This window comes from Streptomyces sp. WAC07094, from assembly GCF_036320405.1.
Taxonomy (GTDB): domain Bacteria; phylum Actinomycetota; class Actinomycetes; order Streptomycetales; family Streptomycetaceae; genus Streptomyces; species Streptomyces lannensis.
This window is the reverse complement of the sequence record NZ_JAVMJZ010000001.1, coordinates 7,375,885-7,431,725: the sequence shown is the minus strand read 5'-3', so window position 1 is coordinate 7,431,725 and position 55,841 is coordinate 7,375,885. Positions and strand designations below refer to the sequence as shown.

General features: G+C 67.0%; 52 protein-coding genes and 10 pseudogenes (2 of these 62 only partly in view). 25 read left to right on the top strand and 37 right to left on the bottom strand.

Going from position 1 to position 55,841, the window contains the following annotated elements:
* A protein-coding gene (locus RCR19_RS33230; protein ID WP_331268459.1) for a TetR/AcrR family transcriptional regulator crosses the window boundary here: on the bottom strand, positions 1-481 show its 5' portion. It extends 254 nt beyond the left edge of the window; the window shows 481 of its 735 coding nt (coding positions 1-481); its start codon is at positions 479-481; its stop codon lies off the left edge, out of view.
* A gap of 124 nt (positions 482-605) precedes the next feature.
* Between RCR19_RS33230 and RCR19_RS33225 the strand changes: the two genes are divergently transcribed.
* The 5 genes from RCR19_RS33225 to RCR19_RS33205 all read left to right on the top strand — a co-directional run bounded on the left by RCR19_RS33225 (position 606) and on the right by RCR19_RS33205 (position 4,250).
* Complete coding sequence (locus RCR19_RS33225; protein ID WP_331268458.1) at positions 606-1,154, top strand: carboxymuconolactone decarboxylase family protein; 549 nt, start codon at positions 606-608, stop codon at positions 1,152-1,154.
* 81 nt (positions 1,155-1,235) lie between these two features.
* Positions 1,236-2,060 (top strand): isocitrate lyase/phosphoenolpyruvate mutase family protein, encoded by an 825-nt coding sequence (locus RCR19_RS33220; protein ID WP_331268457.1) that lies wholly within the window; start codon positions 1,236-1,238, stop codon positions 2,058-2,060.
* Between the two features lie 60 nt (positions 2,061-2,120).
* Positions 2,121-2,768: a nitroreductase family protein gene (locus RCR19_RS33215; RefSeq protein WP_220295202.1), complete on the top strand. Its 648-nt coding sequence runs from the start codon at positions 2,121-2,123 to the stop codon at positions 2,766-2,768.
* 54 nt (positions 2,769-2,822) lie between these two features.
* Complete coding sequence (locus RCR19_RS33210) at positions 2,823-3,740, top strand: NADP-dependent oxidoreductase (protein WP_331268456.1); 918 nt, start codon at positions 2,823-2,825, stop codon at positions 3,738-3,740.
* Positions 3,741-3,866: 126 nt separating this feature from the next.
* Positions 3,867-4,250: an MmcQ/YjbR family DNA-binding protein gene (locus RCR19_RS33205; protein ID WP_331268455.1), complete on the top strand. Its 384-nt coding sequence runs from the start codon at positions 3,867-3,869 to the stop codon at positions 4,248-4,250.
* Positions 4,251-4,852: 602 nt separating this feature from the next.
* Here the strand turns inward: RCR19_RS33205 and RCR19_RS33200 are convergent.
* The 4 genes and pseudogenes from RCR19_RS33200 to RCR19_RS33185 all read right to left on the bottom strand — a co-directional run bounded on the left by RCR19_RS33200 (position 4,853) and on the right by RCR19_RS33185 (position 10,770).
* The gene (locus tag RCR19_RS33200; RefSeq protein WP_331268454.1) at positions 4,853-5,722 is read right to left on the bottom strand and encodes an alpha/beta hydrolase; all 870 of its coding nucleotides are present in this window, start codon (positions 5,720-5,722) and stop codon (positions 4,853-4,855) included.
* Positions 5,723-5,944: 222 nt separating this feature from the next.
* On the bottom strand, positions 5,945-8,674 hold the full coding sequence (locus RCR19_RS33195) for a glycoside hydrolase family 95-like protein (protein ID WP_331268453.1): 2,730 nt from the start codon (positions 8,672-8,674) through the stop codon (positions 5,945-5,947).
* A 678-nt stretch (positions 8,675-9,352) separates the two neighbouring features.
* A pseudogene (locus RCR19_RS33190) lies at positions 9,353-9,582 on the bottom strand (hypothetical protein); the annotation flags it as partial.
* 42 nt (positions 9,583-9,624) lie between these two features.
* Positions 9,625-10,770 (bottom strand): PP2C family protein-serine/threonine phosphatase, encoded by a 1,146-nt coding sequence (locus RCR19_RS33185; RefSeq protein ID WP_331268452.1) that lies wholly within the window; start codon positions 10,768-10,770, stop codon positions 9,625-9,627.
* 1,205 nt (positions 10,771-11,975) lie between these two features.
* Between RCR19_RS33185 and RCR19_RS33180 the strand changes: the two genes are divergently transcribed.
* A complete protein-coding gene (locus RCR19_RS33180) occupies positions 11,976-14,447 on the top strand; it encodes a SpoIIE family protein phosphatase (protein ID WP_331268451.1) in 2,472 nt (823 codons plus the stop codon).
* A 493-nt stretch (positions 14,448-14,940) separates the two neighbouring features.
* Positions 14,941-15,510, top strand: a complete 570-nt coding sequence (locus RCR19_RS33175) for a TetR family transcriptional regulator (RefSeq protein WP_331268450.1) — start codon at positions 14,941-14,943, stop codon at positions 15,508-15,510.
* A 79-nt stretch (positions 15,511-15,589) separates the two neighbouring features.
* Here the strand turns inward: RCR19_RS33175 and RCR19_RS33170 are convergent.
* A pseudogene (locus tag RCR19_RS33170) lies at positions 15,590-16,464 on the bottom strand (NAD(P)-binding domain-containing protein).
* Positions 16,465-16,559: 95 nt separating this feature from the next.
* Here RCR19_RS33170 and RCR19_RS33165 point away from each other — a divergent pair.
* Positions 16,560-16,940 carry a helix-turn-helix domain-containing protein gene (locus RCR19_RS33165; RefSeq protein WP_331268449.1) on the top strand — a complete coding sequence of 127 codons (381 nt, stop codon included), beginning with the start codon at positions 16,560-16,562 and terminating at the stop codon, positions 16,938-16,940.
* Positions 16,941-17,066: 126 nt separating this feature from the next.
* On the opposite strand, the gene RCR19_RS33160 is transcribed toward RCR19_RS33165, so the two are convergent.
* The 8 genes and pseudogenes from RCR19_RS33160 to RCR19_RS33125 all read right to left on the bottom strand — a co-directional run.
* Positions 17,067-18,233 carry an epoxide hydrolase family protein gene (locus RCR19_RS33160; RefSeq protein ID WP_331268448.1) on the bottom strand — a complete coding sequence of 389 codons (1,167 nt, stop codon included), beginning with the start codon at positions 18,231-18,233 and terminating at the stop codon, positions 17,067-17,069.
* On the bottom strand, positions 18,199-19,449 hold the full coding sequence (locus RCR19_RS33155; RefSeq protein ID WP_331268447.1) for an MFS transporter: 1,251 nt from the start codon (positions 19,447-19,449) through the stop codon (positions 18,199-18,201). The genes RCR19_RS33160 and RCR19_RS33155 overlap by 35 nt, the downstream gene beginning before the upstream one ends.
* 38 nt (positions 19,450-19,487) lie before the next feature.
* Positions 19,488-20,096 (bottom strand): TetR family transcriptional regulator, encoded by a 609-nt coding sequence (locus RCR19_RS33150; RefSeq protein ID WP_331268446.1) that lies wholly within the window; start codon positions 20,094-20,096, stop codon positions 19,488-19,490.
* 381 nt (positions 20,097-20,477) lie between these two features.
* Complete coding sequence (locus RCR19_RS33145) at positions 20,478-20,990, bottom strand: hypothetical protein (protein ID WP_331268445.1); 513 nt, start codon at positions 20,988-20,990, stop codon at positions 20,478-20,480.
* Between the two features lie 3 nt (positions 20,991-20,993).
* Positions 20,994-21,142 (bottom strand): annotated as a pseudogene (locus RCR19_RS33140) (ATP-binding protein); the annotation flags it as partial.
* A 353-nt stretch (positions 21,143-21,495) separates the two neighbouring features.
* Positions 21,496-21,699 (bottom strand): cold-shock protein, encoded by a 204-nt coding sequence (locus RCR19_RS33135; RefSeq protein ID WP_037751662.1) that lies wholly within the window; start codon positions 21,697-21,699, stop codon positions 21,496-21,498.
* 814 nt (positions 21,700-22,513) lie between these two features.
* The gene (locus tag RCR19_RS33130) at positions 22,514-23,095 is read right to left on the bottom strand and encodes a hypothetical protein (RefSeq protein WP_331268444.1); all 582 of its coding nucleotides are present in this window, start codon (positions 23,093-23,095) and stop codon (positions 22,514-22,516) included.
* 361 nt (positions 23,096-23,456) lie between these two features.
* Positions 23,457-23,903: pseudogene (locus tag RCR19_RS33125) on the bottom strand (MFS transporter); the annotation flags it as partial.
* A 508-nt stretch (positions 23,904-24,411) separates the two neighbouring features.
* Here RCR19_RS33125 and RCR19_RS33120 point away from each other — a divergent pair.
* A complete protein-coding gene (locus tag RCR19_RS33120; RefSeq protein WP_331268443.1) occupies positions 24,412-24,954 on the top strand; it encodes a hypothetical protein in 543 nt (180 codons plus the stop codon).
* A 136-nt stretch (positions 24,955-25,090) separates the two neighbouring features.
* Here RCR19_RS33120 and RCR19_RS33115 read toward each other — a convergent pair whose 3' ends face one another.
* Positions 25,091-25,810 carry a GNAT family N-acetyltransferase gene (locus RCR19_RS33115; RefSeq protein WP_331269622.1) on the bottom strand — a complete coding sequence of 240 codons (720 nt, stop codon included), beginning with the start codon at positions 25,808-25,810 and terminating at the stop codon, positions 25,091-25,093.
* 356 nt (positions 25,811-26,166) lie between these two features.
* Between RCR19_RS33115 and RCR19_RS33110 the strand changes: the two genes are divergently transcribed.
* Positions 26,167-26,583 carry a hypothetical protein gene (locus RCR19_RS33110; RefSeq protein ID WP_331268442.1) on the top strand — a complete coding sequence of 139 codons (417 nt, stop codon included), beginning with the start codon at positions 26,167-26,169 and terminating at the stop codon, positions 26,581-26,583.
* Between the two features lie 25 nt (positions 26,584-26,608).
* Here the strand turns inward: RCR19_RS33110 and RCR19_RS33105 are convergent, their stop codons facing one another.
* On the bottom strand, positions 26,609-27,508 hold the full coding sequence (locus RCR19_RS33105) for a LysR family transcriptional regulator (protein WP_331268441.1): 900 nt from the start codon (positions 27,506-27,508) through the stop codon (positions 26,609-26,611).
* A gap of 100 nt (positions 27,509-27,608) precedes the next feature.
* Here RCR19_RS33105 and RCR19_RS33100 point away from each other — a divergent pair, with 100 nt between their 5' ends.
* Complete coding sequence (locus tag RCR19_RS33100; RefSeq protein ID WP_331268440.1) at positions 27,609-28,613, top strand: NADP-dependent oxidoreductase; 1,005 nt, start codon at positions 27,609-27,611, stop codon at positions 28,611-28,613.
* Positions 28,614-29,216: 603 nt separating this feature from the next.
* Here RCR19_RS33100 and RCR19_RS33095 read toward each other — a convergent pair.
* On the bottom strand, positions 29,217-29,783 hold the full coding sequence (locus RCR19_RS33095) for a helix-turn-helix domain-containing protein (RefSeq protein WP_331268439.1): 567 nt from the start codon (positions 29,781-29,783) through the stop codon (positions 29,217-29,219).
* 191 nt (positions 29,784-29,974) lie between these two features.
* Between RCR19_RS33095 and RCR19_RS33090 the strand changes: the two genes are divergently transcribed.
* Positions 29,975-30,967, top strand: a complete 993-nt coding sequence (locus tag RCR19_RS33090) for a zinc-dependent alcohol dehydrogenase family protein (protein ID WP_331268438.1) — start codon at positions 29,975-29,977, stop codon at positions 30,965-30,967.
* Between the two features lie 201 nt (positions 30,968-31,168).
* On the opposite strand, the gene RCR19_RS33085 is transcribed toward RCR19_RS33090, so the two are convergent.
* The gene (locus RCR19_RS33085) at positions 31,169-31,567 is read right to left on the bottom strand and encodes a hypothetical protein (RefSeq protein WP_331268437.1); all 399 of its coding nucleotides are present in this window, start codon (positions 31,565-31,567) and stop codon (positions 31,169-31,171) included.
* Positions 31,568-31,972: 405 nt separating this feature from the next.
* Positions 31,973-32,446, bottom strand: a complete 474-nt coding sequence (locus RCR19_RS33080; protein ID WP_331268436.1) for a MarR family transcriptional regulator — start codon at positions 32,444-32,446, stop codon at positions 31,973-31,975.
* Between the two features lie 780 nt (positions 32,447-33,226).
* Between RCR19_RS33080 and RCR19_RS33075 the strand changes: the two genes are divergently transcribed.
* Positions 33,227-33,691: a hypothetical protein gene (locus RCR19_RS33075; protein ID WP_331268435.1), complete on the top strand. Its 465-nt coding sequence runs from the start codon at positions 33,227-33,229 to the stop codon at positions 33,689-33,691.
* Entirely contained in the window at positions 33,688-33,978 is a 291-nt protein-coding gene (locus RCR19_RS33070) for a DUF3817 domain-containing protein (RefSeq protein ID WP_331268434.1), read from the top strand. The genes RCR19_RS33075 and RCR19_RS33070 overlap by 4 nt, the downstream gene beginning before the upstream one ends.
* Before the next feature lie 489 nt (positions 33,979-34,467).
* Here the strand turns inward: RCR19_RS33070 and RCR19_RS33065 are convergent, their stop codons facing one another.
* Both RCR19_RS33065 and RCR19_RS33060 read right to left on the bottom strand, forming a co-directional pair.
* Positions 34,468-34,611: a hypothetical protein gene (locus tag RCR19_RS33065; RefSeq protein WP_331268433.1), complete on the bottom strand. Its 144-nt coding sequence runs from the start codon at positions 34,609-34,611 to the stop codon at positions 34,468-34,470.
* Positions 34,612-35,260: 649 nt separating this feature from the next.
* Positions 35,261-36,049 carry an SDR family oxidoreductase gene (locus RCR19_RS33060; protein WP_331268432.1) on the bottom strand — a complete coding sequence of 263 codons (789 nt, stop codon included), beginning with the start codon at positions 36,047-36,049 and terminating at the stop codon, positions 35,261-35,263.
* A gap of 181 nt (positions 36,050-36,230) precedes the next feature.
* Here RCR19_RS33060 and RCR19_RS33055 point away from each other — a divergent pair, with 181 nt between their 5' ends.
* Both RCR19_RS33055 and RCR19_RS33050 read left to right on the top strand, forming a co-directional pair.
* The gene (locus tag RCR19_RS33055) at positions 36,231-36,848 is read left to right on the top strand and encodes a helix-turn-helix domain-containing protein (RefSeq protein WP_331268431.1); all 618 of its coding nucleotides are present in this window, start codon (positions 36,231-36,233) and stop codon (positions 36,846-36,848) included.
* An 88-nt stretch (positions 36,849-36,936) separates the two neighbouring features.
* Positions 36,937-37,116 (top strand): annotated as a pseudogene (locus RCR19_RS33050) (ISAzo13 family transposase); the annotation flags it as partial.
* Positions 37,117-37,156: 40 nt separating this feature from the next.
* Here RCR19_RS33050 and RCR19_RS33045 read toward each other — a convergent pair.
* The 8 genes and pseudogenes from RCR19_RS33045 to RCR19_RS33010 form a co-directional block, all read right to left on the bottom strand.
* Entirely contained in the window at positions 37,157-37,678 is a 522-nt protein-coding gene (locus RCR19_RS33045) for an IS630 family transposase (RefSeq protein WP_331269621.1), read from the bottom strand.
* Complete coding sequence (locus RCR19_RS33040; protein ID WP_331268430.1) at positions 37,675-38,214, bottom strand: winged helix-turn-helix domain-containing protein; 540 nt, start codon at positions 38,212-38,214, stop codon at positions 37,675-37,677. Before RCR19_RS33040 ends, RCR19_RS33045 begins: the two co-directional genes overlap by 4 nt.
* 255 nt (positions 38,215-38,469) lie before the next feature.
* Positions 38,470-39,309 (bottom strand): heme o synthase, encoded by an 840-nt coding sequence (locus tag RCR19_RS33035; RefSeq protein ID WP_331268429.1) that lies wholly within the window; start codon positions 39,307-39,309, stop codon positions 38,470-38,472.
* 455 nt (positions 39,310-39,764) lie between these two features.
* Positions 39,765-40,011, bottom strand: a pseudogene (locus tag RCR19_RS33030) (helix-turn-helix domain-containing protein); the annotation flags it as partial.
* Positions 40,012-40,144: 133 nt separating this feature from the next.
* A pseudogene (locus RCR19_RS33025) lies at positions 40,145-40,291 on the bottom strand (IS5/IS1182 family transposase); the annotation flags it as partial.
* Between the two features lie 25 nt (positions 40,292-40,316).
* The gene (locus RCR19_RS33020) at positions 40,317-40,949 is read right to left on the bottom strand and encodes a DUF2461 family protein (protein ID WP_331268428.1); all 633 of its coding nucleotides are present in this window, start codon (positions 40,947-40,949) and stop codon (positions 40,317-40,319) included.
* A 152-nt stretch (positions 40,950-41,101) separates the two neighbouring features.
* Positions 41,102-41,299 (bottom strand): annotated as a pseudogene (locus RCR19_RS33015) (ISAzo13 family transposase); the annotation flags it as partial.
* Between the two features lie 318 nt (positions 41,300-41,617).
* Positions 41,618-43,072, bottom strand: coding sequence for a hypothetical protein (locus RCR19_RS33010; RefSeq protein ID WP_331268427.1), 1,455 nt, complete (start codon positions 43,070-43,072; stop codon positions 41,618-41,620).
* A gap of 155 nt (positions 43,073-43,227) precedes the next feature.
* On the opposite strand from RCR19_RS33010, the gene RCR19_RS33005 reads away from it, so the two are divergent.
* The 4 genes from RCR19_RS33005 to RCR19_RS32990 all read left to right on the top strand — a co-directional run bounded on the left by RCR19_RS33005 (position 43,228) and on the right by RCR19_RS32990 (position 45,431).
* Positions 43,228-43,452, top strand: a complete 225-nt coding sequence (locus RCR19_RS33005; protein WP_331268426.1) for a hypothetical protein — start codon at positions 43,228-43,230, stop codon at positions 43,450-43,452.
* Between the two features lie 9 nt (positions 43,453-43,461).
* On the top strand, positions 43,462-44,106 hold the full coding sequence (locus RCR19_RS33000; RefSeq protein ID WP_331268425.1) for a hypothetical protein: 645 nt from the start codon (positions 43,462-43,464) through the stop codon (positions 44,104-44,106).
* Between the two features lie 198 nt (positions 44,107-44,304).
* Positions 44,305-44,769 (top strand): DUF2199 domain-containing protein, encoded by a 465-nt coding sequence (locus RCR19_RS32995; protein ID WP_331268424.1) that lies wholly within the window; start codon positions 44,305-44,307, stop codon positions 44,767-44,769.
* Positions 44,766-45,431, top strand: a complete 666-nt coding sequence (locus tag RCR19_RS32990; RefSeq protein ID WP_331268423.1) for a hypothetical protein — start codon at positions 44,766-44,768, stop codon at positions 45,429-45,431. Before RCR19_RS32995 ends, RCR19_RS32990 begins: the two co-directional genes overlap by 4 nt.
* A gap of 530 nt (positions 45,432-45,961) precedes the next feature.
* Here RCR19_RS32990 and RCR19_RS32985 read toward each other — a convergent pair.
* On the bottom strand, positions 45,962-46,186 hold the full coding sequence (locus RCR19_RS32985; RefSeq protein ID WP_220295175.1) for a hypothetical protein: 225 nt from the start codon (positions 46,184-46,186) through the stop codon (positions 45,962-45,964).
* Positions 46,187-46,238: 52 nt separating this feature from the next.
* Here RCR19_RS32985 and RCR19_RS32980 point away from each other — a divergent pair, with 52 nt between their 5' ends.
* A complete protein-coding gene (locus RCR19_RS32980) occupies positions 46,239-46,427 on the top strand; it encodes a hypothetical protein (RefSeq protein WP_331268422.1) in 189 nt (62 codons plus the stop codon).
* A gap of 94 nt (positions 46,428-46,521) precedes the next feature.
* Here RCR19_RS32980 and RCR19_RS32975 read toward each other — a convergent pair whose 3' ends face one another.
* Positions 46,522-47,589: a hypothetical protein gene (locus RCR19_RS32975; protein WP_331268421.1), complete on the bottom strand. Its 1,068-nt coding sequence runs from the start codon at positions 47,587-47,589 to the stop codon at positions 46,522-46,524.
* A gap of 401 nt (positions 47,590-47,990) precedes the next feature.
* Complete coding sequence (locus RCR19_RS32970) at positions 47,991-48,566, bottom strand: XRE family transcriptional regulator (protein WP_331268420.1); 576 nt, start codon at positions 48,564-48,566, stop codon at positions 47,991-47,993.
* Positions 48,567-48,688: 122 nt separating this feature from the next.
* Between RCR19_RS32970 and RCR19_RS32965 the strand changes: the two are divergent.
* Positions 48,689-50,167: pseudogene (locus tag RCR19_RS32965) on the top strand (MFS transporter).
* A gap of 31 nt (positions 50,168-50,198) precedes the next feature.
* Positions 50,199-50,828 carry a class I SAM-dependent methyltransferase gene (locus tag RCR19_RS32960; RefSeq protein ID WP_331268419.1) on the top strand — a complete coding sequence of 210 codons (630 nt, stop codon included), beginning with the start codon at positions 50,199-50,201 and terminating at the stop codon, positions 50,826-50,828.
* A 286-nt stretch (positions 50,829-51,114) separates the two neighbouring features.
* Here RCR19_RS32960 and RCR19_RS32955 read toward each other — a convergent pair.
* Positions 51,115-51,404, bottom strand: a pseudogene (locus tag RCR19_RS32955) (IS5/IS1182 family transposase); the annotation flags it as partial.
* A gap of 106 nt (positions 51,405-51,510) precedes the next feature.
* Here RCR19_RS32955 and RCR19_RS32950 point away from each other — a divergent pair.
* Positions 51,511-52,305, top strand: a complete 795-nt coding sequence (locus RCR19_RS32950) for a hypothetical protein (protein ID WP_331268418.1) — start codon at positions 51,511-51,513, stop codon at positions 52,303-52,305.
* A 264-nt stretch (positions 52,306-52,569) separates the two neighbouring features.
* Positions 52,570-53,301 carry a ferritin-like domain-containing protein gene (locus RCR19_RS32945; protein WP_331268417.1) on the top strand — a complete coding sequence of 244 codons (732 nt, stop codon included), beginning with the start codon at positions 52,570-52,572 and terminating at the stop codon, positions 53,299-53,301.
* Between the two features lie 279 nt (positions 53,302-53,580).
* Here RCR19_RS32945 and RCR19_RS32940 read toward each other — a convergent pair whose 3' ends face one another.
* The 4 genes from RCR19_RS32940 to RCR19_RS32925 all read right to left on the bottom strand — a co-directional run.
* Complete coding sequence (locus RCR19_RS32940; protein WP_331268416.1) at positions 53,581-53,928, bottom strand: hypothetical protein; 348 nt, start codon at positions 53,926-53,928, stop codon at positions 53,581-53,583.
* Positions 53,929-54,220: 292 nt separating this feature from the next.
* Entirely contained in the window at positions 54,221-54,640 is a 420-nt protein-coding gene (locus RCR19_RS32935) for a hypothetical protein (RefSeq protein ID WP_331268415.1), read from the bottom strand.
* Positions 54,630-55,052: a DUF6578 domain-containing protein gene (locus RCR19_RS32930; protein ID WP_331269620.1), complete on the bottom strand. Its 423-nt coding sequence runs from the start codon at positions 55,050-55,052 to the stop codon at positions 54,630-54,632. Before RCR19_RS32930 ends, RCR19_RS32935 begins: the two co-directional genes overlap by 11 nt.
* A gap of 644 nt (positions 55,053-55,696) precedes the next feature.
* A protein-coding gene (locus RCR19_RS32925; protein WP_331268414.1) for a DinB family protein crosses the window boundary here: on the bottom strand, positions 55,697-55,841 show its final stretch. 425 nt of this gene lie beyond the right edge of the window; the window shows 145 of its 570 coding nt (coding positions 426-570); its start codon lies beyond the right edge, outside the window — the gene reads right to left on this strand; it ends in the stop codon at positions 55,697-55,699.

Here is a 55,841-nt window from a genome sequence, read left to right as displayed (position 1 = left end):
CGGCGCTGATGCGGCCGTGTTGCTGCATGCGCTCGATTCCCTCGCGGAAGGTGTCCCTCCACTGGTCGAACGCGCTTGCAAGCTCGTCGTGGACGTCGAGGTCCGTCTTGATGATCTCGCTCGCCAGGGAGCCGAGGCTGCAGCCTTCCTGGTAGGCGTGCTCGTATCCGATGTAGAAGTCCGCCCATGCCCGGAACGCATCGAGGCTCTCGAAGCGGGCGAATTGCTCGCTGCGGTGGAACGTGAGGACGCTCTCGGCCTGCCAGGCGATCACGGCCAGGACGAGGCTCTCCTTGGTCGGGAAGTAGTGGTTGAGCTGGGATCCGCTGACGCCGGCGGCGCGGCGGAGCTGTTCGTTGTTCGTCGCGTGGACGCCTTTGGCGTAGATGAGCTGCGCGGCGTGCTCCAGGATGCGCGCCCGCGTCGCCTGCCCCTTGCCGGTGAGCTTGTGGGCGTCCCGGGCTCCCGTGGTCGCTGTCATGGTTCCGAGGATACCTCGATTGGGCTTGACAGCCCAATAGCGGGCAGTGTTCACTCAGGACTGGGCCGAACAGCCCAAAATCTCGAACGTAACCCGACATCCACTCACCGGAGGCTGATCTGCCATGTCACGACTGAACGCACCCTCTCCCGACGGCGTCCCCGAGACGACGCAGGGCATCCTCGACAACATCGGCGCACAGTTCGGCTTCGTCCCGAACATGTTCATGACTCTCGCGTCGAACCCGACCGTCCTCGACGTCGTCATGACACTGCAGGGCACCTTGAGCCGGGTTCTGGACGCGAAGACGCGGCACACCATCGCGCTCGCCGTGTCGCAGGCCAACGGCTGCGACTACTGCCTGGCGGTGCACACGTACGTGTCGTCCGAACTCGGTGGCATGTCGAGCGATGACATCGACTTGGCCCGGGCCGGGAGCTCGATCGATCCCCAGCGCGCCGCGGTCGCCCGTTTCGCCCAGCAGGTGGTGGCCAGCCGCGGTCAGGTGAGCGATGCCGACCTGGCGGCTGTGCGAGGCGCCGGTTACACCGACCCGCAGATCCTGGCGATTGTCACGGTGACGGTGCAGATCCTGCTGACCAACTTCATCAACAACGTCAACCGGACCGACATCGACATCCCCGCCGTCAGCCCGGCCGGTTTGCCGGGATAAGCGCCGACGTCTTCGTCGAGGTGGCGCACCTAACCGCTCGATCCGTCACTATCTGTAACGATTACTCGGGAAAGGTTCGATATGGCAGGCTCCGACCTCTATGAAAAATTCATGGCGCTGCACACCCGCGACGGTGGTTTCGTCATGCCGAACGCATGGGACGGCCTCTCGGCGCTGATGCTGGCCGATGCCGGCTTCGAGGCGATCGCGACATCGTCGGCGGCGCTCGCTGCCACGCTCGGCCGGTTGGACGGACGTCACAACGTCACCCGTGGTGAGCACCTCGAGCATGCGCGGCTGCTCGGCCGGCTCACCGGGCTGCCGGTCAACGGAGACTTCGAGGACGGCTACGGCGACACGCCGGAAGACGTCGCGGCCACCGTGGAAGCCGCCGTGGCGTCCGGCCTGGCCGGTATCGGGATCGAGGACACCTCGGGCAATCCCGATCGGCCGATCCGCGACTTCGACGACGCCGTCAACCGCATGCGCAGCGCCGTCAACGCGGCCAAGGGACGCATCGTCGTCACCGGCCGCACCGACAACTTCATCCAGGGGCGGCCCGATCTCGACGACACCATCCGGCGTCTGACGGCCTTCGCCGAGGTCGGCGCGGATGTGCTCTACGCCCCCTACCCACCCGACCTCGACGCACTCCGCGCGATCGTCACCGCCGTCGCACCGACACCGGTCAACGTCCTCATCTCGCCGGCGGACAAGGTGCTGACCGTCGCCGAACTGCAAAAGACCGGGGTCAAGCGCATCAGCCTGGGTCCAGCGCTCTACACCCACGCCATGCAGGCACTCCACCAGGCCACCCAGGCCCTCGTCGCGGGTGACCTCACCACCGCGACGACAGGAATCGGCTTCGACCGCATCGGCGAGCTACTCGCCCGCGGCACGAACTAGTTCCAAGCCCTGCGCACCACCGCTCCCCACCCACTCATCGCAAGAAGGAAGCAGATCGACATGAACCTCGACAAGCTCATGAGCAAGCACCTCACCAGGTATTTCGACCCCAGCAAGACCATTCCGGAGGACACCCTGCAGCAGCTGCTGCGGTTCCTGCGCTCCACGCCGTCATCGGTGAACGTACAGCCCAACCACTTCTACGTCCTCGCCACGCCCGAAGGCAAGGAACACCTCGCCAACAACCTGGGCGAACGGTTCCAGGACAACGCCGAGAAGATCCTGAACGCGTCGCACACCATCATCCTCACCACCCGGGCGGATCTGCCCGACAGCCACCTCGAGGCGGTGTTCGCAAAGGAGAGGGCCGACGGCCGGTTCCCTGACCCGTCGAAGCAGCAGCTGTGGGAATCGATGACCCGGGACTTCCTCAACCTGCGCAACTACGGCTACAAGGACCTGAACCACTGGATGGAGAAGCAGACCTACATGGCGGTGGGTCTGACGATGATGGCGGCCGCCGAGCTCGGCGTCGATGCCACGCCGCTGGAGGGGTTCGACCCGACCAGTGTCGACAAGGCCTTCAAGATCCGCGAGAGCGGACACACCACGACGGTGCTGCTGGCCCTCGGCTACCCCGACCCGCAGAAGGTGTACACCACCCCCATCTCCCGCTTCGACACCGACCAGCTCTTCACCTTCATCTGAAAACCCAGCCGGAAGCCAAAAACGCACCACACATACGAGAAAGGGACGATTTCGATGAAAGCCATTGTGGTCACCGACCAGGCCGCGGGAACAGCCGGAATGACACTGACGGAGCGGCCCGAGCCAATCGCGGCGATCAACGACGTCATCGTTCGGATTCACGCATCGGGCTTCGTCCCGACCGAGATGGAGTGGCCATCGACCTGGGCCGATCGCGCCGGCCGTGACAGGACACCGTCGATCCCCGGCCACGAGCTGGCCGGAGTGGTCACCGCCCTCGGCTACGGCACGACGGGGCTGTCGGTCGGGCAGCGGGTGTTCGGCCTCGCCGACTGGCACCGCGACGGCACCCTCGCCCAGTACGTGGCGATCGAAGCACGCAACCTCGCACCGCTGCCCGGCGACGTCGACTTCACGGTAGGCGCGTCCCTGCCCATCTCCGGCCTGACCGCGTGGCAGGGGCTGTTCCAGCACGGCCGCCTCCAGGCCGGCCAGACCGTCCTCGCCCATGGCGCAGCCGGGGCAGTCGGAACGATGGTGACCCAACTCGCACGTGAGGCGGGCGCCTACGTCATCGGCACCGGACGCGCCGCCGACCGCGAGAAGGCACTCGACTTCGGCGCCCACGAGTTCGTCGACCTCGAGAACGACACCCTCAAAGACATCGGGAGCGTCGACCTGGTCTTCGATGTCATCGGCGGCGACATCCAAGAGCAGTCCGCCGCCCTGATCAAGCCCGGAGGAACACTGGTGTCCGTCGTCGGCCCGGTCGAAGCACGGCCCACTCACGGCCTGGCAGTGGACTTCGTCGTCGAAGCCGATCGCGCCGAACTCGGTGAGATCGTGCAGCGAGTGCGGGACGGACGGCTGCAGACAAACATCGGTGACATCGCGAGCGTCGACGATGCGATCGCTGCCCTCAACCCGACCACGCGACGCCGCGGGAAGACCGTCATCCGCGTACTCCCGTAGGCGGCGGACGGCCACAGCCCGCACCGGCCAGCCACAGGCCCGATCCACGCCACGGCCATCGGCCGGCACAAGCACCCAAACCGCCACACACACCAAACACCCGGATCGACACAGGAGTTGATCACCATGAACGGGCAAGAACTGCAGAAGATCGCAGACGCCTTCACCACGGACCTGCCCGGCACCGACCACGAGCACCGTTCCGGCCCCAACTGGGACCTCTACAAGGTGCAGGGCAAGGTCTACATGCTCATGACCGACATGCCGGGACGCCCCGTCGTCATCCTGAAGGCCGATCCCGACGACGCCGCGGCCCTGCGCGAGCAATACACAGGCATCACTCCCGGCTACCACATGAACAAAACACACTGGATCAGCGTGGAAGGCGGAGACACCATCAACGAGAACCTCGTGAAGGAACTCGTCACCGACTCCTACCGACTCGTGGTCGGCGGCCTTCCCAAGTCCAAGCAGCCCGTGGATCCACGCACCTACGGCCGCCACGCCTGACCTTCGTCATGCCCATCACGGCGAGAAACTCCGGGACACAGCGCGCAACACGACACCGGCGCTGCCCGGAGTCAGCCGCGGACGCCCGTCCACCGAGCAGCCGGACCTCCACAAGGCGGCGGGCAAGACCCTCCTGAACGTCACGGACGATCCGGACAAACGCATCCGTCACCCTGACGACAGAACCGGGGTACGGGCCGCTGCCGCAACACCGATACCCACAGATCCGCCCCGGGTCCACCAACCAAAGCCTCGCCACCCAGCACGTGACGACCCGGTCACCCCGGGGCGAAGCGCCCAGGCCGCCACCCCTCCCGACAGCCCGATCACCCTCACCACCGACAGACCTGCCGCCCTGGACCGGTCGGCGGTCCGGCAGTCACCACGGCAGCCGAGCCCCCACCCCGTGTGTGCGACTGGACCGTGCAAAGCGGGTGACTGTACCCCATGGACACGGTCGGCCTCCCACACGCCGTCAGCCCGTGCCATGGGGTCGCCGCCGCAGAGCACGAGGTCTACACCGCCCTGGTCCTGCCCCTCCCCGCCACCGACAAGGAGCACCCCGTGCCCGACACGCCCGTCATAACCGCGCAGGGCCACCGTCAGCGCGCATCGTCGAGGACCTCGCGCAGCTTGTGCGCGAAGGCCTCGGGCTGCCCGGCATAGCCGGACTCGCCGCCGAGGAAGCCGCCGTGGTGGCTCGGAAACACCGTCGCCTCCTGGCCGAGCAGTTCGGCCGTCGCCACCGACGTGCGTCCGGTGAAGGTGTCCCGGGACTCCTCGCCCACTGCGACAATGACCCGCGTCCGCGCCGCGCCAAGAGCATCGATGTCGGGCCGGTAACTGCTGACCGCCCACGACCGGTCGGAGAGCAGCGGGTCGACCCGGGAGCCGTCATCGTCGGTGGGCATGCCGAACGCGGCGGGATCCGGCGCAGGCTGGGCGAAGTAGTCGTCGGTGAATTCGCCCCGCCACGACGTCATCACGATGAAGGTCGCCATACCGGCACCCCAGCCCCCGCGCTCGTACGCGTCCCGGACGCCGGCCCGAGCGTCCTCGGCAGCCCGGGCGTCGGGGAGCACCGGAATGATCGGCGGCTCGTGCGCCACCAGAGTGGTCACGTCGTCGGGGTATGCCGCCACAAGGGCGAACGCGGTCACCGCGCCGCCGCTGCTCGCGAACATCTCGACCGGGCCCGCGCCCAGCGCCTGGATGACGGCGTGCACGTCGGCAGCCTGGATCCCGGGCGCATGGTCGACCCGGCCGTCCTTGCGGGCGCTACGGCCAAGGCCACGCGGGTCGTAGGTCACCACCGTGCGGTCGGGGAAGTACGACGCCAGCGTGCTGAAGCCACCGGCATCCATCGGCTGGCCGATCATGACCAGCGGTGGGTGTCCATCGGCGGCCGGCAACGGGCCGTGGACGTCGTAGGCGAGGTCAACCTCGGGAGTCTTGAGCAGATGAGTAGTCACGACGGTGTAGACCCCTTCCCCGTCCAAAACTCATCGGACCCTGTCCCCACGGTGAGCCGCGGAAGGCCCACACCGTCCGAAGATGCCCGTCTTCCCATTCGCCCGGGGAGGGGCGGAGGGCCTCATGACGTGAGAGCCTTGCGGTTCCATGGGCCCGGCCGGATATCGGCCGGGCCACGGAAGCCGAACGCTGACATGACCGTCTCTCGGTCCTCGGAGGCCCTACGGATTGATGCGCAGAGCGTCCACCATCCCTACCGAGGTACTTCGGTTGACGATGCGGATGGTGTGCGTGCCCTGGGTCAGCCCGGTGCGCTGCCATACGGTCTGCTGCACCTGTCTCGCACCGGACACCCGTAGGTCCACGGTCGCCTGGAAGACGTTGTCGAGATATACGTCGACCGTTCCCATGTCGCCGTTGCGTTCGGAGATGTAGGCAACTCCTGTTCCGGTGAAGGTGTACTGGGCCACGGCGTTCAGCGTCGTACTGTGATGGGTGTCGTCGTTGTAGTCGCCGTATCCGCGCCCGCTGGTGGCGTGCCAGTTGCTGTCGTAGGTCAACTGCGTGTTGTTCACCATGGGGTTGGGGGTCCGGGCCATGCCCAGCGTGGAGGTGGTACCGCTCAGGGTCTTCTCGCCCTCGTTCGCGGATCCGGTCAGCCGTACGGAACCGTAGGTGGACAACGGCTTGGCCGTGCGTTCCACCACGTACACCTTTCCGGCGGACGTCGGGAGGTCGAACTCGGCGGCGCTCGTGGTGAGTACGGTGGTGCCGCTGGAGACGTCGCGGACCCTCAACTGCTGACTTCCCCAGGGGTTCACGACCCGCGTTGCGTTGCCGTACAGACTCTTGATGCCGACGTACTTCACCTCGCCGGTCTCACGCTCCGAACTGACCGTGAAGCCGCCCTTGGCCAGCAGGGTGAACCGTCCTACGAACGAGGAGTCGCTCGGTACCGCGGGGAAGACGCGGATCTTGTCGTTGTAGGACTGGAGCAGCGACTCGTTGAGAGCAGCGAGGTGCACTCCGAGGTATTCGAAGACGCCGTTGGTGTTGTCCGTCATGCCGTTGGGATAGGTCTGGTACTTGCGGAGCATTGTCTTCATGCCCTGGTAGGCCTGGTCGCCCAGTCCCAACCGGGCTGCCTGTACCGCGTCGTTGGCCCACACGTTGCCATACGGGAAGGGGCGTGCGTTGAAGGTGTTCACGGCCTTCTGCTGGTCCGGATAGCCGATGCCGGTCCGGTCGTAGGGCCAGATGATCTCGGCCGCCACGTTCTCCCCGTTGCGGGTCTGCGCGAGCGGTGGGATGTGTGGCAGATAGACGTCTGCCGTGGACGGATAGGCGATCAGGTTGTCCACGATCCGCTGCCACTGCGGTCCCAGTTCGGCGTCCAGTCCCAGGGACTCGGAAGCGCGGATCGTGAGGGGGAACAGGGTGCGCACCGCCGCGAGGTCGGTGATGGCGTTCGGTACGTTCCAGTACGTCTCGTGCGCGTTCGAACTGGCCACGAAGTACTTGCCGGACGCGGAGTCGTAGGACAGCTTCGCGGCGTAGAACTTCACCACGTCCCGCATGAAGGGGTAGGCGGTGTTCCGCAGGTAGGCGGAGTCGTTGGTGTAGGCGTACTGGAGGTACATGTTGTACGCGGCCTCGGTGCCCGTCGACCAGATGTTGTTGGTGAAGTCGCTGTTGACGGTGCCCCGGGCGTTGCCGTCCCAGCCCATGGTCTCCGGCACCCACAGCCCGTCGACGTTGTAGCGGGTGCGGGTGTACGACTTCAGCGCCGTCGAGTTGCGACTGTAGAGGCGGTTGAAGCCGGCCAGCAGGTCGACGTGGTTGGAGGCGAGGAAGGAGTTGTAGATGTCACGTTGGTTCCAGAACCAATAGGCGTTGCTCCACTTGGTCTGGTCACGTGTGGCCCGGAAAACGCCGTTGATGAAGTGGAATGGATTGGTTCCGTATCCGCCGGCGGCGATCATGTATGTACTCAGGTAGTAGACGTTCTCCAGGTAGTCCGCGTCCCCGGACAGCCCTGAGTACTGCACGAACGACTTGCCCCAGAAATCGTGCCACCAGGACCGGAAGTCGTTGAGGTTCGCGCTGTAGCCGCGGCTCTTGGCCGATGCCAGAGCGCGCTTCGCCTCGGTCACCGAGTCGTGGGAGGGCGCGTTGAGCCGACTGCTGGCGGTGAACCAGATGGTGTAGCTGCGTGAAGGGGTGATCGACAGCCGGACGGTTCGGCCGTCGACGACGCGAGCGCTGTAGGCCGCTCCCTCGACCGTGGCTGCCAGGGTGTACCCGAAGTTCTGCGGGTCGGACTGGCCACGGCTGAGTCCGGCGCCTGTGGAGTCGGCGTACGTCGAGACCGTCTTCCAGGTGTCGAGGTTGGGCACGTCACCGCTGTTGCCCAGTTGGGAGGTGTCCCACAGGCTCAGGTCGAGGTTGACCGCGGAGACCCCGGAGCGCGAGTCCTCGACGTGCACGCCCATCACCTCGGAGTTCGGCACGCCCATCACCGTCACCGTGCGGTTGGCGTCGTACTTGGTGGTCAGGGTGCCGTCGTAGAGCGACAAACGTTGTTGATAGGTGCTGTAGCCGCTCTCCAGTTGCGGGGTGGTGGACAGGTTGAGCAGTCCTGCGCCGAACGCGGTCTGCTGCGAACTGTCCACGCCGGACACCTGCATGGTCAGCCCGTTGGCCTGCCAGGCCATCGCTCCTGTACGGCCGTTGCCGACCGTCAGCCCGTGCAGCGGGTTGGTGGTGGGCCGGTTGTAGACGAGGTCGTGTTTGGACAGGTAGGCGGCGCGATCCACGTTCAGAGCCCCGGTGGCGGAGTCGAACGCGGCGTCCGTCGGTGCCGCCGTGGCCGGAGCCGTGAGGCCGACGGCGGTGGCGGTCATGATGCAGACGGCTGCGAGCGCGCCTCGCACAAGTCTGCGCAGTCTCATCGAATGCCCTCCCTGCTGGTCATGGGGGTGACGACCGGTGCCGGACAGCGCGGGGTCTGAACATGGCCGATCGACATCGGGCTTGATTAATCCGATGACTCGGCCGGACTGCTTCTTCGACGGACTCGCTTCCCAGTACCGTACGAGGGCACGGAGAAGCACTGCGCCGATCGGGACATGGAAAAGAACGACCAGAACAAGGCACATGAGATCAGTCGTTCTCGAAGTGCCTACGGCAAGCGGAGGTACGGCGTGCGGGTACACCACGATATCGGCATGGTCGCGTCAAAGAAGAGTAAACGTCGGATGTCTTGATCGGTCAACACTCAGCGCAAAAGCTCCTGGCCCCCTGCGGTACGTGACGCGGCCGACCAGGCACTGCGCGACCTGCCGCAGTGGCACGCCCACCGGCGCATGGAAGTCCTGCGCCCCGAAAATCCCGCGGAACACGGGTACCCGTGCGTAGCGCCGTGAACGCCGGGCCGTAAGCGCCGGAACGCTCGCGCATGAATCAGTCGTACCGAACAGACTTCAACAGGATGCCCTGATCGGGGAACATCACCTTCAGCCGGCGCTCCGGCCGCAGCTCCACTTCGCGTGCAGCGTCTGCCGCAGCGGCGTCGCCCAGCCCGAGCAGGTGAACGACATGATGCAGGGCCCTGCCTTCCCGAGCGTCAGCACCCCGGAGCAGCCCACCTTCTCCGCGGGGACAGCACGCGATGCGACCCCGGTCCGCGGTGCATACATCACACCGGCGAGTGCCACTCGGGCGGGAGCACACAGCCGCCCCGGATGGCGACGGCGCCGTTCGGTTCGGGAGCAGGCGACAGCGACGGGGTCACCCGCTTCCACAGGTCGTCAGAAACAAGCTCAGCAAGCACGCCGGACACCCTGCCGACCAAGATCATGAAACACAATTCATGCAGCTCAACTCATTCCGAAACGAGCAGCTAAGCGACTGCGGCCTTGCCGTCCCGTCGGGCGACGACGATGGCCATGTCGTCGTCCAGGTGGCCATCGGTGTACTCCTGCAGGTCGGTGACGACTCTGTGGAGCAGCGTTTCGGGTTCCTGATCGGCCCATCTGGTGACCCGCTCGGTCAGCGGGTAGAAGACGCCGCTTCGGTCGCGGGCTTCGCTGACACCGTCGGTGTACAGCATCAGCCGATCGCCTTCGCCGAACGGGAAGGTGGCCGGGAGATACAGGCTGCCGGAGATTGCGCCGAGGCCGAGGGGCGGCGCCGGCTCGGGCACCACGAGCGCGGTCGCGGCGCGGGTGTCCCGGTGCAGCAGGAGGGGCGGAGGGTGCCCACAACTGACCAGGTGCACGACCGGCTCGTTGTCCGGGATATCCACGATGGCGGCAGTGACGAATCGTTCAGCGGCGTCGTCCTCGGACCTGGAGAATTCCGCGAGGCCCCAGCGGATGGCATCTTCCATGTGGCCGACCAGTTGAGGCAAAGGGATCTGGCGGTGGGACGCGGCTCGGAAGGCACCCAGCACGACTGCGGTGTCACTGATCGAGGCCAGGCCCTTGCCGCGGACGTCCCCGATGAGCAGCCGGGTGGAACCGGAGATGCGGGCCACCGCGTACAGGTCACCGCCGATGCACGCATCGGCCTCCGCGCCGCGGTACCGCGAGGCGAGCTCGACCGGGCCGGCCCGCTCGGGCAGGGGGCGCAGTACGACCCGCTGTGTCGCGTCGGAGATGGAGCGGACCTGTACGAGCTTCTGCCGGCCCCGGTCCCGCAGGTGCGTGAAGAACACGAGGAAAGCGCATAGTGCAACGAGGGTGCCGAGTTCGACGACGACGCTCTCTGTGCCCAGAATGCGACGCTCCGCACCTGCCATGATCAGGGCGAGCACGCTGAGTGAGCCGATGAGTGCGGTGAGGCGTGGACCGGCGCCGAGTGCGACCACTGCCACGGCGACGTCCAGCACGTGCGCAAGGTGGATGTCCGGCGGCAGGAAACCGTCGGCCACCGGGACCGCAACGATCACTGCCAGCGGGCCGAGCAGCCACATAGGATGCGGCGCGGCCCGAAGCCACGCTTTAAGACCCTCGGCCACCGATCTGATGCCGATCACAGCGCTCACAATGTGCTCCCGTACTCGTCCCCCTCGCAGCAACGCCTGACCACGCACCAGTCATCCCTCCTGCCGAGGTCCTGCCCCTGCACCTACTACGACAAATGCCGGGTCCGAGTGAAGACGCAGACCCAGGGCCCCACAGCCTGGCCGCCACCGCATCGGCGCCCGCTTTACGTAAGTGCTCGCCCTGGATCGACGTTCCGGACGACTTCGTGGTCGGGGTGAGGCCGACGCAGGAGGCTGGCGCCGTCGCCCGCGGTGATCAGCGAAGTGGGGGGTGTACTGATCGCGTCCCCCCGAAATCAAGGTCAGGACTGGGGAAAGAGGGGAAGTCACCGATGTTCACTCCCGGTGGGCGCCGCGGCAGTCATAACGGGACCGTATGCGCGTCACTGTCCAGGTGTGGGGACCAATTTCCGAGCGGAAGAGCAGACCACTTGGCGCCGAACGGTCACGCGGGGCACCGAGTGCCGCCAGTTGGACCAACGCACCGCGAAGCCGGAGCGCCGCGTCGCATGCTCGGGTAGCCATGATCGGGAGTGGGTGAGTACTCCAGCTCCCTAGATCGCGATCTTGCCGTGCCCGCAGAATTGGTCTGGGAATCTGTTATGGAAATGGACCACATTTCGGCACAAACGGGTCAGTAGCTTGCAAGCATGAACACGAACAAAGCGCACGTAAGCCTGGAACGCCTACCCGAGCGCACGCCCCGTCTGGACCGGGCGAAGCTTGCCCGGGAGGCAGGCCATAAGCCGCCTGGACACGCCTGACGGTCTCCCTGTGGCTCATGCCCGTCGGCCGGCTACGCCGCGCTCGCCCCCGCACCCTCCTTGAGCCGACCACCGATTTGTGGGTCTGTCTGGTTCACTCCGATTCTGCGAGCGACCCTAAGGGCCCGGCTGCACCGCATTCTCAGCGGTCGGCGACTGACGCGTGAGGCGGGGTCCGAGCAAGCAGCGTCGCCGGGCCGCAGTGTGGCTGACCTCAGCGTCAGCCCACGGCCCGTTGGCCGCAACCCCGGCCCCGACATCGGTCTCGCGGAGCACGTCTGACGGGCCGTGACCACCGCCGCAGCCACCATCGGGCAGTGCGAATGGGCTGTGCCCTGCAGTACCTGGTAGTCGATCACGACCTGCCCTGGAGCTATCCATCCACCCGACAACAGAGCAGTTGAGGACCGCATCACCGGGGGACACAGAAAGGGAAAAGCAATGGGCAGTTCCACAGAGACAGCCGTCTCCGCTCAGTCGGCTTTCGAGACATTCAGCCCAGCTATAGCTCTCCTCGACGCGCAGGGAACGGTCGTCGGATGGTCGCAGGCCGCTCAGCAGCTCCTGGGCTACTCGGCCGCGGAGGTGGTGGGACGGTCCGCCGGCGTCCTGCTGGTGGCCGCGGAAGACCGAGTAAGGGCTTCACAGGCCGCACAAAGGAGCGCCCTCTGGGACCGCTGGTCCCACCTCGCGCACGTCCGCCACCACGACGGCCGCAGCATCGATGTGCGCCTGTGCGTGTCATCACTGTCCGGGCAGGACGGCCGGGACTGGTGGGTGGTCTCGGCGACCAACAAGGCCTCGCTGCCCGCGTGGCCGGCCGAGGCCACAGTGGCGGAGCCGTTCCTCGCTACGCTGCCGCTGCCGAGCTGCCTGCCGATCGGTGTCGTCATACGGGACACGCACCTGCGCTGCATCCGGGTGAACGACACCCAAGGCTCCAAGGACGGCATCCCTCTCCCCAAGCGGCTGGGCCGCAGGCTGACGGAGGCGGCACCCGGGACGGAGGCCGAAACCCTGGAGGCAGTGATGCACCAGGTGCTGGCAAGCGGGGACCCGGTGATCAACATGGACTACCAGGCCTTGCTGCCGGTGAATATGCGAAGCAACCGCATATTGACGGCGTCCTTCGTCCGCCTCGACGACGCGCAGGGTCGCGCGCTGGGCGTGTGCGCCGTGAGCGTGGACGTCACCGACACCCGACGTGCGCGAGAGCGTCTGGCAATCCTCGGCGAGGCCAGCAGGCGCATCGGCACCACGTTGGACGTCATGCAGACAGCGCAGGAACTGGCCGACCTCGCCGTGCCGTTCCTCGCGGACTACACCACCGTCAACCTGGCGGAGTCCGTCCCACTCAGCGAGGAGCCCTTGGCCCATCTCTGCCCACACGACGGACACATCCCCTTCTTCCGCCGTGCGGGCCTGGCCTCGATCCACCCGGGAACACCGGAGTCCCTGTTCGCTCGCGGAGAGCCGGTCTTCGTCCCGTCCGCTTCGCCCTTCACCGATGTCCTGCGCTCCGGGAAATCCCACTTCGAGCCGATACTGGACACAACCCCGGGTACATGGCTGGACCACTACGGCGCGCTGGCGGAGAAGATCCGCGAGCACGCCATGCACTCCTTGATGGTCGTCCCGATCCACGCCCGCGGCGCAGTGCTGGGCGTGGCGGTCTTCATGCGGACGAAGAACCCCAGGCCGTTCGAGGAGGACGACCTGCTCCTGGCCGAGGAACTCGTCAGCTGGGCAGCGCTGGCCCTGGACAACGCCCGCCAATACGTGCGCGAACGCAGCGCGGCTCTCGCCCTGCAGCGCCTGCTGCACCCCCACCGCCCCACCGGCGGCTCCGCCGCTGATGTAGCCTGGCGCTACCTGCCGACCGACAGCCACCACGGCATCGGGGGTGACTGGTTCGACGTGATCCCCCTCTCCGGCGCCCGCGTCGCCCTGGTCATCGGCGACGTGGTGGGACACGGCATCAACGCGGCGGCGCAGATGGGCCAACTCCGCACCGCCATGCACACCCTCGCGGACATGGACATGCCTCCCGACGAAGTACTGTCCCGCCTCGACGCGCAGGTCATCTGCCTCACCGAGACGGAAGCCGACCCCGGGCACCCGGACAGCACCACGATGGCCGCCACATGCCTGTACGCCGTCTACGACCCGATCACCCGCACCTGCACCATGGCACGGGCCGGACACCCACCGCCCGCGGTCATCGACCCGCACGGCCACGTCACCTTCCCCGACCTGCCCACCGGAGCACCGCTCGGCCTCGGACTGGTCCCCTTCGAGTCCATAACCTTGGAACTCGCCGAAGGAAGCGTGCTTGCCCTCTACACCGACGGTCTGATCGAGGCCCGCGACCAGGACATCAGCGCCGGCATGAACCGATTGCGCGCGGCCCTCGCGCAGCCCCACCTCACACTGGACGATCTGTGCTCGTCCACGGTGAACACACTGCGGGCCAAGCCGCCGACCGACGATGTCACTCTGCTCCTCGCACAGACCTGCTCGCTGAGCACGGACCACGTTGCCTCTTGGCAGTTCCCCAGCGATCCCGCAGTCGTCAGCCGCGCCCGAACTCTCGCAACCAGGCAGCTGACCCAGTGGGGACTGGAATACCTGGCCGACTCCACAGAGCTGATCGTCAGCGAACTGTTCACCAACGCCATCATCCACAGCAACACCGACCGCACGATCGGCCTACGCATCATCCGGCACGAGATGCTGACCTGCGAAGTCTCCGACGCCAGTCACTGCCACCCGCTTCTGCGACACCCCCGCTGCGCCGACGAACACGGCCGCGGCCTCTTTCTCGTCACTCAACTGTCCCGCCGATGGGGAACCCGCCATATCCCGGACGGCAAACTCATTTGGGTGGACCAGCAACTGCCAGCCAGCGCGTGAAACCACATGCAGGCACGCCAACATGGCAGGGCGATGCCCGCACACATCCCGGCCTGTTCGGCCTGTTGACGCAGGAAGTCACCAAAATCCTGCCACAGATCAGCTGCCGTCCTCCCTCGGCTACCTGTGGGCCCCACTCCTGCGTCACCGTTGATGTGTTGGGACGACTCATGCTGCCCATGAACACCAGCGCCGATGTTGGAGGCGTCGGAAATCGGCGTGCCGTTGCCGCCCCGGTCGTAGCCGTAGTTGAGGTTCTGGACAGCGCCGCGGGTCAGATCGTCCACTGCGCCGTTGAGCAGCCGGCCTGTCCCCTTCTCGTGCGTGTCAGTGACGAAGACCCGCTCCGTACCCGTCGCCGTACCCAGCTGAAGCTGGCCAACCTGGCTCAGGGCGGTGTAATCGGTCGCAAGCAGGTATCCGGTCTTGCCGGACAGTTCGTTGTTGAGGCCAAAGCAGCAGGGGGCGTCGGTCCGCCATCCCCCCCGTCACCTTGGCCGCGGTCACCGAGCGAGCCGGACTCCACCGCACCGGGGTTCGGCGGTACTACTCCAGCAAGGAGGAACTGCTGCTCGAACTTGCCGAACGCGGCTGGGGCCAGTGGCGCGACGCGGTCCTGGCCGACGTCGGCGACCGCACCGGCCTTGACCCCGTGCAGACCGCAGCAGTGGTCAGTACCACCCTCGCGTCCCTGCCGGTCTTCTGCGACCTGCTGACTCATGCCTCGTTGCACCTTGAGGGCGACGTCGACATCGAACGTGCCCGCCGGTACAAGGCCAATGCCTTTGCCGCCCATGACGAGATCGTGAGAACACTCGATCACGCCACGGACATGACGAGCAGTCAACTCGAGAGCCTGCTGGCGATGGCGGTGCTGGTGGCCGCTGGACTGTGGCAGGCGTCCCATCCGACTCCCACCCTCGCCTCGCTCTACGAGCAGGAGCCGCGCTGGGGCCATGCCGCACTCGACTTCCTGCCCAAGCTCGACAGCCTCCTCAAAGCCTCGGCCATCGGGCTCACCGCAGCGACGCCACCGTGCACTGGCGCCTCCCCGCGGAACTGAGGAGCCGCCACCCGTAGGAGCCGCCGGCACTACACCCGGAGTGACGGCAAACGCGGTGGCTTCCGGGGCAAGTGGCCGGTCACTGCACGAGCAGGTCGATCACGCCCGTCAGGCCCTCCTCGCCGTTGTCCTCGGTCAGGCGGCGGCGCATCAGCTCGAAGTAGGGGCTGAGCAGTTCCGGGCTGACGCCCTGCTGCTCGGCGGTGCTCAGGAAGGTCGGCGTGCCGGCCACCTGCATGGCGAGATTGGATACGACACCAGTGGTGAAGTCGCCGCTCCGCAGATGGTCGGCGGTCTGGTGAACCGCCGGGGCCATCGCCACGAGCCAGTCGGCAAGCAGTGGGGCGAGCGACGCGGGGTCGATGTCCTCGTTGCGGATCAGGGCGAAGGCGTGCGCGGTCCCGGCGAACATCCCGTACATGGCGCTGAGCAGGGCCACGTCGTGCAGGGCTGCGAAGCCCGCGTCCTCGCCGACGTAGGTAGTGGCGGCCGGGATGCCCAGGGTCTCTTTGTGCCGCTCGAACAGCTCCCGCGAGCCGCTGTAGAAGACGTAGCCGCCGGCTTCCGGGACGCCGATCATCGGAGGGACAGCCATGATGCCGCGTAGCGGGCGCCGCGTTCGCGCGCCCACTCGGCGCGGGCGCGGGCCTGGGCAGGGGTGCTGGTGGTCAGGTTGACCAGGTCCTTGTCGGCCAGGTCGGTACCGGCCAGCGCCTCGTCGACCGAGGCGTCGTCCAACAGGCAAACAACGATCAGGGTGTTCGCTGCGACCGCCTCGGCGGCGCTGTCCGCGGCGCTCGCTCCCTCGGCGGCGAGCGCCGCGACGCGGGCCGGGGTGCGGTTCCAGACGGTGAGCGGATGGCCGGTGGCCAGCCAGGTACGGGCCAGTGCGGTGCCCATCGCACCGAGGCCCAGCAGCGTGACGGAGGTCTTCTCTACGGTGTTCTGTTCCATGCCGATTAGGCTGGTCACAAGCCCGGAGGCGATCAAGTACCTACTTTGGAGTGGGTGGTTACCCCGGGGTGAGCGAGCACGTCGGAGGGGTGGGCATGACGACGCTGAACCGGCCGGGCACACCAGACGGACACGCCTGCGGGATCGACACTGCGATGGAGGTGATCGGCGGCAAGTGGAAAGTGCTGATCCTCTGGGCGCTCCACGAGCACCCGCACCGCCGCTTCGGCGAGTTGCGTCGACTGCTTCCGGGCATCACCGAGAAGGTGCTTGCCTCTCACCTACGTGAGATGGAAGCGGACGGCATCGTGCACCGCGTCTCCTACGATGAGGTACCGCCCCGCGTCGAGTACTCGCTGACCGAGGACGGCATGCGCCTCAACGTCGCACTCCAGCCGCTGGCCACTTGGGGACGCGAGCGGCCGATCGGTGGAGCAGCCGGCGAGGAGCCCCTTGGCCAGGGTCCGTCGGCGTGACTCGGCGTCGACTTCGCCGAGCAGTTCACGAGTACGCCGGCGGTCGCTGATGATGCACCCCTCGGCAAGGCGCGGACCTGGCCGATCGCCGTGCTGTCGGGGGACGTCGTTGCGTGACTCAGCCTGTTACGTGGCAGGCCGCGGGACGGGAGGCAGTGGTGAGCGGTGGTCGCGGAAGAACTCGGTGATGTCGTGCGCCAGCAGGCCGGGTTCCTCGTGGGCGGCGAAGTGTCCGCCGTGGCGCATGTGCGTGTAGCGCGTGAGGTTGTAGGTGCGCTCGGCCCAGCTTCGTGGTGGTTGACTCAGGTCGGCGGGGAACAGGGCCAGAGCGGTGGGGACGTCCACCCGGTGCACCCGTCGCGTCAGGTGCTGCGCGTACTCGTAGTAGGGCCGGAACGAGGTGGAGATCGTGCCCGTGAACCAGTAGAGGGATGTCTGGGTGAGCAGGAAGTCGTCGCTGAAGCGCGTGGACAGGTCGCCTCCGCAGTCGCTCCATGCGCGGTACTTCTCCATGATCCAGGCCAGCAGGCCTGCGGGTGAGTCGGTCAGCGCGGGGGCGAGGGTGAGCGGGCGGGTGTTCTGCTGGTGCATGTAGCCGCCTTCCTGTGCCTGCCAGGCGGCGACGGAGGCGAGGTAGGCGTCCTCCTCGGGGGTGAGTCCGGCCGGGTCGTGGGCGGCCGGGGCCGCGGCGGCGAGCAGGTGGATGCCCACCACTGCCTCGGGGTGGGCTTCGGCGAGCCGTGAGGTGATGCCGGCGCCCAGGTCTCCGCCGTGTGCCGCGTAGTGCCGAAAGGCGAGGTGGTCGTGCATCAGCCGGTGCCAGAGCTCGTGGGTCTGTTCGGCTCCGGAGAGGGTGGGCCGCTGGGGTGAGAAGGCGAAGCCGGGCAGTGAGGGGACGATCACGGTGAAGGCGTCCTCCGTCCGCCCGCCGTACCGGGAAGGCGTGGCCAGTCGCTCGGCGAGGCTGGTGAGTTCCAGGAAGGTGCTGGGCCAGCCATGGGTGAGCACGATGGGCAGGGCGTCCGGGTGTTCGCCGTCGTAGCGGAGATAGTGCACGGGGGTGCCGTCGAGGTCGGCGAAGTGCGACGGCAGTGCGTTGATGGCGGCCTCGTGGGTCCGCCAGTCGTAGCCGGAGGCCCAGTAGGTGACGAGGCGACCGAGCTCGGTGGAGTCGGTGCCGGCCTCCCAGCCGTCGACCGGCCAGGGCGCGGGCCACCTGGTGGCGCGCAGCCGGGTACGCAGGTCATCCAGTTCGGCGTCACTGACCTTGATCACGGGTGAACCGGTCGGCATGGCGTTCTCCTCTGTGTGCTGAGTGTGCGGGCGCGGCGGATGCGGTGTCGGCCGCTTGTTCGTGTGCGGTCGGCGGGGTGGCACGGACGGCGCCCGCCAGGGCGACGGAGGAGGCCATGAGAGCCGCGACCACCAGCAACGCCGGTGCGAGGGCGGTCCGTTCGGCGAGGAATCCAATCAGCGGCGGGCCGCCGACGAAGCCGCAGTACCCGATCGAGGTGATCACTCCGACGCGCGCGGCGGCGCGGGTGGGATCGTCCGAACCTGCGCTCAGGCCGACGGGGAATCCGAGCGCCGAACCCGCTCCCCATAGCAGTGCTCCGGCGAAGCCGGTCCAAAGGCCGGGGCCGCACGCGAACAGGACGACACCGAGGGAGGCCGAACAGGCCGCCGCGCGCAGCGTGGCGGGCCGCCCGAGGCGGTCGACGATAACCGGCCCGAGCCAGCGCCCCAGCGTGACCGCCGTGAGGAACGCGGCATAGGCGAGGGTGCCGACGGCTGCCGTGGTGTGGTGACGGTCGATGACGGCGAGGCTGATCCAGTTGCTCCCCGCGCCTTCCGCAAGCGCGAAGGCCAGTGCGACCAGACCGATGAGCACCATGCGGGGCTCCCGCCACGCGCCCGGGACCGCCCCCGGCATGTTCACCCTCGGTGACCGTGCCGTGGAGCCGGGCTCGGAGAGGAAGGAGCGAGCAGCCCAGGGCGTAAGTAGCGTGACGATGATGGCCACCGCGCCGATGTGGAGGCCGACCGGTACGCGCAGGGCACTCATGAGCGCGCCGAGACAGGCACCGGTGACCGTGCCGAGACTGAACCCGGCGAAGAAACGGGACATGAGGACCCGGCCGAGCCGCCGTTCGACGGCTGCGGCGTGCACGGTCACCGCGACGTCCCAGAAGCCCGTGGCCGTGCCCAGCAGGAAGAGCCCGGTGAAGAGCAGCGGCGGCCACAAGGCGAAGCCGAGCGCCACCGCGCCGAGACCGATGCCGACGAGCACGGCCACCGCACTGACAGTCCGCCGCGGCCCGCGACGTGTGACGACGGTTCCGGCCAGAGGCAGCACCATCACACCGCCGACCGCGATCAGCAGCAGAAGAAGGCCCACCGATGCGGCGTCCAGGTCCATTCGCTCGCGGATCTGCGGCAAACGGGACACCCAGGTCGCGCCGGCCAGACCCAGGGCGGCGAAGACCAGATACGTCGACCGTACGGCCATCGCGGTCTCATGTGAACACGGGCCGTCGGCCCGGGCGTTCACGTCTCCGACCCGATGGCCGGGCCGAGGGTCTGCGCGATGGCCGCCCGCGTCTCCTCACGCGGTTCCCGGTCGGCCGAAAGCAGCGCATGCATGATCATCCCCTCCAGCAGGGCATCCAGGCGGGCGGCGGTCTCCGGTCCGGTGAAGCGGGCCAGGACAGCGCGACTGGCCCTGGTCCACTGCTGTGTCAGTGCGCGCAGCGCCGGGTCGCGCAGTGCGGCCAGGTGCAGTTCGAAGCCGAGGACCGCGCTGCGGTGCCGGGACGGTCCTCCCTCGACCATGTCCGCCAAGACATCGACCAGGTCCTCGCGCGTCGCGACCTCGGTGAAGAGGGCTTCGTACTCGGCGCTTCGTTGTTCGACGTACCAGGCGAAGGCCTGGGCCCGCAGATCGGCCAGGCTCGCGAAGTGGTAGGTGACCGAGCCCAGCGGCGCGTCCGCGCGGGAGGCCACCTTCCGGTGCGTCAGGCCGGCCACCCCGTCCGCGACGAGTACGTCCAGCGCGGCGTCCAGGATCCGCTCCCTGCGCTGCGGATCGTGCCGCCGCGCCCGACGCTCCTCGTGGCCTGCCGCCTTTCGCCCGTTGCGGGTTCCCCTGTCATCCATAGGAACAAACGTACACTACTTAAGAACGGAGGTTCTTATCGCTGTCCCGGCCTTTGGGAAATCCGCCCGTCGCCGTAGCGCCGCTGCTCGAACAAGCGACGCCGCGTAAGCGCGCCAAAGGAAACGGCTGCATCACAGACGGCAGGAGGAAATGAGGCCGCGGGCGTGGCGGCACTGGTGGCCCCGTCACGTCGTCGAGGGCGACCGGCCCTCCCGAGAAGCAGTCCATCACTCGCCCCATGCGTTGGGGATCCTGCTATCGCCGTGCTTCTGGACGGGGGCCCTGATTGGCACCTCCAAGACCGAACGCCTCTCGGCTTCCGGGGTCACCGGCCGACCTCGCGTGGTAGGCGGTGTCGAGGGTGAGCATGTGCCACACGATCAGAAGCGAGTGCTGACGGCGATGAGGGATTGAAGCGCAGTGGTGTTCACCGTGAGTGGGACGCTCTTGCAGGCACCGCGGATGGCAACGACCGGCTTGTGCTTGGCTGCGGCCAGCGCGCGGATGCTTCCTCTGTGGGCGGGATGAGCATCGGACCGATCGCAGCCCGGCCTGCCGTCCGGACTGGGATCGAGCCGCGAGAAACCGGTCCGCAGCGCGGCCATACCGGCGCAGGCCACGAGAGGCGCGTCGGCGAAGCTTTGTGGAGTGACCGACTCCTTGCCGGCCAGGCGGTGGAAGGCCGCCTCAATCACTGCCCGTGGCTCGTCGCAGCAGACGGTCACATACAGGCCGTCGCCCGGGATGGGAAGCGGTGTGCAGCCGACGAGCGCGCCAACCTGGCGGTTGGGCAGGGCACGGGCCTCGTTGTCGCCCGCGGTGGTCAGCCGCTGGCCGGGGGTTTCGGGCGTATTCGCTTGAGTGCAGCACCGATTCGCAGTTCTGTGCACCACTACTCAGGCCATGGCGGTGTCCCGTTCGATGGCCGGAGGCGGTTCTTGAGCCGGTAGCTGTTGTCGTTGATCGGGACGACCTCGCAGTGGTGCAGAAGGCGGTCGAGGATCGCGGTGGTCAGAACCTCGTAGCCGAAGGCTTGGCCCCACTCACGCCGGGCTGCTGTGAAGTAGCCCTCGTTGAAGGCCCCTCCCGTCTTGAAGACGAGATGCGGGGCCGACGATACGCAACCGGCGTTGCCCGCAGGCCGTGATGCCCGTGCTGCCTGGAAGGCGAGGCTGACGCCCTGCGGAGGGCGATCAGGATCTGGGCAAGCTTGGCGACGCCGACCAGAGGTTCGCGCCCTCAAACCCGACGCCATGGACGGGACCGATGGCCTCCGCAACGACGAATCAATGGCCCGGCCGGCGACGTCAGTCACTTGCCAAGTTCCCCACGGTTGAGCGCAATACGCCAGGCCTCCTACAGCCCAACTCCAGGAGGCCTGGCGTTCGCAGTGCCTGCTCAGGCGGGGGTGATGTTCTCCGCCTGCGGGCCCTTCTGGCCCTGTGTGATGTCGAAGGTGACAGCCTGGCCTTCCTGGAGCTCGCGGAAGCCGGACGCGTTGATGTTGGAGTAGTGCGCGAAAACATCGGGGCCGCCCCCGTCCTGCGCGATGAAGCCGAAGCCCTTTTCCGCGTTGAACCACTTGACGGTTCCACTGGCCATGTTGGTGCCTCTCAGTCGATATCGGACCCGTACTGCACGGGCCCGGGAGGTGATCGCCCTGGTCCTCAGGCACTGCACAGCAAAACGTCCATACGGAAGCGCGCGGGTAGTACTGCGAACCACGATCGCAGCCAAAGCTACCTGCTGGAACAATCCCTCGCCAGAGAGTGACGATCATGAGAGCACCCAGTGTTGCTGAGCCACGTTTGTCGGTGACGGGCCCCAGGCCTGGCCACTCGCGCAGGCTCAACCCCCGGGGCGCGGGAGGGTGGTGTCGTCGTCAAGGGACCGGGGGCCGACTGTTGTCCTGAGCTGCTTGAAGGGTCGGCCTCTGGCCATCTCCGCGTGGCCAGCGACCGCGACCGCGAAGACAGAGTGCTGCTGGCCCAGACAGTCACGTACAACGAGCAATGGCGGTGGCAAGCCCCAGAGGTCTGCCTTCGGCACGCTGATGTCCTCCTTCCGTACAGGGCCTCCGTTCACCGTTGGCGGAAGGCTGACGAACTCTGGCCCCCGGTTGGCCCGTTGCTGCCCTCGTTCTCCGCACGTCCGCAGGGAGGAGGGACCGCTCCGGTCGACGAGTTGGCCCTGCACGGCCGTGGGTCTACGTGCTGATTCAGTGGTTGTGCATGGCGGCATCTACCCGAGACTTTCGGCGTCTCGCCGGCCACCGCACATCGCCGGTTCTCGGCGTGGACCAAGACGGGACTGTGGCGGCGACTGCACTTGGCCGTGCTGGACGAGCTCGGCACCAGCTTAGGGACGAAGTGCGGCTCATGAGGTGACGCAAAGCTGGTGGCGGGGAAACCGCGCTCTAACCGTCGCGCCGCCGCTGTCCTCCATAGAAGACGGACGCCCCGACGCCCAGAGTCAGCCCGATGGTCGTCACAACGGTGATCTCACTGGTGTGCTGATCCTCGGATCCGTACGGCAGCCATGGATCGAGCAACCCCAGCGGGTCCTCGCGTACCACGATCTGGTCGCCCTTCTTGGCCTGGCCGAAGCAGTTCTGCATTTGGGAGACCTCGAAGGTGCGCTGCTCACCGCCCAGTTCGCGGATCGAGCACATCATGTCGGCGCCATGCTTGCGGTGCAGGTCGACGACGTCCACGACGACCACATCCGCCGGCTCTCCGACAGTCCGCATGTACCCTTCGTACACCGCCGGCCCCGCGAATAGCGTCAGCGCGAACCCGGCCACAGCCGCCAGCGTGGCCGCCCCGGCCCGATGCCACACTCCGCCGACCAGACACGTCGCGACCGCGACGACGGCCAGCACGACCACCACCCCGAGCAACGTCACCCACTGCGCCACCCCTGCTCCGAACAGCAGCAGCACCGGAACGGCCACGGCCCACTTCAACGAGTTGACCGCCTTGCGAGCCGGACTCAGCACGCGCTTCCCGCTCACCACCCCGCCAGGCACGACCCCCGCCGCAGCCCCGAATTCGTCCATGCCCCCGTTGCCCCCAAACATCATCAGTCCCCGCCGACGAGAGTACGGGCACGCAGGCCTGATGCAAGGGGGCCGTTGCTCATGCAGCCGCCGGAGCAGGAGATGGCAACCATGTCCGACGGCGCGCAGTTGCTCTGGCAGCTGCCGCGCAGGGGCATCGTGCCCTGCCTGGTACCTCCGCTTGGTGCGCCTTCCAACGATCGGTTGATGTGCGCGCCGGTTCGGCCGTGTGCGCGTCCCTGTGTTGGCTACTGACGATGGTCGCCGGTGTGAGGGAGCTGGCCACGTCGTCCGTGGCCGGGAAGCGGCGGACGCCCGGCATGCCTGCAGTTCCGGCGCAGGCCACGCCCACCGCGGCCGCGGCCCCACAGCGGCGCCTGCGGGCCCCAGGCGCTCGCCGCGAGCGGGGTGAGAACGTAGCCGAGGGGCATGGCGCCCAGGGACAGGAGCCAGTCGTACGAAGTGACGCGGGCCGGCACACCGGGCGGGATGGCGGCCTGGACGGAGGTCTGCCAAACGGGGTTGAGGAAGCCGAGGCCAGCGAGGGCGAGGCCGTAGGCGACGATAACGGCGACGGCTGGAGCGCGGCCGCGAAGAGGGCGAGCGGCAGAGCGTACGTCGCGAGGCCCAGGTTGGCCACGAAGATCGGCCGGCGGGGGTGGGCACGTCCGGCGAGGAGGGAGCCGAGCAGTAGTCCGACCGCGCCGGCTTGAAAGATCTCCACCCAGGTCTGCTCACCGCCCAACTGCGCGCCACGTCAAGCAGGAAACGTGATTGCTGCTCGGCGGAGGGGCCCGATGCGTCGACCCGCTGGGCCGCTTCTAGGGGTAGGGAACACGCAGCGGCGACAGGCGAGGAGCGCTTCGCCGAAGTCGTCGATGTGACTCGGCTTCGACTTCATCGAGCACGTTCACGAGCACGCCAACAGTCGCTGACGAACTCTTCGCCGCGGCGGTCGCGGTCGACAATTTATAGGCCAACGGCCTGCCCGTACGGCTCACCGCCAAGGAAGCCGCCGACCTCGCCGCCCAGGTATCGGCTGGCGATGTGGACGCGCGTCCCTTGGCCGCTGCACTCAAGGAATGGACCGAGCGCAGCTGACCACAGGCGCCGTCCGAAGCAGACTCGCTGATCACCATGGCGGCCGCCCTATGGGGCGCCGACAAGGGCTGCGCGCGAATACGAGTCAACGGAGACGGCCCTCAATACCCTGGGTGCTCAACGAGTGACAAGTACCGGCGATAAAGCAGGGGATCATGAGCAGCGAACGCACCTACGGGCCACGAGAACTTCCCGAGGACCGACCCGGCAGCGACCAAGCCGCATCACCTGCCGCCGAGTTGTCAGACGTCTTACTCGTCGTAGCGACGATGACAGCAACGCCGTTCCTGCAGGCGATCTCCACCTACTTCGGGAACGCTCTGGCCAAGGGGATGGGCTCGGGGACGCGCGAAATCATGCACCGGTTCATTCGTCGACAGGCGCGAGCGAGTCTCGACGATCCTGCCGACGTGGTGGATCTCATCCATCTGCGTACCGAGGACGGGTGGCTGGTGGAGATGAAGGTAGCCGTCGAACCCGAGGCGCTTGCTCAGCTTCCAGAGCTGTGTGCCGCGGATGCACCGCTCAGCGAGTCCGATCGGCGCCCCGGCACGACCGCGACGATCCGCTGGGACCACGACGGCTACTGGATCGCCGCGACGGTACGTGAAGACGGGTACCGCGTCGCCTTCACGTGGGATCCGGAGGTAAAGCAATGGCGCGAGCGTACCTACCGCCGCCCAATTCCCGTCACGTAGGCGCGAGATGAGGGCACGGACTCGCCAGTCGAAACCTTGGGCTCACCTGGACTGCCCATGCAGAAGGAGACGTGCAAACGCCCACTGAGTTCCAGAACCTGGCAGACGGGCCTTCCCATCATTACGGGCCGCGAATCTACGACCGTGCGGGTTGGTTGGCGATCAGCAGAGTGACATCGGCAGGGAAGAAGTCCAGGCGGCAGTACATACGAGCGGCGCTCTCCTCCGCGTAGACGAGAAGGACTACGGCAAGCGGGGCGCAGTCCGACTCGAGAGGAGCAATGGGTGTCTTGTACCCGGCGCGGACAGTGGAACGGAAGCTCTCGACTGTGCCGTCCACGGTCGCTTCCTCAGCCGCTGCCGACAGTTCCGCACGGCCTGCGGCACCCACCGCAGTGCCCTCCGTAGCGAAGGCCAGTCGAGGCAGAGCAGGGGCTGCAGGCAGAGCTGGGTCGTCGGCCGTCAGTACACGGATGGTGACGTCGTCCGGCAGCGGCTGCAGAGGGATGGAGAGGTGCGGGTCGAGGACCATGAGCGGACGTTCTGCCACCGGCAGGCCCACGGCCTCAATACGGGCGCGTAGAGCCGGGGCTGCCTCGGCGAGCCACTCGAAAGCTTCCGGCACGCCGAGTTCGCACTGCCGAGCACGCACCCGTGCGATGTCAGCTGCGGCAACGCTCCCGGCGCTCTTCGCGGTGGGCTGCGCATAGCTCGGGCCGCCGTAGCACGGGGTTCTGGGTTCCTTTCGTGCGAACAGCCGTAGCGGGCCGAACTCTTCGGCATCGGCGAACAGCAGCGGCACGGAGGCGCAGTACTGCTCGATACGAGCACGCAGCGAGTCGCTCACCCCGCGCATCCCACCACGGCCGGTGCGAGTAATCGTCAAGACTTGTGGATGGTGTCTTCTGGGTTTGATGCGGTGATCTCGGCTGCGGCGAGGCGTGCTTCCTCGCACGCGGCCTGGTCGGGGGTGGTTGAGGAGGGCTCGATCGCCGGGAGGGCCTTGGGGTCGTGCGTGGTCCCGAGGATCTAGTTCGCGTGCCTGAGAGTTCGGTTTCATCGACGGCATGACAGCTGCCAGCGGTTTGACGAGGTCAAGGGGCAGGCTGTGGTGGTTGAACGCCTCGCTGACCGCGGTCAGATTTGACAGCAGTGCCTTGACCTCGTGCCGCATCAAGCAACGTTCGCCCTGCCGATGGCTACTCTGACGACGTGGCCGATGAAGAGGACAGTGGGAGCGGCTCGATCCGACGCCCCTCGTGGGACCACCCGGTAGTCTCCACTGTCGCGCTGGAACTGGGCGGCCTTGCTGTCTCCGGGTTGGTCGCTCTGGTGGGGTGGCCGTTCGGGTGGCTGCCCGACACTGGATTCGTCCTCCTCGTGACGGGCCTGATCGCGATCGGGCCCGCGGCTGCGTTGTACCGCGGGGCGGGCCCGCCGCGTCGGCTTGCTGTTGTCGCCGCTCTCCTTGCGCTGGCAACGGTGCGACTACTCGTGGCTGCAGCAGTGAACTGGGCCTTTCCTGCACTGGCTGATCCGGGCGTCGGTATCCTCGTCGGCTACCTTGTAGCGTTGCCCGTCGGCGTGGCTGTGTTGGCTTGGTTCCTCACCAGGGCGAACGTCGCCTGATGCGGCACTAGCTGCCCGCCGCCCGTCAGATGGTGGAGCCGGCGGCTCGCAGCTCCCGCACCAGAGCGCGCACGACGGTGGAGCCGGCGAGCTCCGGGGTGGTCACATAGCCGACACGGCGCGTCGGGCGCTCCGGACCGAGATCGGTGATCTCGATCGAGTCCGTTGCTCCGACCAGGGAGAGCGCGGGCATAATCGCCATTCCGTGCCCCCCGCTCACGAGCGAGAGCACTGCTCCGTCGTCCTCGGCCTCGATCATGGCCCTCGGGATCCAGTCCTGCGCGCCCCACCATCCGCGGGTGTACGAGCCGCAGTTCTCGGCCCAGTCGACCAGCGGCAGCGAGCGCGGAGCCGGGTGTCCGGCCGGATGCACCAGGGAGTAGCTCTCTTCGAAGAGTCCGCTCGCGACCAGTCCCGCCGGCAGCTGCGCTCCGTCCAAGGTGGCAATGGCGAGATCCGACCGCCCGTCGGCCACCTCGCCCGCCGTGCCGCGCCCGAGTTCGCGGACGATCCGCACCTGCGGCTCGATCCCGGGATACCGCGCGCGCAGCCGCTGCAGGACCGGCGGCAGCAGGTGCAGCGCGGTGCTGCGGAAGGCCGCGATCCGCAGCGGGCCCTCCGGCCCCGGCGTCGCCTCGGACCGGGCGGCTTGCCGCGCCTCGGCGACGAGCACGTCCAGCAGCCGCAGGGTACGGCGCGCATGCGCCACAGCCTTCTCCCCCGCCGGAGTGGGTCTCGCACCGCTGCGGCCGCGTTCGAACAGAACGGCGCCGATCTTGCGCTCGCTGCAGCGCACCGAGTGGGAGACTGCGGACTGTGTCAGGCCGAGTGCCTCGGCCCCGGCCGAGAAGCCGCCAGCGTCCGCAACCGCCACCAGGATGCGCAGTTCGTGCGGAGCGAGATCGGTGTCGGTCGTGCGGGCCACAGGGCGCTCACCTCGAGGTATGAGAACTGCTCATGGAACCGGGCGTCATATGAGCCCAACCGCCTGCCCGAGGGCTCCATTCCCGTCCTACGGTCCCGTCATGACCGAGAACGCGATCACCGTCCTGCAGACCGCCCGCCCCCACGGTTTCCCCACCACCAAGGATTTCGTCTTCGTCGAGTCCGCGATTCCCGATCCTGCGGTCGGCAACGCGCTCGTGGAGAACCTCTACTGGTCCGTCGACCCGTATCACCGCGAGATGATGGACGACGTGCCCGGCGGATTCGCGCTCCACACACCGCTCGAGGGCCGGACGCTCGGGCGCGTCGTCGCCTCGCGGACGCCGGAGCTGCCCGAGGGCGAGATCGTGTTCCACCGGCAGGGCTGGCGCACGCATTCCGTGGTCCGAGCCGAGGAGATCCGCAAACTCCCCCGCTTCGACGGGGTTCCCCTGACGGCCTACCTGAGCGTCCTCGGCGGCACCGGACTGACCGCCTACGTGGGCCTCACCCGCATCGCCCGACTCCGCGAGGGCGACGACCTCTTCGTCTCCGCCGCAGCTGGCGGAGTCGGCACGGCCACCGGACGGTTCGCCCGGCTGCTGGGCGCCGGCCGACTCGTGGGCAGCGCGGGCTCGGCGGCCAAGGTCCACCACCTGACCCGTGAAGTGGGCTACGACGCGGCGTTCGACTACCGCGACGGCCCCGCCGCTGAACTACTCGCCAAGGCTGCACCGGACGGCATCGACGTCTTCGTCGACAACGTCGGCGGCGAGCAACTGGCTGCTGCGGTGGGCGCACTGCGCGAGTTCGGGCGCATCGTCCGGATCGGCACCATCAGTCGGTACAACACCCCGGACGCGCGCCCGCCGCACTTCAACTACTCGGACATCGTGGAGAAGAGCCTCCGCATGGAGGGCTTCCTGGTCAGCAACTACCGCGACCTGCAGGACGAGCTGTACGAGTTCGCGGTCCCCCATCTGCAGAGCGGCCGGCTAGCGCTGGACCAGACAGTGGTGGACGGATTCGAGCACATCGTGGACGCATTCCTGGGCATGCTGCACGGCAAGAACACCGGAAAGATCATCGTGCGGGACCAGGCGTAGGCATGGTCGGGCCGTCGCGCGCGTGCCGCATCACTTCGGCGGCCGCGCACCGAAGCCAGGCATGCCAGGTCAGATCAGAGCGAATTCCCGGCTCCCTGGTAGTGGGCTCGTTGACGATCAGGCGGGCCGTATCGGCGTCCAGACCGGTGCCGCGTAGAGCCTGCTCCGAGAATGAGTTCGGCCCGGCTCGAGCACCCCGAGAACCAGGAGCCGCAGGTAGCCGGCCCGCGCGATCCATGCGATCCGTGCGCGCTTTCAGCTGCGCCGGGGTCCCGGCCAGCCAGGGCGGTCGTTAACCTGGTGTTCGTCCGCACCGTGGTCCATACCGCGGAACAAGTCAAGGCGCGGCGGCCGCGTCGTCCAGCGCCTGACCGGTGCGGAGCGCAGTCACGAGGCGGTCTGTCTGGCCCTGGGTGAGCGAGGCGGGATCGGTCAGGCCCGAACCCTACGGCGGCCATCGGCACGAGCCACGCCCCGACGTCGGATGCCGACCAGCCGGTGGCGGCCCGCGAGAGTGGTTCCGTGCATGATGCCTCCTTCCGGCCGGCCCCGCGGAAACAGGGCACAACTCAGGCCGGCCGAGCCTTCACACGCGAGATGACATCAGCGCGCCGCAACGACCTGCCGGTCGAGGACCCTGACGCCTTGTGCGCCGATCAGCATCCGGGCGGTCGTATGGACGCTGTCCGGGAACGGCACACCCCGCACCGTGGTGTGGGTCATCGCGCCGTCAAACAGCATGACCAGTTGCTCCGCAAGCAGGGCGGGGTTTTCGGCACCGGCGGCCTCCGCGTAGGTGGCGAAGTACGCGTGCAGCTGGTCCTTGTAGGCGACCGCTGCCGCGCGCACGGGGTGAGCCGGGTCGCAAATCTCGGCGCTCGCGTTGAGCACCGGGCAGCCGCGAAAGCCAGGTTCCGCCGCCGCGCGCTGAGACGCGGCGAACACTTCGAGGATGGCGTCCGCCGGAGACGCACACGCCTCCGCAGGGGCGAGCACCAGGTCCAGGAACTTGTCCGTGGCCACCGGAAGGTAGGCGGCGATCAAGTCGTCCTTGCTCGCAAAGCGCTGATAGAGGGAGCGTTTGGAGACCCCGGCCGCCGCCGCGATCAGATCGACACCAGTGGTGTTGATCCCTCGCGTCGTGAACAGGTCGCACGCGGCGGCCAGCACTCTCTCGCGGACGCTGTCCGAAGTCCCCGCAGATGTCGCCATGTGCGCCAGTCTAACCCGCACCGCATCGCCGAAGAAACAGATTGGTGTACCGTGACGCTGACAGGGAAACAGATCTGTTTCCTCTCCGACGTTGCTGTACTCGCGCCGGCACCGTGAGCCATCGCTCTTTCCGAAAGGCACCTACGAAAATGACCCGACAGATCTTCTTCGCCGAGACCGGCGGTCCTGAGGTCCTGCGCCTGCGTGAGGTCGAGCTGGGGGCGCCCGGTGCAGGTGAGGCCCTGATCCGGGTGGACGCCATCGGCGTCAACCGGTCGGACGCGATGTTCCGCGAGGGCCGCTACTTCTACTCCCCACAGCTCCCCTCGACACTGGGGTACGAGGCGGCGGGTGTCGTCGAGGCGATCGGTGAGGGCGTGACGGACGTCGCCGTCGGCGACAGCGTGGCCGTCATCCCGGCCTTCCAGCTCACGGACTACGGCACCTACGCGGAGCGGGCGATCGTCCCCGCGTCCGCTCTGGTGCATCGCGCGGCCGACAGCGACCCCATCCAGGCCGCGGCGGCCTGGATGGCGTACATCACCGCCTACGGCGCACTGGTCGAAGGAAACCCCGTGGCCGCCGGGGATCACGTGCTGCTGCTCGCGGCCAGCGGCGGTGTTGGCCTTGCCGCCATCGACGTGGCGAACCGGATCGGCGCGATCCCGATCGCCACGACCCGCTCCGCCGACAAGGAGCAGCGCCTTCTGGACGCCGGCGCCACGCACGTGATCGTCACTGGCGAAGAGAACCTCTCCGAGCGGGTCCGCGAGATCACCGGCGGGCGCGGTGTGGTCACCGCGATGGACCCGGTCGGCGGTCCCGGCATCGTCGAGACCATCGGCAGCATGGCTCCGGGCGGCCGTCTACTCGCCTTCGGTCTGCTCGACCCGCGCAATGACCTGTCCAAGGGACTGCCGGACGCTCCGGGTATCGAGCTGGGCCTGTACACGCTGTTCCCCGTCACCACCGACCCTGAGCGCCGCGAGGCCGCGATCAAGTTCATCGACGCGAGCATCGCCGACGGCACGTTCAAACCGGTCATCGACCGCACCTTCGACTTGTCCGAATACACCGAGGCCCACCGCTACATGGAGTCCAGCGCCCAGTTCGGCAAGATCGTCCTCACCGTCCAGCACTGACGACCGATCACGGCCCCGTCGCGTCCGTACTGCCGACCCTGCAGCCGGTTGCGGGCAGCGATCCAGGGGCCGGTCTTCGACTCACAGCGGCTTCGTCGATCGTCCAAATGACCCGCTCGCGCACGGCGCCCAGGACCGCGCCAGCCTGCTCGTCGCCCTCGGGCAGGGCGCGGGCGACGGTCACGGCTCCCACAATGGAACTCACCACCTGCGACACCTGCCTATTCCGCTCCCCCGTCGTAACGGGCAGGGCGGGGCGAGAACGTCGAACAGGTCCACCATCCGGCGGCCGTAAACGTCGCGCACCGAGTCGCCCGCTCGTGCCGGATCAGCACTGAGCGACGGCATGACGCACCCGTCGGCGATGCCGGCACGATACTGTTCGCTCAGGTAGACGGCCAGCACCCCTTGGGGCCGCCGGGCACGACGTTCGGCCGGATCGGCGACGACATCGGCGAACTCGGCACCGAGCCATGTGCCCACCACCTTCTCCAGCAACGCTTCCTTGCTGCCGAAGTTCGAGCACACGGCACCCGAAGTCACTTCCACCGCAGCAGCCAGGGCGCCGACGCCGGAGAAGCCTTGTCTTCCCACCTGCAAGCCGCTTGACCAGACCTTCCTTCGCAACCGCCCGCACATGCAAGACGGTGGTCCGCTCGCCGCGGCGAGCCACTTCGACAGTGACCACTACCGGGTTCATGTGGCGGGTTCCGCCTCCGGTGAGCACGCGGAGCGTCACTCGGTCCGTTCTTGCTGACACCAGCTCTGGATTCGCGTCTTGGGAGAGCTCGGTGACCACGGTGCGAACCCACTCAAGGCCACGGCCCGCCGCCACCCCCTTTGGCACGAACCAAACACGATCGCCCGGGACAACAACATCTTTGGGTGGGGACGCACAGTGCCTACGGCCAACCCTCTGATCAGAGACGGGATGAAAGCGACTCAATCGCGACGACCCGCAGGCTCGCGGTCCCCCAACGACCTCGACCCTGGTGCAGGTGATGCCTACTTCTTGCCTGAGCGAGACGAATCAACGCGCTGACGCCACAGCGCCTCTCCAAGCCGAGTGAGCGCACCACCGAGATCCTTCCACTCGTCCTCGGCAAACACGTCACGGTCGTACTCGGCGAGGAGCTGGTTCGCGCGCTCTATCGCTTCGATGCCCTGGTCCGTCAACTCGATCACCGCCGCACGGCCTTGGCCCACGCCACCGACCGTGTCGACATAGCCTTCGGCGATCAGCGCTTCGATGATCGGGTGCAGGCTCTGCACCTTGATCCCTGCCCGCCGCGCCAGCGCGCTGAACGAAATTCCTGGATCCGCCCGCAGATGCCCAAGGAGACCCAGTCGGCGCAGGGACAGGCCCATCGCCTTCAGTCCGTCCTCGACTCGCGCTTCCAAAGATCGCGCCTGAAGGATCATAATCATCGTTGGACTCGTCGGATACCGCACCGAGCCGCTGTCTCTCGCTTCTGCCATTCACTCCTCCTTGCGGCCTCCCTGGCCCCACCCCGCCAGAACCTGCAGGTAGACTGTATACTGTCTCCGGCTGTTGACTCTCCTCCAGCATCCCGCTCGGCCTCGTTGTTGCGCTCGCCGGTTTCACCCATCACCGTCCGGAAGACCGCGGGTCTCTGCTTGATGCACTGGTAGCGGCTCCCTGAAGAAGGGGCAGGCACCGCACACGTCTCCCCCGTGCTCTCGCCGGCTTTGGGGTCGAGTTGATCAGGACCAGATCCAGGGATCCGGCGACGTATCGCCATCTCGCAGGGCTGAGCCGTGATCAGTGTGCTGCCAGCGCTCGCTCCGGCCACGATCACGTTGGGCCGCTCGCCGAATTCGGTCACGAGCCATCCATTTGCGCCGGTACGGCAGCGTCTTGTCGCCACGCCTGCCCGAGCTGCACGTCCGCGGGATCGATGGCACTGAAGGACACGATGTTGTCGGCGACCCAGGGCTTCATTCACCCACGCGTTCGCACCAACCTGCAGCAAGGCTGGAAGTAACACCCGGCTCCAGCCCCCGCCGGGCCTCGTGCCGCCGAGTCATGCTAAGTTTCAGTCGCCCTGCAAGTAGAGATGGCGATGGCATCGCTGGGTAACCGCGACGGGCTTCCCGCTGATGTCCTTGAACGCAAACGCGGGACACCGAGTGGTGCCCTTCCATTGCCGTCTGAGGCACGTCCACACACCTGCACCAAGGAACCTCGATGTCCGCCGAAGACATCCACGCCCTCAACACCGCGAAGCGCAACCTGCCATGACCAAGGTCCTCCTCTCTCTCCATGTCCTGGCGGCCATCATTGCGATCGGCCCTGTCAGCATCGCTGCCAGCATGTTCCCGCCAGCCGCTCGCCGCGCCGTAGCCAACGACCCAGATCCGTCCGGGACCGCAACCGTTCAGCTCTTGCACCGCATCTGCCGCGTTTATGCCGGCATCGGCCTGGCCGTACCCGTCTTCGGCTTCGCCACCGCCTCCTACATGAACGTCCTGGGTAGCGGATGGCTGATCACGTCCATCTTCCTGACCGCAGCCGCGGCCGGCATCCTCGTCGCCTTCGTCCTGCCCCGCCAGGACAAACTCCTCGACGACATCACCAACCACAACGCCGTCGAACAATCCCGCACGGCTCAACTGGCCATGTTCACCGGCTTCTTCAACCTGTTGTGGGCGGTTGTCACCGTCCTTATGATCGTTCGCCCCGGCTCCACCACCGGAGCATGACCATGGGCCGCAACCACCCTCATCTAAAATTCGCGGCCGCGGTCGAACTCGTCTCCCTGGCCGCCCTCCTGATCAACCTGGCCACCCTGCACGATCCCACCGTTGCCTCGCTGACCGGCCCCATCCACGGCTGCGCATACCTCGTCGCCGTCGTCAGCGTCCTACGCGACCCAATGAAACGAGGCACAACCATCGCCCTGGCCCTGATCCCAGGCGCTGGAGCCACCCTCGCCCTGCGCCAACTCGCCTCCGCCAACGAAGAACCGGCACCGCCTGCGCAAGCCTGACCTCACTGCGCAAAAAACACACCATGCAGTCCATGTACCTCGACCCCTGCGTCGTCCTCCGACCAAAGACACGCGGGAAGCGACACTGAGGTCCCGAGCAGAATGCCGGCACAACCGAGACTCCTCACCCGGCCGGGAAGCCCCAAAAACGGCCTCCAGTGCGGCAACGTCCCCCTTGGTCGCACTGGAGGTCCCACCACGAACTCACCAACACCCCATCGATACGGCACAGTTGCGGCGACACGAACAGCAGTCACCTGTCCGAGTTCCCTGCGGGCTCGCGAACGCATCGCCGAGAGATAGGCCGAGTTGCCCATCCACCGGCGGGCTGCCGAACCGCCGGCCGAAGTGACGCCCCCAACAAGCGATTCGAAGCCATCCGCGTGAGGGCCCGCAAGAACCTGCCGGTGCGGCCGGCCCGCCGGGCGCTGCATGCCGCAGCGTCCGGGTACTACGCCTGGCAGGATCGACCGCCGTCGAACCGTCTGGTCAAGCACCCTGGCCGACCGAGGCCGTCGTGGGCATCAACACCGCCTCCGGCAGCACCCACGGCTCCCCCGGGTGCACACCGGGCTCGGTCTGGGCCTGAGCATCCATGTCGGCCACGACACCGTGGCGCCGCTGATGCAGCATGGCGGCCTGCATAGACTGCCCGGCAACCAGCCCCCCGCGCCCAGCTTGTGGCGCCATCCGAGCTTGACGAGTACGTCGACCGCGTCCGCCGAATTTTCGCCGCGCTGCCCGACGGCGCCATCGAAGCAGCCGAGCGCTCGCCGCCTGCCGACGACCTCACGGAAGGACTCCTCCGTGAGAACGACGCTTGGGCTTCTCAGGTCAGTCTGCCCGTCGCTCAACAGTTCATCAGCGGGGGCCTGCACTACGAGGCGCAAACGCCGGCCGCCAAACACGACCTTGAGGGACTGATGCGCAGCGTCGCACACTGGTCATCGGACGTGTACGTGCGCACCGAGGCTCCAGCAAAGAAACGAGCGGGGAGCCTCGGTGCGCACGTGGATCCTGGCACATCGCCCGACGTCCCGCGGTCGTCCTGTTCATCCCTCAGGCCATTGGGCCCGACGCTGCGAAACACGTATGGGATCGAGCCGTAGCGACCGGGATCGCGCTGCCATGGCGTCGGTGACTGCCTGTTGGCCGAGTGCCGCATGCTCGGCAGTACGGGATGGCGCCGGATGCTTCTTGGGCTCATGGCCGCCTGGTCGTCGAGCTGGCTTCGGCAGCCTCGAGCGCTCCAACTGCTCGCTGAGGCGGTTAAGGAGCGCGCTCAGACGGCCTTGGTTGCTCCCGCATCGACGAGCCAGTTCACGCCGATCGCGCTCGGCATGGTCGGAGATGCCAGTAGCAGCACGGTCCGTGCGATCTCGGCGGGGTCGATCAGAGTCCCGGTGAGCATCCCGTTCTGCTTCGGCAGACTCGCCACCAGCGTGTCGTGATCGATGCCCACCTTGGCGGCCACCTGTGCGATGTATCCGTCCTTGCCCGTCACCAGATTCGTGCGCGTCGCTGACGGCGACACGGTATTGATGCGTACTCCGGAGGGCGCCACACGCTCGGCGAGCTGCCTGGTGAAGGCGTTGAGGGCCGCCTTGGCAACGCTGTAGGGCATGGGCTCCCCGCCCGGCCGACGGGCGCTGTCGGAGCTGATGTTGACCACGGCGCCCCTGGCTTCGATGAGCGAGGGCAGGGCAGCTCGGATGGTCCGAACTGCCGCGTGGAGATTGAGACCGAACCCTGCTGCCCAGACGTCGTCCCCGCCGTCGAGCGGATCGCCGAACGCCTCGTCCGGCACAACGCCGCCGCCTGCATTGTTGACCAGGACATCGAGCCTGGGAACGTCGGCCAGGACGGCCTCGATCATCCGCTGTGGGCCGTCAGCCGTGGAGAGGTCGGCGGGAACGAAAGTGGCTCCAGTAGCAGTGAGCTCCGGCGTGACACTCCGCGCCGTCGCGATGACCCTTGCACCCTCCTCCTGAAACGCCCGGACGATCGCGAGACCTATGCCCTTGCTGGCGCCTGTGACCAGTACGCGCTTGCCGACGAGCTGAAGATCCATCACGCACTCCCTGGTGAGAAGACTCAAGCGTCCTAAGTGAAACACCATCGCCTCACTTGGTCAATAAGTGAGATTCCAATGTCTCATTTATCGAGGTCAAGGGTAGGGTGACCGCGAGGACGAGAAAGGAGAAGGCGGCATGGGTCCTTCCCGGCGGATACGCGCTGACGCTGAACGCAACATGGCCCGCATCCTGGATGCAGCGGAGGCGGTGCTCGCCCTGGAACCCAACGCATCCCTGGAGCGGATCGCCGACGCCGCTGGACTCGGCCGAGCCACCGTTCACCGCCGTTTCCCTTCCCGCACCGCACTGCTGGACGCCCTGGCGGAGCGGCTCACTCAGCGCTACCTGCTCGGACTGGCAGAAGCGCGGGTGAAAACCGCGCCGCCCCTCATCGCGCTCTACCGGCTGACGCAGATCGTCTTCTCACTCAAACTCAGCCATCGCTTCGCCATCCAGCTCACCGCCGCACTTACACCGGCCGTCCTGGACGGCCTTGACCTGCTCTTCGCTCGCCTGCGAGATGCCGGGGCAATCACCGCCGCGGACGCCGCCTGGTGTCGGCAGGTCTATCTGGCCCTTCTCCACGAGGTCCATGACCTGCCCGCGGACTCCCCCAGCCTGGCCTCATCGACCACCGACGAGACAGAGTCGAAGGTCGACCTCCTCATCCAAACGACGCTCGGCGCGCTGGGCGGATCCGCCACGACCTGGGTACACCAGGCCCCCGCCCCCACGGCCGAGGCGTCCAACAGCGATCCGCTCCCGCAGGCCCTCGAAGACTCGGGGCGCGGCTGACCAAGCGACGGCACGGCGCTGAAGGCTTGCACGCTCGCGCCTCTTGGAGCCCTCAAGCACCCCCGACCATCCCCGCACCCCCCATTGGATACACAACCCGGAGCTGACCGGCATGTCCGAACCAGCGCTGGACGAGGTCATCGACCAACTGGCCCCGTAGATTGACGAGTTACGCGAGCAAGGACGACTCAAGCAACGCGGCGGCGAACGCTTCCGTGCTCGCGGCGCGGGGACAAAGGGCAAGCCGACCGCCGCCGAGCAGACCCTGACCGACTTGCCCTACTGACCTTTTCGGAGTGTTGTCGCATTCATTGTGGCAGTCCAGTTCCGGTGAGACAGCCGTCGATGAGTTGGGGTCTGTGTTGGATGTGGCGCATGCCGGAACGGACGGCCCTGACCAAGTGGTCTCTATCGGTGAAGACGATGTTGGCGGTGGTGGAGCGTCGCAGCAGTGACCAGATACCTTCGACCGGGTTGAGGTCGGGAGCGTAGGTGGGCAGCTGGACGATGGTGAGCCAGTCCTGTCCGGCCGCCCACTGCCGTAACGCCGTGCTGCGATGGACATTGAGATTGTCCCAGATCACCATGATGGGGCCGCCGAGTTGGAGGTGGGCCCGTACGATCAGGTCGCGGTAGTCCTGCCAGGTGAAGCCCCGGTGATCGCCTCGCAGATGTCCCTGGACGCGCGGCCGGTAGATCAGCCGACTGCGTTCGCCGGTCTTGTAGCAGGCAAGAGCGGCGAGCGTGACACGTCCACGGGAGCCGCCGTTGAACTGGACTGTGGGAGTGGGCCCGCGCGGGGCCCATGTGCGACTGCGGTGCGACGTCATCGAGACGGCGGCCTCGTCCTCGAAGACGAGCCAGGCCCCGAGCGCCGCGGCAGTGGCTTTGCCGACGGCCACGTCTCCTTGATCCATCCCGCGACTGCCGCTTCGTTGCGTTCGACAGCCCGCCGTGCCGGCTGGCGGCATGACCAACCGTGACAACGCAGTAGTTCCCACACTCCACGGATGGACAGCTGGATTCTTGTCACCTGCGCGAGAAGCAACTGAATGCGTGACAGCGTCCACCGCTCGTCCGGCCACCCGTGGAGGACTGCCCCTTTGAGCAACTCCTCCTCGAGTGCGGCGAAGTCTTCCTCACTCACCTTTCGGGCTTTGGCCGGCCCGGAACAGAGCAGGCCGTCTCTGCCGCTGTCCCGCCAGGACCGCCTCCAGCGTTCCACCGATCGGCGGCTGACACGCAGGTCTTTGGCGATGACGGGGTTGTCCTCACCGCGTTCGAACGCATCAGCAGCCAGCATCCGAATCCGCTCCCGTGCCACCTGCTCGTGAGGCTGGAGCCCGCCCCCTTGCGCATACCGCATATCACTGGCCTATCGCCAAACTGACCAATCGTCACCCCCGACAACACTCCGAAAAGGTCAGTAACAGCGCGAACTCGGCACGCGAGACCTGCTCGATGCCGGCGACCTGGTCGTTCACGGCGTTGAGCACAGGTGATGCCGCACTCGAAGTGGCGGTACTTCGGCGATCGGCCCGGCGTTGATGGTCCGCATCGGCACCACGGATCGGAGCCCGTCGACCGAGGCCGGCGGCCCCTCGCCACTGGATGCCTCGGCTCAGAGCGTCAGATGGAGCAGGGGATCTATGGCGACCGCGACGAAGACGAGGGCGAGATAGGTGATCGAGCTGCGGAATACGCGCATGGGCACGTCACCCGCCGCGTCGGATATCCGGGTTTGCCAGTAGAAGCGGGAGGCGTCGTAGAGGAACCAGCTACCCGACGCGACGATGACCATCGAATACAGCAGTCCCATCCCGGCGACCGGGATGAGCACCATCGAGCACAGCACTGTCGCGAACGCATAAATGGCCACCCGGGCGGCCACGTGGCGTGCGCCCCGCGTAGCTCCGAGCATCGGTATGTTCGCGGCGCGATAGTCGTCGCGGTAGTTCACCGAGAGCGGCCAGTAGTGGGCGGGCGTCCAAAGAAAGACCAACACGAAGAGCACCACCGCCGACCAGGAGAGGGCGTCGGTCACCGCACTCCACCCGATGAGCACAGGAAAGCAGCCCGCGATCCCTCCCCAGACGATGTTCTGCTCCGTCCGGCGCTTGAGCAGAACCGTGTACACCACCACATAGAAGAAGATCGCGAACCCAGACAACGCAGCCGACAGCAGATTGACCGTGATGAGGAACCACGCAGTCGATGCGACGGCCAGAGCCCACGCGAAGGTAAGCCCGGCGCGAGGCGATACCTCACCGGTCACGAGAGGGCGCTTCGCCGTCCGACTCATCCGCGCGTCCACGTCCCGGTCGAGATACATGTTGAACGCCGCAGCCGACCCTCCGCTGAGTATCCCGCCGGTCACGGTCGCGGCAATCAGCCACAGATCGGGAACGCCTCGCTGCGCGAGCACCATCACGGGAGCTGTCGTCAGGAGCAGCAGCTCCAAGACGCGCGGTTTCGTGAGCTCCACATAGGCCCAGATCCGGCGGAGAAGAGGGCGACGGCCTACAAGTGCCGGCCGCCCTGCGAGTTCGTGCATCCGATTCGACCCTTCGTGCGTGCCTCTTCATAGAAGCTGCTTACAGTCTAACTGCAAGCCAAGTCTCCATCCGCACGCGGTCACGACCTCCTGTCATGAGGGACTGCGCTAGGCAACGGGCAGCGGAGGGAAGACGGAGCGGATGCGCACCCACCGCTTGGCGACCGGAGGCACTGTCGCGCTGGAGCCGACGCGGTCCACGGCATCGGCGGCGGCCGCAGCCGGCTTCGGCGTTGATGGCAGGTCGCCGACGCGAGCGGCACTACTCATGGCTCACGAAGCGGCAACCGTTCCGGCGATCTGCCCGCTGCCTTCCATCGAGCCCCCTTGGTCCGGGCCGACACCCCTGACTGTGTGCGCCATTACGACGGCACCCGCAGAGCGCCAGGCACTCCCGGTCCCGGAGTAAGAATCGTCCGGCCGGAGAACGCGGCCCGATACTCGGACGGCGACACGTCGAGGATTCTCCGAAAATGCAGGCGGAGGTTGGATCCGGTCCCCAATCCGACGCGCACGGCGATCTGATCGACCGATAGCTTCGTGGTTCCCAGAAGCGCTCGGGCGGCGTCGACTCGCGCGCGGAGAAGCCCACTGCAGCGGCGTGTCGCCGAGGGACGCTCTGACCGGCTGCACGCAAGAAGCACGAGCGCACGACGTACAGGCGTCCACATCCGGCGCGGGCTGAAGGGTGTTGCAAAAGGCTGTGATTTTGCAGGACACATGGCAGCCACGGCTGTTCTGATCACGTGCCCAGGGCGAGGTTGTGCATGTGTGCGACGGCTTGGGCTGCGTGGTGAAGGCCGTCACCGTGCTGTCGGCAGTCGCGAAGGATCTCGTAGTCCTTCAGCCGGCCGATCGCATGCTCGACGCGGGCACGGACCCGGCGGTGCTCCGCGTTGTCGCCTTCCGCCCTCTCAGGCGGCACGCTTCACGTGGCGGACCAGCCACATCAGCAGGGCGTCCAGGTCGGCGGCTGCCGACAGGACCCTGTCGACCGCCTCGGGGGTGTGCAGCCACTCCTCGGAGCCGAGGAGACGGGCAGCAATCAACGAACGGTGGCGCAGCAGATTCATACGGGAGTGGTCCGTCGGATAGCCGAGCGGGGGGCGTTTCATCACGTCCCCGGAGATGTCGTAGCCCTTCTTCTGCACGTCCTCGACGATGGCGGACAGCTCGCGGCCACTCCCCTCGGAGGCGACAGCTTTGCGGAACATGTCCACCTGGCCGGGATCGGGGTACCACCAGGCGCCCTGGATCCGCAGGCCGTCCAGGTCGAACCGGAGACCGATCTCGATCTTGCGGCCGAGTCGGATCACCGCGCCCTGGTGCTGCCACCACCAGGAGTTGGTGCGGTAGTGCCAGACGGAGAAATCCTCGTACCGGGGGTCGGTGTCCGCGACCTCGTTCAGCAGGGCGATCATCGGCTGCCGGACGAGGCGTTCACGGTCCGCGCGGCAGCGCTCGCGAGTCGCGTGGGTCGGTTCGCCCTGGAGCTGCCACAACACGTCCATGGCCTGCTCCGGCCAGCCGGTGAACTGTCCGCGCATGCGCGCAGGATAGCTCACCCGTGAACCGCGCGGAGGGAGAGCAGGACGGACAAGAGGGGTAGCCCAAGACGTGGTGCGAGGTGTTGCGGCGGGGGCCCGTCGGCCACTTCTACGTGCCATGCCATCCCCGCCCAATAGGGGCTCGCGGAGAATCAGCATGTTGATTTGATCTCCGTGAGGTTGTTGTTCGCGAGGAAGACAGTGAGGTCAGCGAGGATCCGGAATCTGGCTGTCGAGGGTGGAATCATGCAGCCGAGGTTGGCCAGGAGGGCGACGTGTCGAACGGCCCTGCCGAGAGTGCTGCCGTTGACTTTGAGGAGCTGTGCGAGCAGGTCTCGGCAGCCGAGTTCCGGCGGGGCCGGAACCATGGAGCCATACTTCTCAGCATTGCACTTCCCAACAGAGGCCGGAGCGTTGACTCGCCTTCATCGGGTCGCTGTCACGGTATAGAAGAACTTCGCCCCGACCGTTACCTCGGAGGTGAGCCCTACCAATCGCTGATCAGGGAAAGCGGCGAGCCCCGCCGCTGTCCGAGCGCTACCGGCCGACGGGATCGAAGCCATGCGGAGTTGCATATCTGACCAGCTGGCGGCGCGATCACCGACTCGAAGCGTGGACGAAGCACAGGTCATCGAGTATGTCGACCAGGGCGGTGATCGCGCCGTGTGTCACAGACCTGCTTGATCAACCAACTGGCGCATCGTGACCACGGAAAGCACCCGGTTCGCGGCAGCACCTGCGGCAATGACGCAGTCGGCAGAGCCGAGCAATTCGATCAGCCGGTCGGCTGGAACGGCAGGATTGGTCGCAGCACGACCTCGAACTGTGTCATCGTCGTCGGCCAGCAGGGTCTCGAGCGTGTCGGCCGACAAACCGGGATGCGCTGCGGCAACCGCACGATCGTGGGGCTTATCGGAACAGGCCAGGCGAGTGGCGGCATCAGCGGGGAAGTTCTTGTGGCGGAGCATGTCCCATCGACTGTAGCTGGTCCACTGTTCGACGATCTGGGTCAACAGCCAGCCGGGGGCGTTCGACTGTCGCTCACACACGAACAGTCGAACCGCGAAGCTTTCGTCCCGGGCGAGGATCTCGACAACCTCCTCCGATAGATCGGCCCGCAGGGCCAGGGTCTTACGGAAGATCTGGTGACGGCTTCGGGCGAACGCAAGTTGTTCTTGCTCGAACAGGTTCTCAGTGAGCAGCCAGCCGACGGTTTCGCTGCTCCGGTCGTTGTAGTCGACCGGTATCGACTCGCGCAACGCCGGATCGAGGCCGCGCCGTGCGACAACAGCCGCGCGAACCTGGTTGTCCGGATCGTGCGCCAAGTCCGCGACATACTCGGCTGACAGCGTCGGGTTGGCCGCCACCGCCGCGCGAAAGTCCGGACTGGCCATGAATCGGTCGGTCAGACCAGCGTCAAGGTCGACCACTTCGGCGATCTGTCCCAGCAGAGCCATGCTGTACTCGTTGGCTGCGGCGGAGTCGAGGTCGGCAAGCATGGCGTGTGCTGCCTCTGCGGGAAGCGGGCCGTCCAGGCGGAGCAGGAGCATCTGCCGGCCGAAGGCACCGGTCACCCGCGCCAGGAGATCTCCGATCCGATCGGTCGGGGCCGAAGGCCATTCCGCAGCGGCAATGGCGGCCGTTCGTGGGTCCGAGTCATTGAGCATCACGGCCCGTACGTCGTCTGGCAGATGACGGTTGAAGCCCAGTGAGCGGCGGACCTTCGGCTCCGGGTCGCGGGCCAGTACTTCGTAGACCTCGCGAGACAGTGGGCCGGGGATTCGGCGCCCGTGCACGCCGGAGGTGGTGAAGTACTCCGCTCCTTCAGCCAGCCGACCCCGGACCTGTGGGTCAGCATCGTCGGCAAGGACGACCTGAACCGTAGGCGGGAGGTTCGGATTCGACGCGAGACCCAACCGCACGTCTACATCGGAGTCGGTGGCAAGCGCCGCCGCAGCCTCCGCGGGAAGGTCGCGGCGCCGGGCCAGCCCGGACCGATCTATGTTCGCCGCCGTCAGACGAATCAGGATCTCCGCAGGGGCCGACGGGTTGCCGGCCAGACCACGCAGCAGCACTTCCCAGGCTCGTTGTGTGATGTCGGGAAGTTCGAAGGAAGCAGGCACTGTCACATGCTGTCAGTGCCTGCTGGAGTTGTCATGATCTATGGACGTCGCTTGTACCTTCGCCAGCGTGATCTTCTCCGGGACGGTTCCGGTGCGGGTCCCGACCGTGCGGTAGCCGCGTCACTGGTTCCAGGTGCGGTACTTCGCCCGGGTAGTTGCTCGACCAGGTCGACGTGCCCTCCCTCCTGGCCGCCCTGCCCACCGACGAGCTCGAAGCCGGACACCTGATCGCCCACGGAGCCAACCACATCATCGGCGGCCCGCGCGAGTACCTGCTGATCCACTTCGACGCCCTGTGCGACTTCTACCTCGATGCAGCAAAGTGCCCCCGGACCTTGGGGTGCCAAAGTGGAGTGCGATCCGTGCTCGGCAGGCCGTAGCGTCCTGGGATGAGCAGCTTCAACACACACCTGAGACGGGTCCACGACGAGGGCCTTCCGGCACGCGTCCGGCATACAAATCTACGGTCTTGCCTCGTCCACTTCGCGCCCTATGGCTTCCGAGCCACGTATCACCACCTCTGCCTCAGTGCGCGGATTCCCAAGGATCTGGAGAAGGATCCAAGCTCCCTGATACGCGCCGTCGAGGAGCTGCACCAGGCCCGACAGCTCTGGCTGGCTGACGAACGTACCTGTGCCAACAGTCGCCGAGCGGCCAAGGCATGTGGCTTTCGGCAGGTGAAAGCAGACGAGTCCTGGCGGAGCCGGCAGCGTGGGTGGGGGAACATCGCCTACTGTCCCGAGCCGACGATTCATCCCGACGAGCCGCTGCCAGTGGTCGTCGAGCGGGTGCTCCGTTCGTCGGTCCCGCCCGATAAAGCTCCTGCACTGACGTGCCGTGTATGCGAAAACCGGGACAACACCAACACCTGGCACGACGGCGTCTACCGGATCCATCTGCTGTGCGGGGAGTGCGGGGTCAGCCTTGCCGTGCATCGGGCCGACGCGCCCGACCCGCTGTTGGCGACCGATCACGCCCGGCGGTGGAAGGAAATCTGGAGGCTACGCAACGAACTTCCTCCCAACCCGAGCTGAGTTCCGGCACGGAGGTCCACATCACGTGGGGTGAGAATCCGCGCTCGGAGGAGTGGGGCGGATGCGCGGCCGTACAGGCTCCGTTTATGGAGCTCCCGACCGGGGTGGTACCGGAGCCCGTCACTAGGCTCCAGCACCATGACCAGTGATCTCGGATTCACCTGCACATGTTGCGGGGCCCATCACCCTGAACTGCCGATGAACTACACAGCCGAGGCCCCGGCCGTGTGGGATCCGGCCTTCGTCGGCGCCGACGACTGCATGCTCTCGTCGGACCAGTGCGTGATCCTTGGACAGCACTACTTCGTCAAGGGCTTGATCGAGATACCGGTTATCGACACCGACGACGTGTTCTCCTGGGGCGTCTGGGTCTCGCTCAGTCATGAGAACTTCTCCCGGGCTGCGGATCCGTGGGACAGGCTGGGCCGCAAGGCTGAGAAACCGTATTTCGGCTGGCTCACCACCGAACTGCAGGTCTACTCGACCACGACCCTCAACCTGAAGACGCATGTCCACACCCGCCCGATTGGTGAGCGCCCCTACGTCGAGCTCGAGCCCACCGAACATCCTCTCGCCGTCGAACAGCGCACGGGAATCACCATGGACCGCGTGCGGGAGATCGCGGGGGCCGTGCTCCACCCCAGCGGCAGCGAGCAGCCATGAGGGCCGACACCTCCACGTCGCTGATCCCGGTCGCGCCAACTGGCCTGAGCCGCCGCGCCGAGAGGTTCATCGAGGTGAACGGCATCCATGTCCCTCAGCAGAGCGTCCGGCACCACCGCGACGCGTGGATCGGGCATGGGGTTCCCGCTGCGGAGGTCGACCGGGCCACGGACTTCCAGGAGCGATGGGGCGGCCTCGCCTTGCCGCCGGCGCCCTTTTACGAGGGCGGCCCCCGCATCCTGGGCGCCGACTTTCCCGAGGGCTCGGCGGCAGAAGGCTGGTCGTTCCCGGCCGGGACCTGCCGGGTATCAATGGCCTACGGATTCATGATCGGTCCCGAAGGCGCCTTCGGGATCGACGCCGATCGCTGGACGCCCCTGCATGCCAGCACGGACGGATGGGTGGAATCCTTGGCGCTCGCCGACCATGCCGGTCGCTGTGCCAAGACCGTCACGAAGATCACCGGCGAGGCGGTTCAGTCCCTTGAGCTCCGCGAGTACGAGCCGATACCCGAAGTGCTGGGAGTAACCGACACCTGGTGGCGCGGCAAGGACTCGCTCATCGCCCTCTACCGAGGCGAGGCCGTTGGCCTTGAGGCACCTCAATGCCTCGAGGCCCATGTGTACGGTGGCCTCGACGCGTGGGGTCTCCACGGTGGTTGACTGCGCTCACCAGCGCTGGCTGCCTCCGAGATCCGCAGTGCCGAACCACCCCGGGCTCACGCACGCCCCAGCTGGTCAGGTATCCGTCGCGATCCGGCTGACGTCAGCCGCGGATCCTCTGCCAACCACGTGATCGGATGGGCAACGGCGGCCCCCGCGGTGTTCTCCACAGTGACATCAGTCATCAGTGCGCCGTACGCGGGGTCACGCCGCAGGAGGGCCATACCGCCCCGGAAGTACGCCGCTACAGGATGGTCACCGAGAAGGTGCGGCAGTCCCGCGCGGCGTGCGAGGTAGCGCGGGACCGCCAAGCCCTGCCGTCCAAGCCGGGCACTGGCACCCTATGAACTACGCCCCGGTTGTGCATGCCGAGCAGCGCGGACGAGTGAGGCCGTAGGCAGGCAACGGAGTCGGGCTCGACAGCACGCCGTCTCACATCAGCCTGTTACGCGTGTGGCAATGGACGGTACGCGAAAACGCCCGCGTGCCTGCCAGGCGGACGGGCACGCGGGCGGGACACCGGGAGCCCGCTACACCTCGGCGGCTGCGAACAGTTCAAGGTGTCCGCACTTGGGACAGCGGTACGCCTCAATCTGCCGGCGGGGCCGACCCAGCCGCTTGGCGCCGCCGAAGAACCCCCGTTCCAACGCGCCCTCGATCCAGCGCGCGTACCCGCGCGAATGCTCACCGGCGTCCTCGATGAAACCCTCCGCCAGACCAACGGTGCCGCACTGCGTGCACGTGTAGTTGTTCATTCGGCGAGTGTAGGGACCGAGCCGTACATGCCAAGAGGGCTTTCTCTGGTTCGTGTCGACGGTCATCACAGACGTCAATGGACTGATCTGGGATCGGTCCATCAGCGGCCAACTCCGCATGACCGCCAGCCCCGATCGCGATGACAGCCCGATGAACGACGAGGTCAAAGACAGCGGCAAGCCAAAATTGGGTGTCCCTGACACAACGGCGCAGAACCTGGACTGCAAAGCCTCGCCATGACGGCCAAGATCGCTCATGTGTACTTGTGCCGGCTAAATAATCCGTGCACCTCGACGAAAACGATGCTCCCGCTTCTCCGTGCCGCTTCCTCGGGTCAGCCCGCTGATGCAGAGGAAACGGCCTGGCGGTACGCGTCGCGATACCTGCGCAGCCCGTGGGTGCGTACGGCAGGTAGCCGGACCAGGGTGTAGTCGAAGGCGCCGTGGTCGGGCGTCAGCAGGTGCCAGGGGCGCGGCGGCAGGGCGTAGTCGTCACGCAGGACGCCCTCCGGGAGGACCCCGGTCGCGGGCATCGGCGAGGTCTCGCCCGGGTGGGCGAGGTACGCCCAGACCCCGCTGTCCAGCGGCACCACGGCTTCCTCAATGCCTGGCGGACGCCAGGGCGCCCCCGTGAGGGGGTGGCGGGGGACGAGGAGGACGTCGGGACGGGGCCGCGGCAGGTGGATCCCAGGGCCGGCCAGCCCCACGGACCGGGCCCCGGGTCCGGCGGGGAGATACCGGCCGACTGCGTGGCCGAGCAACTCGGCGACGGGTCCGACCGGGAGGCTGACCGGACGATCCTCGGTGACCGCCACGAGATGGGCCAGCGCGACTCCGACTGCCGCCTCCCAGCGACGGCACCACGACCCGTCGGGTTCGACGGGTGGGACGCGATGGTCAGCGCGTTCCAGATCGTCCCAGTCGGGAGGCGGACCGGCCGGCAGCCCCGAGGAGCGGGGTACGACCGCGTCGGGTTCGAGCCACACCGTCTGCCACATTCCGCAGTCGTCCATGCGGGTTGCCACGTGCCGCCCGCACCCCTCGCACGCCAGGTTTGGGCCGGTCCGGCCGTCCACACCGCGGCAGTAGCCTTCGCACTTGTCGGGGATCAGGGTCATGGACCGGGAGTCGCCGGGGGCGATGACGATCCTGTTCCGCGCGCCGAAGGAGACGGAGTACACCGGGGCGAACACACCCTGTCGAGCAGCCGCGTCCGGTCCGACCTCCTTCCACAGCCGCCAGGGCGGTCCAGTGGGCTGGGGGTCGACGGCGTACGTCGCGGGCTTCATCAACGGCGGGTGGAGTTCCTCCCACCTCCCGTGGTGGGTGTGAACGGGCAGGGCGACCCGGGACACCGGTGCCGTCAGCTCCGTGCCGCACCCGGCACACGCGAACACGTCCAAGCAAGCTCCCCCTCGCCGCCCGTCTTTGGGGATTGTGCCTCGCCCGCAGAGCAGAATCCACCGGGATTCGGAACGACTCGTAGGCGCTTCTTCCGGCTCACCTCGCCGTCGTGATTCGAAGGATGTCGTCGGTAGAACGAAGCGGCCTCGTGAAAGCAGTACGGGGCCCAACAGCTGGCGGCATAACCACGCCTACCCGGCCGACGCGCTGCACACCGCTTGAGGGAACGGGGCGAGCAGAGGTGCTCAGGCCTCGACGGCCCGCCGTGTCCGGCGTGACCGCACGAAGGCGTAGAGGTCAGGGATGCCGGGTGTCCTCGGCACGCGCGTGCACGGTCTCGACATCGACTCGGGCGCCTGATCCCGCCCCGGCGCCCGATCGTGGTACTGCCAAAGCCGGATCAGGTGGTGCGTGCCCTGAGGTGAGCCCGCTCCCCCTGTTGCCCGAACAGCACGAGCAGTTCCACGACTTGGTCGTCGTCCGGACCGAGCCAGTGCGGCACGTGGGTGTCGAACTCGGCAGCTTCCCCGGGCTTGAGTACCAGGGTCTGATCGCCCAGCATCAGGCGCAGCCGCCCGGCCAGCACATACAGCCACTCGAATCCCTCATGGGTGCGCAGCTCCGGCTCACGTTCCGGCCTCGGCGAGATGAGCAGCTTGTGTGCCTGAACGCCGCCGGGATGACTCAACGGCACATAGGTCATGCCGTCGCGGCTCACCGGGCGCAGATGGATGCGCGGGTCGCCGGTGCGGGGCGCGCCGACGAGCTGGTCCAGGGGAACGTCGTAGAGCTCGGCGAGCGGGAGCAGGAGTTCCAGGGTCGGTTTGCGCGCCCCGCTCTCCAGGCGCGAGAGCGTGCTCTCGTTGACCCCCGTCTGTGCCGCCACATCAGCCAGAGTCAGTGACTTGCTGCGCCGCAGTTTCCGCAGCCGGGGGCCGACGGCTGCCAGCACATCGTGACGCCTCTGTTCATCCATGGATCCAGGTTGCCGAAACGGCATCGAGCTTTGCAACTTTGGCAGGCGCGCGTGCATTGTCGCGAGCGCGGTCCCGCCGGACCGCTCCCCCTTGGACCAGCTCACACCTTGATTGGACAGTGATGACTGCAGCGACCGATACGACGAGCCCGGGCATCGCGCTCGACCCGCGGCGCTGGCCGGCACTGACCGTGATCTCGGTGGCGACGCTGATGGTGGTACTCGATGCCTCCATCATCAACATAGCGCTGCCCCGGGCTCAGGCCGATCTGCAGATCAGTGACGCCGACCGACAGTGGGCGGTGACCGCCTACGCGCTGGCGTTCGGCGGTCTGCTGTTGCTGGGCGGTCGCGTCGTCGACTTCGTGGGCCGCAAGCGCGTCTTCATGATCGGACTGGTCGGCTTCGCCCTCGCCTCCATGGTCGCCGGTGTCGCATCCAACGGTGCGGCGTTGTTCGCCGGACGCGCGCTGCAGGGCGCCTTCGCCGCGCTCCTCGCGCCGGCCGCCCTGTCGCTGATCGCGGTCACCTTCACCGACGGCCGCGAGCGCGCCAAGGCATTCGGCGTCTACGGCGCCCTGCAAGGCGCCGGAGGCGCCGTCGGACTCATCGCCGGTGGTGTGCTCACCGAGTAGGCGAACTGGCGCTGGTGCCTGTTTGTCAACACCCCCATCGCGCTCGCCGCCGTGGCCGCGATCCCCACCGTCCGAGAGAGCCGCGCCGAGGGGACGCGCCGCTACGACATCCCCGAAGCCGTGCTGGTCACCACCGGCCTGGTCGCCCTGGTCCGGGGCTTCACGCACGCCACCGAAGACGGCTGGTCCAGCGGATCGACCTGGATCCTGCTGGCCGTCGGAGCGATCCTGCTGATCGCGTTCGTCGCCGTCGAAGGCCGCACCGACCACCCGCTGCTGCCCCTGCACGTCGTCCTGGACCGTGACCGCGGCGGCGCGTTCCTGGCCTCCCTGCTCACCAGCGCCGGCATGTTCGGTCTGATGCTGTTCCTGACCTACTACCTGCAGGTCAACCTCGGCTACCAGCCCCTCCACGCCGGACTGGCCTTCCTCCCCTTCAGCGTCGGCATCATCGCTGCCGCCACCCTCGGCGCTCCGCTCGTCGCCAGGACCGGCCCCAAGCGGCTGATGGCGGCAGGACTCGCCGTCACCCTGCTCGATGCCCTGTGGCTCGTCATGGTCGAGGCCACCAGCGGCTACCTGCCCGTCGTCCTCCCCGCCATGATCCTCACCGGCCTCGGCCTGGGCGTCTTCTTCGTCGCCCTGCCCAACACCGCACTCACGGGCATCGATCCCTCCGACACCGGCGTGGCCAGCGCCATGATCAGCACCACCCAGCAGATCGGCGGTGCCATCGGCCCCGCCCTGCTCAACACCCTCTACATCTCCGCCCTCTCCGGCTTCCTCAACGACCACGACGGCGAGATCACCCAGGCAGTACGCCTGGACGGCTACATCCACGGCTACCGCCTGGCGTTCATCGCCGGCGCCGTCGCGTTCGCTCTTGCGCTCGCCGCGATCGTTCTGCTGATCAAGAAGCACGAGCACACCGACGTTCCCGCCCACACCCCTGCCCACGCCATCTGACCCAGCTGCCTTTGACGAAAGAGAGCACTCAATGACCACCGGCAGCGACTCCGCAGCCTTCTGGGAACAGCACTACGCGGCCCTGGACGATCAGTGGGGCATGAAACCCAACGCCGTCTTCGCAGACCTCGTCACCACCTTCGCCCCCACCCCTGGCACAGCACTGGACCTGGGCTGCGGCCACGGCGACGTCATCTGGCTCGCCACCCGAGGCTGGGACGTCACCGCTGTCGACGTCTCCCCCACCGCCCTGCAGCGCGTGGCCACCGGTGCCCGCGCCGGCGGCGTGAGTAATCGTGTGCACCCCGCCCGCCACGATCTCGCCCACGACTTTCCCGAAGGCCGCTTCGACCTGGTCAACGCCAGCTACTTCCACACTCCCCTCGACATCCCTCGTACGAAGGTGCTGCGCCGCGCGGCGGCCGCCGTCACCCCTGGCGGACTGCTGATCATCGTGGAACACGCCTCCATCGCCCCTTGGTCCTGGCAAACCGGAAACGACGTCCACTTCCCCCACCCCGACGAGATCCTCGCCTCACTCGAATTGGACGATTCCTGGACGCCCGAGCGCTGCCACGCCCCCCAACGCACCGCCACCGGACCCGCAGGGCAGAGGGCCACCGTGACCGACAACGTCCTGACCCTGCGCCGCACATCCTGACGAACGGTCCCCGGGGCCTGCTCCGTCATCGGACTCTACGGCCTGCGTCTTCCGCACGAACGTGAGTGGACGAACTCCCTCGCCAAGGGCACCGAGTTGCCCACTTACTGCTCCCAGGGTCGGTGAAACTGCGCCTCGCTCCCCTCCAACCATGCGCAGGCTGTCGCTACGGTGCGGCTGCGGTACTTCGGCCGTTGTCACGGGTTCCTTCTTCACCACGGCGTACCGCGCCGCTATTTCCTTATGGATCCGGCCTGGTGGCGTGGGGTCTTCCGACGCGGCGTCACCGCAGACGGAGGCCGATCTGATCGGCGGCCTGAGGGATATCGGCCGGATGCCCGCCGACGGAGGTGCCCCCGGATCGCGCGAGAAGAGTGAGCCCGATCCACAAGGACGACCACAGGGTGGGTTCTCGGCCTTCCGAGTCCGATTCGCGAAATCCGGATCCTCGCCATGACCGCCTCGACGGCCGGCGCGTCACCGGCCTGCCCTGCGGTGACGCGGATGGCGAGAGGTCGCGCCTGGCTGTCGCCGGCCGGATGGACCTTCCTGCTCAGACCATCGGGAGCGTCCGAGCGTGCGGTGACGCACAACGTCACGACAACGCACACGCGTAGCGCCAGACCTTGTGTGTAACCTCTCCGACTGATCGACTTCATGATCGGTTCATAAGGGGAGGACCATGAAAGGCACAACACGCGCCAGGCGAAGAACCGACTGGGTGGCGGCAGGAGGGGCAATCGCCCTGGTGCTGCTGGCGGCGACGAGTGCCCACGCCGAGGGACGGGGGGACGTCCGAGTGGTGTCGGCCGTCGTCAACGGCGGGGCCAACGTCACGATCGGCACGACGAAGAAGGTGACCTTCCCGATCGCCATCACCGTCAGGGACAACTCAGGGGTGAAGGGGCTCACCAGCGTCAGTACCTTCAACCGCTCCAACGGGTACGGCTTCTTCGACTGGACGGGCACGACGTGCCGGAAGAAGACCTCGACCACGTCGGTGTGCACAGCAACCATGACGGTTGACCCGGCCTGGATCAGGGCCAGCGACGACATAGATTCCAACAAGGTCGCCGGCCTATGGACGGTGAACGCCACGGTCAAGGCCAACGACGGCGACTACTGGATCTCCGATTCCATTGCCCAGTACAAGGTGAAGCGCGCCTCGAGGCTGACAACGGACGCAGCCCCCGAGCCGGTCGCCAAGGGCGCGAAGCTCACGATCACCGGCAAACTGTCGCGGGCGAACTGGGAGACCCTGAAGTACCAGGGGTTCACCGGACAGGTCGTCAAACTCCAGTACCGCAAGGCCGGCGCGGCGCACTACAGCACGGTCAAAACTGTGAAGACGGGCAGCTCCGGGCAGCTCAGCACCAAGATGACCGTCACTTCGGCGGGGAGTTGGCGCTGGTACTTCCCCGGCACGACGACAACGGCCCGGATCGTGTCGGCCGGTGACGCAGTAGCGCTCAAGTAGTCGCCGGATGCGCAAGTCCTGGGACTACGGCAGCGGAACTGCTGGAGTCCCAGGCCGCGCCGAGAGGTACTGGTCGAAGATGCGGCATGCCGTGGCATCTCGTTCCTGCGGCGGCCCGCCGGGGCTCTGCAAGCCGCCGCTCGCCCGGCACCCGCATCTGAATCCGTGGACTGTGGAAGTCTGGCAGTCGTGGAACGGTTTGGTGTCCGCTTGCGTCGTGCCTTTCCGGGGCAGGGTGGCTGTCCCCAGGAAAGGGGAGACCGGGTGCATACGGGCGGCTTCGCCAAGTGGACAAGTCGGTTCGAGGACGAGCGCGAGCGCAGACGTGCCAAGGGCGATCCGGACTGGGGGCAAAGCGCGACGCTGCATCCGGCGGTCTGGGCCAGCATCCAGCGCTTCCAGGTCGGCGAGGACGGTGACGGTGCCAATCTCGTCGGCAAGGCGGACCAGGCGGGCGACGCCGACTACGTGCAGGCGGTCCGGCTCTTCATCGCCGAGGAACAGAACCACGCTCGTCTGCTTGCTCGTCTGCTTGCTGCGGGAAGCATGCCGACGTTGCCCGGGCACTGGAGCGACACGGTCTTCGTGCGGTTGCGGCGTCTCATGGGCCTGCGCATGGAACTGCTGGTACTGATGATCGCGGAAGTCGTGGCGCTGCGTTACTACCGGGCCCTCCGCGATGGCACCGAAGACGCGCTCACCTCGGATGTGGCAGGGCGGATCTTGTCCGACGAGCAGCGCCACGTCCCGTTCCACTGCGAGCGGCTGCACGCCTCGCTTGCGGAGTTGCCCCGCGCAATGCGGCGCCCGGTGATGGTCCTGTGGCGGCTTCTGCTTCTTGTGGTCTCGCTCGTAGTCGCCGCCGACCATGGTCCGGCACTGCGCCGGCTCGGCATTGGGCGCCTGCGATTCGTGGGCGATGTCATGACGTCGTCCCATGCGGTGGTCTCCGCAGTGCTGGTACCCCGCCCGGACGCATGGACGACCACAGGCTGACAACAGACAGTTCACGGCTTCCTACGGGCCCTCTTACGAGCCGGGTGGGGCAATCATGTGCGTGATCTGCGGATTCCCTACCTTGGGTGGACACCGGCCGAACTCATCCCTGCGAATCTCGGTTCCCCGTGAGTCGCCGTCCGTTCTGGCACTAGAGTGGCACGGCCGCCGTGCCCTGGGCCCGTCGATGCCAACTATGGGCGTGGCGGTCGTTGAGGACCGCAGGGACGGCCGCTCATCACGAAGAACTGTTCCTACGTGGTGGTGTGTGGTGTGTGACTACAGGCCCCGGAGCGCTTGCGCCAAAGCCCCGTAGTTCCCCCAACAGTCGACACTCCCATCGGGGTACAAACTACCCATCAGCCAGTCCTCCTCGCTCACCGCCTTGACGAGACAGAGATCCCCGAATCCCAAAATGAATTCCGGGTGGAGCAGCTCGTCTTCCATCCCGGCGGCGGGATGGCGCACGTACTTCACGGTGCGATTGATACTGAGCGCCTGGGCTTCGCTGTCGCCGGATACCTCACGGATTCGCCGAATCGTCCAGCCTGGCGGTAGTTGCGGAGTCGTCATGACCTGATGATGGCACTTCACCTGCTTGATGAGCTGGGCCGCAAAGTTGCCCATGGAGCTCAACCCACCACTTCCCCCACCTGGTCCGAACCCAAGTCGCCGACCACACGTCCGAGGGCGTTGAATCCCCAGAGCCTGAGGAATGGCAGTTGTTCACGGACAGCGGCATCGACGAGCGGGGTGAACTTTGTCCCATCCGGAACGGATGCTCGCTCGCTTTGGACTGGTGCGCCCTTCATCTGCGCTGTTGATCCGCTGACGTCCACGGTTGTTCGCCACTGTGCGTCGTGGTTGTCACGCAGCCGGACACTCAGCGCGCTTCCCCCATGCACGCCTGATCGGTCGGCTAATTCCCATCCTCGGATTCGTGCAGTGCGACGAGTTCACTCAGATCGTTACCGACCATGACTTGAGCGAGTCGTCCGGCGACGGCTACGACCTCTGGCCAAGAGGCTGCCTGGAGATACTCCGCATCGGTGTCGTTGGGCGCCTCGTCTGCGGCCGCGTTGAGTGCTTCACCAAGCTCCCGCATGAGGGCGACCTCCTCCTCCGTTCGCAGACTTGTGCCGAGGAAACGCTCGGGTTCGTCCGCGTCGCAGAAGTCGTCGAAGAGCGTGTGGAAGATATGGTCCAGGTTCTCGAACGTTGACGGGTCAAGCCACACATCCCGTTGCCAGGGAGGATTGGCCAAAGCCAGGACCGCCGGAACAAGGTTGACTCGGAAGTTCGCCAGGAGTCTAGAGTCCTCAGCTCGCTCATCGCCCATGAGGAACCGGTCCTCCTTGCTTGCTGGTTGGCCGCTCGGCAGTCACGAGGTACCCGGCGAAGCTGAGGCCTGGGCGAGCGTCTGCCCACCCGTCCGCCTCCCTGACCGGAACCAATACGGTCGTCCCCGCCACCGCGTGCTGCACGTTGGACGTGCTGTCGGACGGGACCTCGTACCGGCAGTGCACCTCCGTGATGGTCAGCACCCTTAGCGGAGTCGAAGACGCCTTCCCTTCCTCCTGGCCGTGATGCTCCTCGCGGAAGTTGATCGCTGCCGCCCGTTCGCTCCCGACGACATCGGCGTAATCCTCCGGATCGATCTCCAGCAACTGCCATGAGACAACAGCCCCTGGCGTGAAGTTCTCGCCACAGCACTGGATCTGCCAGTCATCGACCCAGATCGTCAATGTCATGCCGCCATTGTTCGCCGAGTCATCTGCGCTCACCAGGGCTTTTCTTCATCCTGCGCAGACCACAACCCATCATTCACCCCTGCTCCCATCGCGTCGCCGTCGACCCGAACACGTGGACGGGATGGGAGCCCAACCAAGCTCGCCACGATGCCCGCGGCCGAGAACGGCGCTCCCTCCACTCCGGTGCCGGCCGTGCCCCCGCCCGAAGCATCGCTTGTGACCCATGGCCGCGTGCATCGGGTGCTTGACCTCGACAATCGCGTCTTCTACCCAACGCCGACATGGCGTCCTCTACGACGACGACCCCCAAGTGCCGCTACCGTCGCGCCGTCCCGCTGCCCGCACTCTGCATCGCCCCCTGTGCCGGCACCGCCTGCGGCAGGCGGGGGCGAGCTGCAAGGAGTCGGAGTGCAAGTGCCGGGCGAATCCGGAGCCATAGGCTCCGGTGCCCTCGACGCCGACGGCGATGAGGTCGCCGTGGGAGCGAAGCCAGTCCAGGAGCCGGTGACAGCCGTCGGGCGTGGTGCGAACGGCCTGGGTGGTCAGGTGCCGGCCGATCGAGTCGATCACGGCGGCCTGGACGGAGGTCGCAGGACGTATCGCCCCCGACCGTGCGAGGGCGATACGTCCTACCGCGCTGCCGGCTAACCCATGGTCTTGGCGCCGTCCAGGGACTCGCGGATGATGTCGGCGTGGCCGGCGTGCTGGGCGGTCTCGGCGATGATGTGCATCAGCACCCGGCGGGCCGACCACCGCGCGCTGGACTCGAACCACGGGGCCTTCGGCAGC

Excerpts from the sequence above, each read along its gene's own strand:
- RCR19_RS33225 (WP_331268458.1), top strand. The coding sequence starts at position 606 with ATGTCACGACTGAACGCACCCTCTCCCGACGGCGTCCCCGAGACGACG.
- RCR19_RS33220 (WP_331268457.1), top strand. The coding sequence starts at position 1,236 with ATGGCAGGCTCCGACCTCTATGAAAAATTCATGGCGCTGCACACCCGC.
- RCR19_RS33215 (WP_220295202.1), top strand. The coding sequence starts at position 2,121 with ATGAACCTCGACAAGCTCATGAGCAAGCACCTCACCAGGTATTTCGAC.
- RCR19_RS33210 (WP_331268456.1), top strand. The coding sequence starts at position 2,823 with ATGAAAGCCATTGTGGTCACCGACCAGGCCGCGGGAACAGCCGGAATG.
- RCR19_RS33205 (WP_331268455.1), top strand. The coding sequence starts at position 3,867 with ATGAACGGGCAAGAACTGCAGAAGATCGCAGACGCCTTCACCACGGAC.
- RCR19_RS33195 (WP_331268453.1), bottom strand. The coding sequence starts at position 8,674 with ATGAGACTGCGCAGACTTGTGCGAGGCGCGCTCGCAGCCGTCTGCATC.
- RCR19_RS33180 (WP_331268451.1), top strand. The coding sequence starts at position 11,976 with ATGGGCAGTTCCACAGAGACAGCCGTCTCCGCTCAGTCGGCTTTCGAG.
- RCR19_RS33165 (WP_331268449.1), top strand. The coding sequence starts at position 16,560 with ATGACGACGCTGAACCGGCCGGGCACACCAGACGGACACGCCTGCGGG.
- RCR19_RS33160 (WP_331268448.1), bottom strand. The coding sequence starts at position 18,233 with ATGCCGACCGGTTCACCCGTGATCAAGGTCAGTGACGCCGAACTGGAT.
- RCR19_RS33155 (WP_331268447.1), bottom strand. The coding sequence starts at position 19,449 with ATGGCCGTACGGTCGACGTATCTGGTCTTCGCCGCCCTGGGTCTGGCC.
- RCR19_RS33150 (WP_331268446.1), bottom strand. The coding sequence starts at position 20,096 with ATGGATGACAGGGGAACCCGCAACGGGCGAAAGGCGGCAGGCCACGAG.
- RCR19_RS33135 (WP_037751662.1), bottom strand. The coding sequence starts at position 21,699 with ATGGCCAGTGGAACCGTCAAGTGGTTCAACGCGGAAAAGGGCTTCGGC.
- RCR19_RS33120 (WP_331268443.1), top strand. The coding sequence starts at position 24,412 with ATGAGCAGCGAACGCACCTACGGGCCACGAGAACTTCCCGAGGACCGA.
- RCR19_RS33115 (WP_331269622.1), bottom strand. The coding sequence starts at position 25,810 with ATGCGCGGGGTGAGCGACTCGCTGCGTGCTCGTATCGAGCAGTACTGC.
- RCR19_RS33100 (WP_331268440.1), top strand. The coding sequence starts at position 27,609 with ATGACCGAGAACGCGATCACCGTCCTGCAGACCGCCCGCCCCCACGGT.
- RCR19_RS33090 (WP_331268438.1), top strand. The coding sequence starts at position 29,975 with ATGACCCGACAGATCTTCTTCGCCGAGACCGGCGGTCCTGAGGTCCTG.
- RCR19_RS33080 (WP_331268436.1), bottom strand. The coding sequence starts at position 32,446 with ATGGCAGAAGCGAGAGACAGCGGCTCGGTGCGGTATCCGACGAGTCCA.
- RCR19_RS33075 (WP_331268435.1), top strand. The coding sequence starts at position 33,227 with ATGACCAAGGTCCTCCTCTCTCTCCATGTCCTGGCGGCCATCATTGCG.
- RCR19_RS33070 (WP_331268434.1), top strand. The coding sequence starts at position 33,688 with ATGACCATGGGCCGCAACCACCCTCATCTAAAATTCGCGGCCGCGGTC.
- RCR19_RS33065 (WP_331268433.1), bottom strand. The coding sequence starts at position 34,611 with ATGCTGCATCAGCGGCGCCACGGTGTCGTGGCCGACATGGATGCTCAG.
- RCR19_RS33060 (WP_331268432.1), bottom strand. The coding sequence starts at position 36,049 with ATGGATCTTCAGCTCGTCGGCAAGCGCGTACTGGTCACAGGCGCCAGC.
- RCR19_RS33055 (WP_331268431.1), top strand. The coding sequence starts at position 36,231 with ATGGCCCGCATCCTGGATGCAGCGGAGGCGGTGCTCGCCCTGGAACCC.
- RCR19_RS33045 (WP_331269621.1), bottom strand. The coding sequence starts at position 37,678 with ATGACGTCGCACCGCAGTCGCACATGGGCCCCGCGCGGGCCCACTCCC.
- RCR19_RS33040 (WP_331268430.1), bottom strand. The coding sequence starts at position 38,214 with ATGCGGTATGCGCAAGGGGGCGGGCTCCAGCCTCACGAGCAGGTGGCA.
- RCR19_RS33020 (WP_331268428.1), bottom strand. The coding sequence starts at position 40,949 with ATGCGCGGACAGTTCACCGGCTGGCCGGAGCAGGCCATGGACGTGTTG.
- RCR19_RS33000 (WP_331268425.1), top strand. The coding sequence starts at position 43,462 with ATGAGCAGCTTCAACACACACCTGAGACGGGTCCACGACGAGGGCCTT.
- RCR19_RS32995 (WP_331268424.1), top strand. The coding sequence starts at position 44,305 with ATGAACTACACAGCCGAGGCCCCGGCCGTGTGGGATCCGGCCTTCGTC.
- RCR19_RS32990 (WP_331268423.1), top strand. The coding sequence starts at position 44,766 with ATGAGGGCCGACACCTCCACGTCGCTGATCCCGGTCGCGCCAACTGGC.
- RCR19_RS32985 (WP_220295175.1), bottom strand. The coding sequence starts at position 46,186 with ATGAACAACTACACGTGCACGCAGTGCGGCACCGTTGGTCTGGCGGAG.
- RCR19_RS32970 (WP_331268420.1), bottom strand. The coding sequence starts at position 48,566 with ATGGATGAACAGAGGCGTCACGATGTGCTGGCAGCCGTCGGCCCCCGG.
- RCR19_RS32960 (WP_331268419.1), top strand. The coding sequence starts at position 50,199 with ATGACCACCGGCAGCGACTCCGCAGCCTTCTGGGAACAGCACTACGCG.
- RCR19_RS32950 (WP_331268418.1), top strand. The coding sequence starts at position 51,511 with ATGAAAGGCACAACACGCGCCAGGCGAAGAACCGACTGGGTGGCGGCA.
- RCR19_RS32940 (WP_331268416.1), bottom strand. The coding sequence starts at position 53,928 with ATGGGCAACTTTGCGGCCCAGCTCATCAAGCAGGTGAAGTGCCATCAT.
- RCR19_RS32935 (WP_331268415.1), bottom strand. The coding sequence starts at position 54,640 with ATGGGCGATGAGCGAGCTGAGGACTCTAGACTCCTGGCGAACTTCCGA.
- RCR19_RS32930 (WP_331269620.1), bottom strand. The coding sequence starts at position 55,052 with ATGACATTGACGATCTGGGTCGATGACTGGCAGATCCAGTGCTGTGGC.